This is a genomic window from Streptomyces sp. NPDC058401 (genome assembly GCF_042722885.1).
GTDB lineage: Bacteria > Actinomycetota > Actinomycetes > Streptomycetales > Streptomycetaceae > Streptomyces.
Genome location: NZ_JBHXKA010000011.1, coordinates 3463 through 60181 on the forward strand (window position 1 = coordinate 3463; position 56719 = coordinate 60181).

52 protein-coding genes and 2 pseudogenes (1 of these 54 cut by a window edge) are annotated in these 56719 nt (G+C 71.1%); 36 read left to right on the forward strand and 18 right to left on the reverse strand.

The window, feature by feature from the left end; translation table 11 throughout:
• The first annotated feature begins 409 nt into the window (after window positions 1–409).
• On the forward strand, window positions 410–787 hold the full coding sequence (locus tag ACFWNV_RS05960) for a hypothetical protein (RefSeq protein ID WP_383941145.1): 378 nt from the start codon (window positions 410–412) through the stop codon (window positions 785–787).
• A 77-nt stretch (window positions 788–864) separates the two neighbouring features.
• Window positions 865–1176 carry a hypothetical protein gene (locus ACFWNV_RS05965; RefSeq protein ID WP_383941148.1) on the forward strand — a complete coding sequence of 104 codons (312 nt, stop codon included), beginning with the start codon at window positions 865–867 and terminating at the stop codon, window positions 1174–1176.
• Between the two features lie 544 nt (window positions 1177–1720).
• On the opposite strand, the gene ACFWNV_RS05970 is transcribed toward ACFWNV_RS05965, so the two are convergent.
• The gene (locus ACFWNV_RS05970) at window positions 1721–2077 is read right to left on the reverse strand and encodes a hypothetical protein (protein WP_383941151.1); all 357 of its coding nucleotides are present in this window, start codon (window positions 2075–2077) and stop codon (window positions 1721–1723) included.
• A 314-nt stretch (window positions 2078–2391) separates the two neighbouring features.
• Between ACFWNV_RS05970 and ACFWNV_RS05975 the strand changes: the two genes are divergently transcribed.
• From ACFWNV_RS05975 to ACFWNV_RS05990, 4 genes and pseudogenes are all read left to right on the forward strand, one after another.
• Entirely contained in the window at window positions 2392–3903 is a 1512-nt protein-coding gene (locus ACFWNV_RS05975) for a pyridoxal phosphate-dependent decarboxylase family protein (RefSeq protein WP_383941154.1), read from the forward strand.
• Between the two features lie 316 nt (window positions 3904–4219).
• Window positions 4220–5020 (forward strand): maleylpyruvate isomerase family mycothiol-dependent enzyme, encoded by an 801-nt coding sequence (locus ACFWNV_RS05980; protein ID WP_383941157.1) that lies wholly within the window; start codon window positions 4220–4222, stop codon window positions 5018–5020.
• A gap of 586 nt (window positions 5021–5606) precedes the next feature.
• A pseudogene (locus ACFWNV_RS05985) lies at window positions 5607–5864 on the forward strand (transposase); the annotation flags it as partial.
• Between the two features lie 272 nt (window positions 5865–6136).
• Entirely contained in the window at window positions 6137–7288 is a 1152-nt protein-coding gene (locus tag ACFWNV_RS05990; RefSeq protein WP_383941160.1) for a HEAT repeat domain-containing protein, read from the forward strand.
• A gap of 139 nt (window positions 7289–7427) precedes the next feature.
• Here ACFWNV_RS05990 and ACFWNV_RS05995 read toward each other — a convergent pair whose 3' ends face one another.
• Entirely contained in the window at window positions 7428–8162 is a 735-nt protein-coding gene (locus ACFWNV_RS05995) for a DUF4232 domain-containing protein (protein WP_383941162.1), read from the reverse strand.
• 339 nt (window positions 8163–8501) lie between these two features.
• Between ACFWNV_RS05995 and ACFWNV_RS06000 the strand changes: the two genes are divergently transcribed.
• From ACFWNV_RS06000 to ACFWNV_RS06020, 5 genes are all read left to right on the forward strand, one after another.
• Window positions 8502–10043, forward strand: coding sequence for a helix-turn-helix domain-containing protein (locus ACFWNV_RS06000; protein ID WP_383941165.1), 1542 nt, complete (start codon window positions 8502–8504; stop codon window positions 10041–10043).
• 127 nt (window positions 10044–10170) lie between these two features.
• Window positions 10171–10467, forward strand: a complete 297-nt coding sequence (locus ACFWNV_RS06005; protein ID WP_383941168.1) for a hypothetical protein — start codon at window positions 10171–10173, stop codon at window positions 10465–10467.
• Between the two features lie 286 nt (window positions 10468–10753).
• Window positions 10754–11917: a hypothetical protein gene (locus ACFWNV_RS06010; RefSeq protein WP_383941170.1), complete on the forward strand. Its 1164-nt coding sequence runs from the start codon at window positions 10754–10756 to the stop codon at window positions 11915–11917.
• A gap of 37 nt (window positions 11918–11954) precedes the next feature.
• Window positions 11955–12314, forward strand: a complete 360-nt coding sequence (locus ACFWNV_RS06015) for a hypothetical protein (protein WP_383941173.1) — start codon at window positions 11955–11957, stop codon at window positions 12312–12314.
• 134 nt (window positions 12315–12448) lie between these two features.
• Complete coding sequence (locus tag ACFWNV_RS06020; RefSeq protein ID WP_383941394.1) at window positions 12449–13546, forward strand: MerR family transcriptional regulator; 1098 nt, start codon at window positions 12449–12451, stop codon at window positions 13544–13546.
• Between the two features lie 316 nt (window positions 13547–13862).
• Here the strand turns inward: ACFWNV_RS06020 and ACFWNV_RS06025 are convergent, their stop codons facing one another.
• Window positions 13863–14300 (reverse strand): peptidase inhibitor family I36 protein, encoded by a 438-nt coding sequence (locus tag ACFWNV_RS06025; RefSeq protein ID WP_383941175.1) that lies wholly within the window; start codon window positions 14298–14300, stop codon window positions 13863–13865.
• Between the two features lie 449 nt (window positions 14301–14749).
• Here ACFWNV_RS06025 and ACFWNV_RS06030 point away from each other — a divergent pair, with 449 nt between their 5' ends.
• The 4 genes from ACFWNV_RS06030 to ACFWNV_RS06045 all read left to right on the forward strand — a co-directional run bounded on the left by ACFWNV_RS06030 (window position 14750) and on the right by ACFWNV_RS06045 (window position 18152).
• Window positions 14750–15478: a helix-turn-helix transcriptional regulator gene (locus tag ACFWNV_RS06030; protein ID WP_383941178.1), complete on the forward strand. Its 729-nt coding sequence runs from the start codon at window positions 14750–14752 to the stop codon at window positions 15476–15478.
• 412 nt (window positions 15479–15890) lie between these two features.
• On the forward strand, window positions 15891–16274 hold the full coding sequence (locus ACFWNV_RS06035; RefSeq protein WP_383941181.1) for a hypothetical protein: 384 nt from the start codon (window positions 15891–15893) through the stop codon (window positions 16272–16274).
• A gap of 670 nt (window positions 16275–16944) precedes the next feature.
• Window positions 16945–17073: a hypothetical protein gene (locus ACFWNV_RS06040; protein ID WP_383941184.1), complete on the forward strand. Its 129-nt coding sequence runs from the start codon at window positions 16945–16947 to the stop codon at window positions 17071–17073.
• A 341-nt stretch (window positions 17074–17414) separates the two neighbouring features.
• Window positions 17415–18152: a dienelactone hydrolase family protein gene (locus ACFWNV_RS06045; protein ID WP_383941186.1), complete on the forward strand. Its 738-nt coding sequence runs from the start codon at window positions 17415–17417 to the stop codon at window positions 18150–18152.
• A gap of 476 nt (window positions 18153–18628) precedes the next feature.
• Here the strand turns inward: ACFWNV_RS06045 and ACFWNV_RS06050 are convergent, their stop codons facing one another.
• From ACFWNV_RS06050 to ACFWNV_RS06060, 3 genes and pseudogenes are all read right to left on the reverse strand, one after another.
• Window positions 18629–19528, reverse strand: a complete 900-nt coding sequence (locus ACFWNV_RS06050; protein WP_383941189.1) for a hypothetical protein — start codon at window positions 19526–19528, stop codon at window positions 18629–18631.
• The gene (locus ACFWNV_RS06055) at window positions 19525–20538 is read right to left on the reverse strand and encodes an SPFH domain-containing protein (RefSeq protein WP_383941191.1); all 1014 of its coding nucleotides are present in this window, start codon (window positions 20536–20538) and stop codon (window positions 19525–19527) included. The genes ACFWNV_RS06050 and ACFWNV_RS06055 overlap by 4 nt, the downstream gene beginning before the upstream one ends.
• Window positions 20539–20591: 53 nt before the next feature.
• Window positions 20592–21011: pseudogene (locus ACFWNV_RS06060) on the reverse strand (hypothetical protein); the annotation flags it as partial.
• Between the two features lie 95 nt (window positions 21012–21106).
• On the opposite strand from ACFWNV_RS06060, the gene ACFWNV_RS06065 reads away from it, so the two are divergent.
• Window positions 21107–21343, forward strand: coding sequence for a hypothetical protein (locus ACFWNV_RS06065; protein WP_383941194.1), 237 nt, complete (start codon window positions 21107–21109; stop codon window positions 21341–21343).
• A gap of 195 nt (window positions 21344–21538) precedes the next feature.
• On the forward strand, window positions 21539–22249 hold the full coding sequence (locus ACFWNV_RS06070) for a hypothetical protein (RefSeq protein ID WP_383941197.1): 711 nt from the start codon (window positions 21539–21541) through the stop codon (window positions 22247–22249).
• Between the two features lie 327 nt (window positions 22250–22576).
• On the opposite strand, the gene ACFWNV_RS06075 is transcribed toward ACFWNV_RS06070, so the two are convergent.
• A complete protein-coding gene (locus ACFWNV_RS06075; RefSeq protein WP_383941200.1) occupies window positions 22577–24007 on the reverse strand; it encodes a lamin tail domain-containing protein in 1431 nt (476 codons plus the stop codon).
• 397 nt (window positions 24008–24404) lie between these two features.
• On the opposite strand from ACFWNV_RS06075, the gene ACFWNV_RS06080 reads away from it, so the two are divergent.
• The 6 genes from ACFWNV_RS06080 to ACFWNV_RS06105 all read left to right on the forward strand — a co-directional run bounded on the left by ACFWNV_RS06080 (window position 24405) and on the right by ACFWNV_RS06105 (window position 29464).
• Window positions 24405–25421 carry a L,D-transpeptidase gene (locus ACFWNV_RS06080; RefSeq protein ID WP_383941203.1) on the forward strand — a complete coding sequence of 339 codons (1017 nt, stop codon included), beginning with the start codon at window positions 24405–24407 and terminating at the stop codon, window positions 25419–25421.
• Window positions 25422–26161: 740 nt separating this feature from the next.
• Window positions 26162–26506 carry a hypothetical protein gene (locus tag ACFWNV_RS06085; protein WP_383941205.1) on the forward strand — a complete coding sequence of 115 codons (345 nt, stop codon included), beginning with the start codon at window positions 26162–26164 and terminating at the stop codon, window positions 26504–26506.
• A 672-nt stretch (window positions 26507–27178) separates the two neighbouring features.
• A complete protein-coding gene (locus ACFWNV_RS06090) occupies window positions 27179–27481 on the forward strand; it encodes a hypothetical protein (RefSeq protein ID WP_383941208.1) in 303 nt (100 codons plus the stop codon).
• Between the two features lie 339 nt (window positions 27482–27820).
• Complete coding sequence (locus tag ACFWNV_RS06095) at window positions 27821–27964, forward strand: hypothetical protein (protein WP_383941211.1); 144 nt, start codon at window positions 27821–27823, stop codon at window positions 27962–27964.
• A 116-nt stretch (window positions 27965–28080) separates the two neighbouring features.
• Window positions 28081–28203, forward strand: a complete 123-nt coding sequence (locus ACFWNV_RS06100; RefSeq protein WP_383941214.1) for a hypothetical protein — start codon at window positions 28081–28083, stop codon at window positions 28201–28203.
• 10 nt (window positions 28204–28213) lie between these two features.
• Window positions 28214–29464, forward strand: a complete 1251-nt coding sequence (locus ACFWNV_RS06105; protein ID WP_383941217.1) for an MFS transporter — start codon at window positions 28214–28216, stop codon at window positions 29462–29464.
• Window positions 29465–29569: 105 nt separating this feature from the next.
• Here the strand turns inward: ACFWNV_RS06105 and ACFWNV_RS06110 are convergent, their stop codons facing one another.
• The 3 genes from ACFWNV_RS06110 to ACFWNV_RS06120 form a co-directional block, all read right to left on the reverse strand.
• A complete protein-coding gene (locus tag ACFWNV_RS06110; RefSeq protein ID WP_383941220.1) occupies window positions 29570–30286 on the reverse strand; it encodes a hypothetical protein in 717 nt (238 codons plus the stop codon).
• Between the two features lie 307 nt (window positions 30287–30593).
• A complete protein-coding gene (locus tag ACFWNV_RS06115) occupies window positions 30594–31544 on the reverse strand; it encodes a hypothetical protein (RefSeq protein WP_383941222.1) in 951 nt (316 codons plus the stop codon).
• Window positions 31545–32364: 820 nt separating this feature from the next.
• Entirely contained in the window at window positions 32365–32901 is a 537-nt protein-coding gene (locus ACFWNV_RS06120) for an NUDIX hydrolase family protein (RefSeq protein ID WP_383941225.1), read from the reverse strand.
• Window positions 32902–33351: 450 nt separating this feature from the next.
• On the opposite strand from ACFWNV_RS06120, the gene ACFWNV_RS06125 reads away from it, so the two are divergent.
• Complete coding sequence (locus ACFWNV_RS06125; RefSeq protein ID WP_383941227.1) at window positions 33352–33486, forward strand: hypothetical protein; 135 nt, start codon at window positions 33352–33354, stop codon at window positions 33484–33486.
• A 425-nt stretch (window positions 33487–33911) separates the two neighbouring features.
• Here the strand turns inward: ACFWNV_RS06125 and ACFWNV_RS06130 are convergent, their stop codons facing one another.
• Window positions 33912–34067 carry a hypothetical protein gene (locus ACFWNV_RS06130; RefSeq protein WP_383941230.1) on the reverse strand — a complete coding sequence of 52 codons (156 nt, stop codon included), beginning with the start codon at window positions 34065–34067 and terminating at the stop codon, window positions 33912–33914.
• Between the two features lie 10 nt (window positions 34068–34077).
• Here ACFWNV_RS06130 and ACFWNV_RS06135 point away from each other — a divergent pair, with 10 nt between their 5' ends.
• Together ACFWNV_RS06135 and ACFWNV_RS06140 are read left to right on the forward strand one after the other, a co-directional pair.
• Window positions 34078–35001 carry a hypothetical protein gene (locus tag ACFWNV_RS06135; RefSeq protein ID WP_383941233.1) on the forward strand — a complete coding sequence of 308 codons (924 nt, stop codon included), beginning with the start codon at window positions 34078–34080 and terminating at the stop codon, window positions 34999–35001.
• A 130-nt stretch (window positions 35002–35131) separates the two neighbouring features.
• Window positions 35132–36175 carry a Rieske 2Fe-2S domain-containing protein gene (locus ACFWNV_RS06140; protein ID WP_383941236.1) on the forward strand — a complete coding sequence of 348 codons (1044 nt, stop codon included), beginning with the start codon at window positions 35132–35134 and terminating at the stop codon, window positions 36173–36175.
• Between the two features lie 329 nt (window positions 36176–36504).
• On the opposite strand, the gene ACFWNV_RS06145 is transcribed toward ACFWNV_RS06140, so the two are convergent.
• Both ACFWNV_RS06145 and ACFWNV_RS06150 read right to left on the reverse strand, forming a co-directional pair.
• Window positions 36505–38430, reverse strand: coding sequence for a SpoIIE family protein phosphatase (locus tag ACFWNV_RS06145; RefSeq protein WP_383941238.1), 1926 nt, complete (start codon window positions 38428–38430; stop codon window positions 36505–36507).
• 344 nt (window positions 38431–38774) lie between these two features.
• Entirely contained in the window at window positions 38775–40862 is a 2088-nt protein-coding gene (locus ACFWNV_RS06150) for an NAD-binding lipoprotein (protein WP_383941242.1), read from the reverse strand.
• Window positions 40863–41147: 285 nt separating this feature from the next.
• Between ACFWNV_RS06150 and ACFWNV_RS06155 the strand changes: the two genes are divergently transcribed.
• Entirely contained in the window at window positions 41148–42584 is a 1437-nt protein-coding gene (locus tag ACFWNV_RS06155) for a carotenoid oxygenase family protein (RefSeq protein ID WP_383941245.1), read from the forward strand.
• Between the two features lie 43 nt (window positions 42585–42627).
• Here ACFWNV_RS06155 and ACFWNV_RS06160 read toward each other — a convergent pair whose 3' ends face one another.
• A complete protein-coding gene (locus tag ACFWNV_RS06160; protein ID WP_383941248.1) occupies window positions 42628–43257 on the reverse strand; it encodes a class I SAM-dependent methyltransferase in 630 nt (209 codons plus the stop codon).
• A gap of 118 nt (window positions 43258–43375) precedes the next feature.
• Window positions 43376–45370 (reverse strand): discoidin domain-containing protein, encoded by a 1995-nt coding sequence (locus tag ACFWNV_RS06165; RefSeq protein WP_383941251.1) that lies wholly within the window; start codon window positions 45368–45370, stop codon window positions 43376–43378.
• Between the two features lie 319 nt (window positions 45371–45689).
• On the opposite strand from ACFWNV_RS06165, the gene ACFWNV_RS06170 reads away from it, so the two are divergent.
• Window positions 45690–46451 (forward strand): isocitrate lyase/phosphoenolpyruvate mutase family protein, encoded by a 762-nt coding sequence (locus ACFWNV_RS06170; RefSeq protein ID WP_383941254.1) that lies wholly within the window; start codon window positions 45690–45692, stop codon window positions 46449–46451.
• Window positions 46452–46674: 223 nt separating this feature from the next.
• Window positions 46675–47010 (forward strand): hypothetical protein, encoded by a 336-nt coding sequence (locus ACFWNV_RS06175; protein WP_383941257.1) that lies wholly within the window; start codon window positions 46675–46677, stop codon window positions 47008–47010.
• A gap of 185 nt (window positions 47011–47195) precedes the next feature.
• Here ACFWNV_RS06175 and ACFWNV_RS06180 read toward each other — a convergent pair whose 3' ends face one another.
• A complete protein-coding gene (locus tag ACFWNV_RS06180; RefSeq protein ID WP_383941260.1) occupies window positions 47196–47456 on the reverse strand; it encodes a hypothetical protein in 261 nt (86 codons plus the stop codon).
• Window positions 47457–47642: 186 nt separating this feature from the next.
• Between ACFWNV_RS06180 and ACFWNV_RS06185 the strand changes: the two genes are divergently transcribed.
• Together ACFWNV_RS06185 and ACFWNV_RS06190 are read left to right on the forward strand one after the other, a co-directional pair.
• A complete protein-coding gene (locus ACFWNV_RS06185) occupies window positions 47643–48095 on the forward strand; it encodes a hypothetical protein (protein WP_383941263.1) in 453 nt (150 codons plus the stop codon).
• 462 nt (window positions 48096–48557) lie between these two features.
• Window positions 48558–48689, forward strand: coding sequence for a hypothetical protein (locus tag ACFWNV_RS06190; RefSeq protein WP_383941267.1), 132 nt, complete (start codon window positions 48558–48560; stop codon window positions 48687–48689).
• Between the two features lie 188 nt (window positions 48690–48877).
• Here the strand turns inward: ACFWNV_RS06190 and ACFWNV_RS06195 are convergent, their stop codons facing one another.
• Window positions 48878–49474, reverse strand: a complete 597-nt coding sequence (locus ACFWNV_RS06195; RefSeq protein WP_383941272.1) for a TetR/AcrR family transcriptional regulator — start codon at window positions 49472–49474, stop codon at window positions 48878–48880.
• A gap of 110 nt (window positions 49475–49584) precedes the next feature.
• On the opposite strand from ACFWNV_RS06195, the gene ACFWNV_RS06200 reads away from it, so the two are divergent.
• Complete coding sequence (locus ACFWNV_RS06200) at window positions 49585–50844, forward strand: MFS transporter (RefSeq protein WP_383941275.1); 1260 nt, start codon at window positions 49585–49587, stop codon at window positions 50842–50844.
• Window positions 50845–51679: 835 nt separating this feature from the next.
• Window positions 51680–52015, forward strand: a complete 336-nt coding sequence (locus ACFWNV_RS06205; RefSeq protein WP_383941277.1) for a hypothetical protein — start codon at window positions 51680–51682, stop codon at window positions 52013–52015.
• On the opposite strand, the gene ACFWNV_RS06210 is transcribed toward ACFWNV_RS06205, so the two are convergent.
• Complete coding sequence (locus tag ACFWNV_RS06210) at window positions 51946–52959, reverse strand: TetR/AcrR family transcriptional regulator C-terminal domain-containing protein (protein WP_383941280.1); 1014 nt, start codon at window positions 52957–52959, stop codon at window positions 51946–51948. The genes ACFWNV_RS06205 and ACFWNV_RS06210 overlap by 70 nt on opposite strands.
• Before the next feature lie 166 nt (window positions 52960–53125).
• Between ACFWNV_RS06210 and ACFWNV_RS06215 the strand changes: the two genes are divergently transcribed.
• The 3 genes from ACFWNV_RS06215 to ACFWNV_RS06225 form a co-directional block, all read left to right on the forward strand.
• Window positions 53126–54235: an FAD-dependent monooxygenase gene (locus ACFWNV_RS06215; RefSeq protein WP_383941283.1), complete on the forward strand. Its 1110-nt coding sequence runs from the start codon at window positions 53126–53128 to the stop codon at window positions 54233–54235.
• Window positions 54236–55254: 1019 nt separating this feature from the next.
• Window positions 55255–56109: a DUF4132 domain-containing protein gene (locus ACFWNV_RS06220; protein WP_383941286.1), complete on the forward strand. Its 855-nt coding sequence runs from the start codon at window positions 55255–55257 to the stop codon at window positions 56107–56109.
• Window positions 56106–56719: the start of a hypothetical protein gene (locus ACFWNV_RS06225; protein WP_383941289.1), read on the forward strand. 703 nt of this gene lie beyond the right edge of the window; the window shows 614 of its 1317 coding nt (coding positions 1–614); the start codon lies at window positions 56106–56108; the stop codon falls past the right edge of the window. Before ACFWNV_RS06220 ends, ACFWNV_RS06225 begins: the two co-directional genes overlap by 4 nt.

A 56719-nucleotide genomic window follows, 5' to 3' on the forward strand; every position in this document is an offset into this window, starting at 1 on the left:
CCACCGCTCAACCCCCCGGTCCAACAATCCACACCCAAATCGGGCCCCGCGGCCCCCCGGCCCCCGGCCCCGCCCGCGGGCCCCGCCCGGCCCCCAGGGCGAGCCCGGCACTCAGGGCGCTCCGGGCGCTACGGGCGCTACGGGTCCGGCCGGTCCGACCGGACAGATCGGGCCGCAGGGTGAGCCGGGCACCCCCGGCACCCCCGGTGCCACGGGCCCAACCGGGCAGACCGGTGCGACGGGGGCGACGGGGTCGACCGGTGCGACGGGGGCGACGGGGTCGACGGGCGCGACGGGGTCGACCGGTGCGACGGGTGCTACGGGACCTGCCGGGAACGCCGTCCACGTCGGTGCGAGCGTCTACGCCGGCGACGACCAGACCTTCCTGGACGGCCAACCGGCGCGGGTCGTGTTCACCGGCGCCGACTACGACACGGACGCGATGTTCGACGCGACGACGTCGACCCTGGTGGTCAAGACTCCCGGGCGCTATCTCCTCCGGGCAGCCCTGAACTGGAACTTCCCCGAGAACGCGGTCGGGGGCCGTGTCCTGCTCATCATCGTCAACGGCGTTGCCGTCGCCTTCGACGGGCAGGACACGGCGGACGTCGGGATCAACGGAGACATCTCGCAGGATGTGTCCGTGATCATTCCGCTGAAGGCCGGTGACGTGATTTCCGTTCAGGTGAGCCAGAGCTCCGGAGGCACCGGGTACTCGTCGTTCCTGGCGACGGGACCAACACAGCACGTGCTCCCCCTGCTTCAGGCGGAGTGGCTCGCGCCGTAAGTACCTGATCCATATCCCCGTGATGCCCCCTGTCGACGTGTACCGGGCCCGTGTAGCTTCGGCGCCAGGGGGACGGGATGAACTTCGACGAGAACGAGCCGCAGTCCGTTCGAGAGGAGCGCTTCGCCGCAGAACGGGTCGAACGCAGAGAGGCACGCAAGGCTGCATCGCTCGACTCGCAGGGTGCCCACCTCGGCGTGGCCATCGTGGCCATCGCCCTGGTCCTTCTCGGCTGGAACGGGAAGCTGGTCGCTCTTGGCACCGTCGGCGGAGTCTTTCTGCTCTGGTTCTCCGCAGCCCTCGCATGGGCCTACGCCGACGGGGACCACGGCCGGCACGCACTCCAGCGCGCGTACAACATCACTTTCGGATGGGGCGACGGGTTCTGAGCAACAAGGCCACGCCAGAGGGGGCGATCTGATGTTCGAGGAGTTGAGATCCGCTCTGGCCCGGAGTGCCTCCGTCAGCGGGCCCGCGGCCTTGGCCGCTCTGCTGTCGGGCGCGCGGTCGGAGGTCCCGTCGAATTCGGCCTCGGCCCGCTCGTTGTGGGCGATCTGGTGCGACCGGCTGGACATGTTGGTGGAGACGGGAGGATGTGATCCCGGTCTGCTGGAGAGCCTGGCTCAGGCCGTGGACGGGCTCCACGAGGCAGGCGACGCACGGGTGTACATGGCCACGGCACCGACCCCGCCACGCCGGTTTTTACGTCTACCTACTGTGCCTGAACGCCGCAGGGACCATCGCCCCAGAATCTCGCCTTGACCTCATCGAATCCCGCCATGCGTGCGTCCTACGGCGACCAGTTCTCCGTCGGGGATGCTCGTACGCTGAGCCTGCGGGTCGCGGTAACTCAGGCCGTCTTGGGCCACACGTACAGGGGGCCAGGGGGCCAGGGGCCGGTCACCGTCACACCGTAGGCGCACGGTGACTTCGTCAGCGCTGCAGCAACTGCCGCGCCAGGGCCAGCGTTACCTCGATGTCGTCGCTCCAGGAACAGATCTCCAGCCATGCCAGGTAGCCGGACTGAGCGAACACCAAGACCTCACCGGGGCATTCCCCGTCCGCCGTGACGATCTGGGCCTCCGCCGCCACCACCGTGCCTGACCCGGACGGTGCCGGCGAGACCAGGTTCCTGTCGAGATCGAAGTACGCGGTGCCGCACCCGCACGTGCACCGATCCCGGACCCGCAGATGGGGGACGTGAGCTCGGAGCGCCGCGTGGACGGGGTCCTCCCCGCCGAGAAGGACACCAAGCACGTCGGCCACGTCGGCAGGGAGTACCTCAGGCATGCCTGCACCGTATCCGGCCTGCATCGTTCCATCCATCGAGATTCGATGAGGCGAACCACCCCGTGGGCAGACTTCGGCGAGATCGGCCAAGGATCCGGTGAGACAGGGCAGTGGGCCTACGGCGGCGCGGCACTCGGGCGATCGCCCTCATGTCGTTCCCAGGCGCAGGTGTGCGATCGGAGCCGCCGCCGCAGGATCTGCTTTCTACGGGCGACGGGCCGGGGAGACAGCAGAACCGTTACCTTCGCGCGAGGCCGTCGTTTTGGATCATGGCCGTTCCGGCCCCGCACTCCGAATGAAGGCGTAGCCAGCCGATGTCCACACCGCCAGAGATCGACTGCTCGGACCGCCTGGCTTCGGCCCGGCCGCAGTTCGGTGGTGGCGCCGGTCCGTTGGCCGTGGCCCCGAAGGTCTTCCGGGACGAACTGGCGGCTGCCGCCGAGTGGGTCGCCGACTACCTCAAGGGAATCGGGGAGCGCCCGGTGACCCGGTCGATGCCACAGGCGCACCGCCAGGCCATGGCCACGGGCTCGCTGCCGCAGGAAGGCCAGGAACTCGGCGCCCTGCTGGAGTTCGTCGACCGAGCGATCGCCCCGTACCCGACGGGCAACGGTCACCCCGCCTTCTTCGCCTGGATCAACTCACCGCCGTCCCCGGCCGGGGTGATCGCCGAACTGCTGGCCACCGCGGTCAACGCGACCTGCGGCATGGGCGAACACGCCCTGATGGACCTCGAACGCGGAGTACTACGCGACCTGGCCTCACTGGCCGGCCTGGCGCCGACCGCGGGCGGAGTGCTGACCAGCGGCGGTTCGATGGCCAACCTGCTCTGCCTGGGCGCCGCCCGCACCTGGTTCCTGCGCCAGCAAGGCGCCACCGACGGCCCCGCCTACGACCAGGCCCACGCGCGTCTCGTCGCCTACCACAGCGACCAGGCCCACATGTCGGTCGCGAAAGCCGCAGCCGTGATCGGCCTGCCGCCCTGGAGGCTGCGCGCCGTCCCCACCACCGCGGACCGGTCCATGGACGCACACGCCCTGCGGACGATGGTCGACGCCGACCGCGCGGCCGGCCTGCTGCCCTTCTGCGTCGTCTCCAACCTAGGCTCCACCGCGACGGGCGCCATCGACCCGATCGAAGCGATCACGCACGTCTGCCATCAGGCAGGCCTGTGGCACCACGGCGACGGTGCCTGGGGCGGACTCGGCGCCCTGATCCCCGAACTGGCCCCCTCCTACCGAGGCATCGCCGGCCTCGACTCCCTCACCGTCGACCCGCACAAGGCCCTGTCCGTGCCCGTCGGCTGCGGCGCCGCCCTCGTCACCGACCCCTCCCGGCTGCGCGACGCCTTCACCTTCCGCGCCTCCTACCTCGAAGGCGACCAGGACTGGCCCTGGATGTCCGACTACACCATCGAACTCACCCGCCCCGGCACCCGCGCCCTCACCCTCTGGGCCACCCTGCGCCACCTCGGCCGCACCGGCGTGATCGCCCTCCTCCAGCACTACCAGGACCTCGCCCGATACCTGCGCCAACGCGTCCAGGAACACCCCGGGCTGGAACTGTGCACCAGCGGCCCGCTGCCCGTCGTCTGCTTCCGCCTGGCCACCCACCCAGAAGCGGCCCACCAGGGGCAGACGGATCTGCACGCGGCGGTGGCCGCCCGCGTCCAGGACCGCGGCCACGCCTACCTGGCCACCGTCAGCCACGACGGACAAACGGTCCTGCGCGCCTGCGTTTGCAACCACCTCACCACCACCGACGACGTGGACACCCTCCTCCACGAGGTCCTCACTGCTGCCGACGACCTCCAGACCAGCCAGTAGGACAGCAAGGTCTGCCACCAGTTCACGGAACACCCGCGGCAGTGGGACCACCCTCAACGGAGTGGCTGTTGTTGTTCCGAGCGGCAGCATGACCGCGCGCACCGGGTGGACGTCACGTCGCCGAGGTGCGCGGCCGCTCGGCGAGGCCAGAGCACCCACAGGTACGACGTCTGGCGTACCGCCACCACCAGCGTTTCCGCAGCAGCGCGCAGCTTGTCACCCGAGCGGTGGGAGGCGGGGACGTCCGCAATGGCCAACAGGCGGCGACTGTGAAAATCGCTGTCCGATCACCGGAGCACGGTGATAGACATCCGGCGTGCAAAAGAATCTTGAGTTCCCCGACCTGTTGCGACTGATCGATGAACGGTCGACCGCCTTCCGCGCCGTGGTCGCCGCCGCGCCCGGTCTCGACGTGCAGGTGCCGACCTGCCCCGGGTGGACGCTGTTCGATCTGGTGAAGCACCTGGGTGGGGGAGACCGTTTCTGGGCCGCCATCGTCGGCGCGGGGTGCGCCGACGCGCCCCCGGCCGAGGCCGTCGCCGCGCGCGCCGCGCTGGAAGTGCCGCAGGAGCGTGCGGCCCTGCTGGCCTGGCTGGACGCGTCGACGCAGCTTCTGCTGGTCGCCCTACGCGCGGCGGGACCGGAGAGCGGTTGCTGGACGTGGTGGCCCGCGTCGCAGTCACCGCAGACCGCCGGCGGCGCCGCCCGGCACCGGGTCCAGGAGTCCGCGGTGCACACCTACGACGCCCAGTTCGCCGGGGGCGCCCCGCAGCCGCTGCCGGTCGAGCTGGCACTCGACGGTGTGGAGGAGTTCCTCTTCACCGTCTGCGCAACGCCGAGTGCCTGGCCGCACAAGCCCACGGCCTTCGACTTCCACGCCGCCGAGGGCCGCTCCTGGCGCCTCACCGTCGACGGCGACGGCGCACGCACCACCCGCATCCCCGCGCCCACCACCGCGATCGGCGAAGAATCGGACGCAGCCGGCGCCTCCGTCCACGGCACGGCCAGTGAGCTGGTCCTCTACCTGTACGACCGGATCCAGGCCGACTCCTTGCACGTTGACGGAGATGCAGGGCTGCTCGACCTGCTCCGCGCCTGGGAGCCGGAGGAGAAGTAGGACGTAGTGGGGCAGTTGGCCGCGCTTCGAGCCGGTAAGACACGACTCTTCGCCAGGTTCGTCAGTCGCCGCACGCGCTCAAACCCGCGAGGCGGCCTCGGGGCGTCACCAAGCCGACCGTCTACCTGGATGGCAGCGCGAATGTGTCCGTCCCAGCGATCACGAGAAGCGACGCGACTGCCGTCGTCCCGATCTCGTCGAGAAGTCAGTCGATCGGGTGACTGCGGCGGCTGCCGTGGATGAGAGCGGGGCCTCTTGGTAGCTCGAAGGGTCTCTGAGCCATCGTGTGCTCCAGGAGGCCCTGTTGTCGCACTTCTACGGCAACGCGGGAGTGGGGTCCACTTCAGCCACTCTCGCGTGTGACCGTCTGGCTCACAGGTCCGGGAACGTCAGAGACCACGGGGCGCGCGAGCGTCGGTATCCCACCGACGTGTCGGACGCCGAGTGGGTGGCGGTCCGGCCGCTGCTGCCGCTCCCGGGCCGGCCGCGGGGCCGGCGTGATCGGCTCGCAGTCGGTCAAAGCGGACGCGGTCGTCGGCTCTGACAGCCGCGGCTTCGACGGTGGCAAGCTGATCAATGGACGCAAGCGCACGTCGTGGTCGACACCCTTGGCCTGCTGCTCGCGGTGATGGTCACCGCAGCGGATGTGGGCGACCGCGCCGCGGCCCAGGTCCTGCTCACCCAGGTCGCTGCCGCGCACCACCTGCTGGCCCTGGTCTGGGCCGACGGCGGATACACCGGCAGCCTCGTCGAGTACTGCCTCGCGGCCCTCGCCCTGGTCCTCGCCATCGTCAAACGCGGAGCCATGCCCCTTTCAGCCGGTACGACCGGGACGCCGGGCTGATCGCCGTGAACGAGGACGAAGGCGCTGTGTTCTGGAACTTTCTGTCCGGCTGACCCGACCCGCCGACCCGCCGCCGACCCGCTGACCCGCCGACCGGAAGGCCGGGTGCTCGGTGCTCACCAGATCGGCCGCTTACCCCGACCGTAATCGCCGGCTCAGTCATCGCCATTGTCTGCGTCCTCGTGCTCACCCTCGGTTGAGTCAGGCCTTTCAGGGCTCAAGGCGCGGAAAAACCGTTGGCCGTCGTCGTTCCCTGCTGGAACGATCCCGGGATGACCGACAACCGTGACGCCATCCTCCGCCTGTGGGGTCGCCAGCTCTACGAGCGTCAGGGCGAGCCACTCGCCTGGGCGGAGGCAGTCCTGGAGGCCACCGGTTGCCCGCCGGCCGCCGTCACCGCGGCGATGTCCGGCCGACTCGATGCCCTCGCCGATTCCTCATCGGACCACGCCGGGCTGCTGTTCCGTACGGTCGCCAAGCTGGCCGCGAACCTTCGGGGCCACGGCCAATACGACGCGGACGTCGGCACCCGAATCGGCCCACAGGCCCTGCGGCTGGGCGAGCTCGAACCACCGCTCGCCGGCCCGCTCGGGAACGCACTCGGCCACCCGCCGGACGGGCCGACATCCCTCGTCACCGTCCACGCCGCCGAGTTGAGCGGGAGCCGCTCGATCCGGGTGCGGGCGATCGACGCCCTGCTGGAGTGGGCCGAGCTCGGCCATCCGCAGGCCCGGGCGGCCCTGTCCGAGGTCGCCTCCGACCACCGGACGCAGGATGTCACCGTCTGGACCAAGGCCCTCAACCGGATCGCGCTGTTCGGCGACGCGAGCGTCGAACCGGGCCTCCTGCGCGCGCTCGCCGACACCGGGCACCGCGGGGTGCGGTGGTCGGCGCTCGCCTGTGCCGAACTCGGCCTCCGGCGGGCCGTTCCGCTGATCACCGCCCTGCTGGAGCATCCCGATCCGATGGTCCGCGAGGGTGCCTGCGAGGCGCTCGGCCTCTTTGAGGAACGCGCCGCCGTGCCCGCGCTGACAGCCCGGCTCAACGACGAGACCACGTGGGTACGCAGCAGGGCTGCCCAGGCGCTCGGCCACATCGGCGGCGACCGGGCACTCGCGGTGCTCTGGCAGGCCATGATGGAACGCCGGAACCCGAAGGCCGGTCATCTCGCCTCAGCGATCGCTGCCTTCGGCCCGCCGGTGGTGGACGACCTGATCGCCCTCACCACCGATCCCGACCCGGACCTCCGCGCACTGGCCTGCCGCGCTCTCGGCTCCACCGCCGACGACCGGGCCCTGCCGGCACTGGAACGCCTCGCCGCCCACGACCTCGCCAGAACCACCCTCGGCGGCCTCGTGGCAACCGCCGCCACGCAGGGACTGCGGACCGCGCACCGCATGCGCGCGCGCACCGCAGCGACCTGACCTCGACGCTCGTCTCGACCGACGTTCACGGCGGGCGCCTGGCTGCCCGTCGTCGTGTCCGAAGGCCTGGCGGGGCCCCGGGCGGAGTGCAAATGATTCCGCCCGGGACATCCCGTCGCCCGTGGCCCCGGAACTATGTTCAGAAGGCGCTCAGCGCGTCGCGGGTGTTGGTGCGGTACAGGCCGACCTTCGGGTTGGCGATGCTGCCCGGCTTGGCCAGCTTGAGGCTGACGCCGTCCGCGTTCGGCATGTGCTCCTTGTCGGCCAGGATGCTGACCTCGTCGGCCACGGGGCCGTTGCCGCCCGACGGGTTGAGGTTGACGGCCGCGTACGCGGTGGCGCCGGGGCGCACCGGGTAGGCCGGGGCGCCGCCCAGACCACCGGGGGCAGCGGCCTGGAGACCGAGCGCGGCGCCCTTGGCGCTGAAGCCGACGGTGGGGAAGTAGTCGAGACCGCAGGAGGTGGAACCGTTGTTGGTCACGGTGATGATGCGGACGGTGGCCGGAGTGCCCGCCGGGGAAGAGACCTTGACGGTGAGGTTCCGCGCCGAGCAGGGGTGGGTGTAGGCGTAGGAGTCACCGGTGGTGTCCCCCGTGGCCTTGCCGCCCGTACCGGCCTTCGCCGGGGTGGCGGCGGTCGTGCCGGTGCCGGTTCCGGTGCCCTTGCCGGCGGACGAGGCGGACGAGGCGGCGGAGGCGCCCTCTCCGGATGCCGCCACGGTTCCGGTCGAGACCTGCTTGTCCGCGCCCTTGGCCGCGGCGGAGTTGGCGGTCGGCCCGCCGGCGCTGTCCGAGCCGCCGCAGGCGGTCAGGGCCAGAGCGAGACCGGCGGTGGCGGTGGCCAGGGCGGTGGTGCGAAGTCGGTAGGTGCGCATGGGGAACTCTCCGTATCGGTGTGGTCGTCAGACGGAGGCTTTCGCCTTCCGCCTACGAGACGTTGGATGGGGCTGCTGTTCCGGTCGGCTGCTGCCGCAGGCGGCGAAGGGCGGCCGAGGGCGGTCGGTGGGGCGGGTGGGACCCTCCCGCCCCGACTGCTATATCCGACCGCCGGTCCGATGGGCGGGACCGACGGGCTGATGACGCAACTGTGGGGCCGGATTCGTTCCAGTGGCGTCTGGGCCGCGATAGTAGGAACCCTGTAACGCTCCCGACCCCTCTCACCTGGGCGATCGGGCGAGCCTGGAACGTGCTTCCGGGACGAGGGGGAGGGTGGAATGGCCACGGAGACGGAGCGGTTCGCGGAGCTGATGCGCGGATTCAAGGAGCGTTCGGGGCGCAGCTACGGCACGCTCGCGAAGCGTCTGCACTCCAGCAACTCGACGCTGCACCGCTATTGCAGCGGCGCGGCGGTGCCCACGGAGTACGCCCCGGTGGAGCGGTTCGCCCGGGTCTGCGGTGCCTCGGCCGAGGAACTGGTCGCGCTGCACAAGCAGTGGCTGCTGGCGCTGGTGGAGCGGCGGCGGGGCGTGACGGAGGGGCAGGCCCCGGGGTCGGGGGCGGCGAACTCCGCGGCGCCGCGGGGCGATGGCGCCGCGCCGGAGGCGCCGCCTGCACCGGCGGTGGTGGTGGCACCTGGGGAGGCTTCCGAAGTCCGGCCGCCGCAGGCGGAGACTGGCCCCGTACCGGCGGCCCCGGCGTCCGCGGCCGGGTCCGCCCCGGCGCCCGGACCTGCCGCTGCGGAGGCACCCGACCCGGCGCCTACCCCGGCTCCCGCGCCGGCATCGGCAGAGGCCTCCGCCCCTGCGCCGACAGCGGAGGCACCCGCACACACCCCCGCCGCTCTTATCGGGCCGGGCCGCGCCCGGGACTCCGTACCGGGGGCCCGGCGCCGTCGGCTGCTGCTCGCCGTTGCGGCGGCCGTGGCCACCGCCGCGGTGGCGGGGACCGCAGCCGCCGTCTCGGCCATGGGGGATACGGGCCACCGGGACACGCGCGGCGCCGCCGCCCAGCAGTCCTCGAAGTCCTCGCAGTCCTCGCGCGAGCCGGTGGCGGCGGGCCCGGCCTTGCCGTCGGGCGGGTCGTCGTCACCCACGCCCACCGCCGATTCCGCGCCCCCGTCCAGCCCCGGACCCTCGTCCCCCTCGGCAACGCCCGCGCCCAACTCGCCGGGCACCTCGAAGGAGGGGGCCTCGCCCGCCGCCCCGTTCACGGTCAACGTCCTGCCCGACAACTGGGACAGCCCCTGCGACCAGTGGTTCGCCCTGGACAAGGCACCCGGCACGGTCCCCCCGCCCCCCGCCGGGCAGGCGACCGAAGGGTGGGCCCGGGCCCTGCAAGCCGTCCCGGCGGGGCACCTGCGCATGCAGCTCACCGTCCAGGGCACCGAGGACAAGGCCGCGGTCCTGCACGCGCTGTACGTCCATGTCGTGAGCGGCCGAAAGGCTCCCGGCTGGAACGCGTACACCATGGGCTCCGGTTGCGGCGGCACGTTGGTGCCGGCGTCCTTCGCCGTGGACCTGGACGCCGCCTCCCCGAGGGCCAGGCCCGTACCCGGCAAGGAGGGCGAGCGTCCGACGGCCTCGACCGACTTCCCGTACAAGGTCTCCACCACCGACCCCCAGGTGCTGAACATCGACGCCGCCACACTCGGCCAGGACGTCAGCTGGTACCTGGAGCTGGCCTGGAGCAGCGGCGACCGCAAGGGCACCACCCGCATCGACGACCACGGCCGCCCGTTCCGCACGGTCGCCCTGAACACCGGCCACGGCTACTGGTACAACGAGAACAACAACGCCTGGCTGCCGTACACGGAATGACCCCCTCGCAGCCCGGCCGGCTGCAGGCGAACACCTCCTGCTCCCTGCGCACGCGGGGATGAACCCAGGCGGCCACAGCTCATCCGGGCGAGCGCGAACCGCGGGGGAAAGCCCCCGGGGCGGCCTGATGGCCGCGCCGGCCAAGGGCACCGTGACCGGTGCCATCAAGATGCGCAAGGGCGACGGCTACATCCAGGAGCAGCCCTTCGCGGCCGACATCGACGGAAGCGGCGACATCACCCTCCAGTGGCGAAACATGGAGCCGGGTACCTGCGAGGTCTGGCTCGCCGGCAAGACCCGGAAGACCGGCGGCTACTGGTACATGGGGCGGCGTGCCGAGGACAACGCGACCGAGCACATCTTCGGTGCCATCGAACTCAACACCATCACCACCTTCATCACCGTCCCCGAGCCCAAGAAGTAGCCGGGCACCGCACTGCCGGGGTTGTCCTGGTGGGACCACAGGGGCGGTAGGGGCGAACTGGCCACCGAGGCAGGGCCTGTAGCAGACCACGTTCACGGCGAGGGAGGACGCCGGCGCCAAGCCGGAGGGGAAGGCGCCTGAGTTCTCCACGGACAAGGTCGAGGAGGGCGCGGCCGGCTGGGCGGGCTACGACCTGCACCGCCAGGAGACCGGCAACCTCATCCCGAGCGTCACCGGCCACCGGGGCAAGCTGCACCTGGCCTACGCCGACCTGGCCGACAGCAGTGTGAACCTGCGCGTGTACACGCCGGGCGGCACGTGGGACGACGCCGGCAAGGTCCCGGGGCTGAGCACCGCCCGCCCCGCCGTCCTCGTCTCCCACAAGGGATCCCTGTACGTCCTCGCCGTCGCACGGGACGGCCAGCTGACCGGGAAGGTCCTGGAGCAGACCGGCTCGTCGGACGGCTGGCTCCCGGTCACCTTCCGAGGCCCGAACGGCGAGGACAGGGGCGTGAAGAACAGGACGCTGTTCGCGCCCGGCGCCGTCGTGTACAAGAACCAGATCCACATCGTCCGCTACGGAGCGGCGACCGTGGCCGCCACCGAGCAGGAGCCGGCCGGCTACCTCTTCGAGCACCTCCTTCTGGGCTCCGGCGACGCCACCGTGGTCAGCACCTTCACACTCAGCGCCGCACCGACCTCCCGGCTGTCGCTGGCCGCCCACGGAGACTCCCTGCACCTGGTGTACGCCGAGGGCGACAGGCTCGCCCACGCCACCTTCACCGCCACCCCCGACTCCCTCTACAGCCCCACCTTCGACGGCATCACGTGGGTCGAACAGCCCGACAGCCCGGCGACCGGCACCGAGCAGACCGCCGTCGCCAGCGCCGTGTACGACGGCAAGATCTACGCCGCGTACAACGTCACCGTCACCGAGCACCTCAAGACCGAAGAACTGATCGACGCGGAGATCGCGCGGCGGATCGGGGCCTTCCTCCGCATCAGCGGAGAAGACGGCAAGCCCCGGGCGATCCGCCTGGCCGACCTCCTTGAGTCCCGCACCAAACAGACGGCCGAGAACGCCTACCTGAAGCTCGCCACCCACCTGCTCCGCGAGGGCGGGCGCGGCACGGGCCGGGCATCGGACCTGCTGGCACAGGCCCTGCGCGGCCAGACAGTCCCCGAGACCGTCGAGGAGACACGCAACCGGGTCGGCTACCAGGTCTTCGACGGCGCCGCCTGGTCAGGCGAGGTGGTACTCCCCGTCAACGCCGGCCGCCCGCCCGCACTGGCCGTCTACCACGAGCCCGGCGACCCGGAGCGGGGCCGCCTGCTGCTCTCCTACTCCGGCTCCGAACTGTGGACCCCGACCCCGCCGCCGGCCCCGGCCCCGATCGGCGCCGAGGTCACCTCCCGCAAGCGCGAAGCCGGCTACGTCGCCAAGGGCTGACGGCTACTCCAAACTCAACCACTTCCTGCGGGCCCAGGTGTCCCACAACGCGGCCGACAACGTCTACGACGTCCGCGCGACCTGGGGCTTCGACGCGTGGGCCCTGAACTGGCTCGGCGTCGCCTGGCGCGACAACGGCGGACACGTGTCCGGGAAGATCAAGCTGGTCGACGGACAAAGCCACCGGCTCGTCACCGACCACCAGTTCGTCCACAGCATCGACGGGCACGGCGAGGTGACCACGGTCTGGCGCGTCCCCGCGGGCGACTACGAACTGACCCTCTGCGACGCGAAGAAGTCGGGGGGCTACCACTTCCCCTACACCCACGCGCAGCCCCATCTCTACTCCGACGTGAACACCGACTGGCACACCATCAGCTTCACCGTCGGCACGTAGGCGACACACGGGCGGGGGAGCCCACAGAGGTGAGGGTGACGCGCAGGGTGCCCCGCCGCTCGGAGCCGACGCCGGCTCTTGACCCTCACGTGACGTCAGGCTGCATAGTCGGTGCCGTGGAGGATCACTGGACCGTGGGGCGCGTGGCCGAGCTGGCCGGTGTGAGCGTCCGCACCCTGCATCACTATGACGAGATCGGGCTCGTACGTCCGTCGGCGCGGACCGGGGCCGGGTACCGGGCCTATTCGGCGGACGACGTGGAGCGGCTGCGGGAGGTGGTGGCCTACCGGCGGTTGGGCTTCGGGCTGCGGGAAGTTGCGGAACTGGTCGGCGACCCGTCCACCGACGCGGTCGCGCACCTGCACCGACTGCGCGGCCTGCTGCTGGAGCGGCGTGATCGCGCTGACGCCATGATGGCGGCCATCGACAGGGAACTTGAGGCACGGGCGAAGGGACTGAAGGTGACACCGGAGGAGCAACTGGAGATGCTCGGTGCACGGCTGTACGACGCGATCGGTGGCGCCTACACCGCGACACGGCGTACCGATCCGCGGATCGCCGCGCAGATCTGGGATGCGCTCGGAGACGCGCAGACCGTGCTGAACGTCGGGGCCGGCACCGGCTCCTACGAGCCCGCTGATCGTGACGTGACCGCGGTGGAGCCCTCGGCGGTCATGCGGGGGCAGCGTCCGGCCGGCTCGGCGCCGTGCGTGGCCGCCGCCGCGGAGAACCTGCCGTTCGAGGACCACTCCTTCGACGTCGCGATGGCCGTCTCCACCGTTCACCACTGGGGCGACCCGATGGCTGGGCTGCGCGAGATGCGGCGCGTGGCCCGCCGCGTGGTGGTGCTCACCTTCGACACCGACGAGCCCGGATGGCAGGACCGGTTCTGGCTCACCCGCGACTACCTGCCCGAATTCGCCGGCGTCCTCTCGGACTTTCCCTCGCTCGCCGGGATGACCGAGGCGATCGACGCCCGCGCTGAGCCGGTGCCCATCCCCTGGGACTGCACCGACGGCCTGTTCGAGGCGTACTGGCGCCGACCGGGGGAGTATCTGCAGGATCACGTGCGCCGCGCGATGTCGGTGTGGACGAGGGTCGGACCGGAGGCCGAGCAGCGGGCGGTACGAAGCCTCGGCGACGACCTCGACTCCGGCCGATGGGCCGAGCGCAACAGCGACCTCGCCGACCGCAGCGCGGCAGACCTCGGCCTCCGCCTGCTCATAGCTTGAACCGGGTCAGTGCCTTGAGCAGCGGCTTGAGCATCCGCCGCCAGTGCGCCGAGTACGACGAGCGCAGCACGGTCGCGGCGTACCGCTTCTAAGTCACCTAGGTAGCCACGCGGCTGTCCACCGCCGGGGCCTCGACCCGCGGTGGACAGCCCCAGGACGCGAGGCCCTCCCGCACGGCGGAAGGGCCTCGCGCACACCTGTCCGCACCTGCGGCACGCAAACCGGCGCGGAGCGTGACCGCACCCGTATCGACCGGAAAGATCCCCCCCCCCGCGATCACACCAGACGAACGGTCACTGCCGTCGGAGGACCGCGGTCAGTACAGGGTCACGGAGCTGGCGCGGTCGTTGATTCCGGTGGGGACGTTGATCGGGGGCCCGTAGGCGCCGTACTGAGCCAGGAGCCCGCTGTAGTCGGAGCCGTCGTAAAGGCTGAGGGTGCCGCCGCTGCGGTTCCAGACCGAGCTGATCCTGTTGTTCATGTCATAGTTCGCGAGCTTGAAGGAGCCTGCGGACGGGACCACCCAGAGCAGGCCCCCGCCGTTGGAGTTCTGGAACACGCAGGACTGGCCGTGGAGGCAGTTGTCCCACACGGTGGCCACCGACTGCGGGTCCGAGACCTTGATCGGCTGGATCACGGCGGAGCCGCCGCTCGGGGTGGTGCCGACGGGGGAGGCGCCGGCCGCCGGGGCCAGCGTGAGGGTGGAGACGAGCGCGGCGGCCGCGGTGGCGAGGGTGACGGTGATCTTGCGCAAACGCATCAGTGTGCTGCCCTTCGGAGTTCCGGTCCGCACATCCGCAGATCCGCACCTCGAACAAGGCGCGGTCATCGAGGCGGACATGAGGCTGGGATGTGAAGCGGGATCAGCCTGACCGAGCGAAAAGGGGATCGCATTGTAAAAACACGACAGGAATAGGAATGGTCAAGTCCGCTTGTGTCCTCATGAAATCCGGCCACGCCGAGGTGATCAAGATGGCTCAAGATCGGATTGTCGGGACGATCAACCGTTTCCGAATATCGGAAGGTCGCCCCGGCTCCGCCCGGTGCCGCTGGACTTTCCGCTCCCTCGTAGAACGGCAGAACGTGACAGATGCCTCCGCGCGACCGCACAGCCTGCACTTCCGACCGGCCGACCCCCTGAGCGGGATGATCCGGAACTATTCCAGTTACTCTTACGGGGGCGTGGACATGCCCCGGCGCCGCATGCTCACCCCGAATACGGTGGCCACCCTCAACTTCGCATTCGAAAAACCCGTACTCACCCGGGACATGGCCGATCCGAACGTGGTGCGCACGGTGTCCTCGCAAGCCAATCTGCCCGCCACCACAGCCCTCCTGGCCCAGCACAACGGTGACGTCAGCGGCGTAGCAATCCGCATGACCCCGATGGGCGCGTACCGGCTCTTCGGGGTGCCGATGTCCCACTGGGAATCGTCCGATCTGGAACCGGGCCACCTGCTGCCCCGCCTCATGCGGCTACTGCCCGAGCAACTGCGGGCCGCGTCCCCGCACGAGCGTCCCGGCCTGCTCGACCGGGCCCTGGCCCCCTTGCTCGACTCGGGTCCCGCCGTCTCCCCGGAGGTGACCTGGGCCTGGCACGAGCTGCACCGCACCCGCGGACGGATACGGGCCGCGCAACTCGCGGCAGGCGCGCTGTGGAGCGTCAGACACCTGGAGCGCCAGTTCCGCCAGCAGGTCGGCCGTTCCCCGGCTGCCATCGCCCGGATCCTGCGCTTCACCCACGCCATCCGGCTCCGCGACGCCGGACTGCCGCTGGCCCGTGTGGCGCAGCTGGCCGGCTACCACGACCAGGCCCACTTCACCCGCGTCTTCCGCTCCACCACGGGACTGACCCCCACCCAACTCTCCGTGGACCGCCTCGACTGGAGCTCTTCGCTCCTCCCCCTCCTGACCTCCGGAGCCCCGGCCTGACCAGCCGCCAGAGGTCCGCACGCACGCGCTTCTCACCACCCCTTCACTGGGTGAGCGTCCATCGGCCACACGAGAGGCCGGAACGCATTGATCGCCTGCGAGCAGGTCAGGGCGGGTGGCACGCTGAGCTGGGGCGAATGAGGGGGCGGGATGCGTGCGGGGTGACAACCGGCAGATCCAGACAGCGGTTCTTGGTGGGACAGAGTCGGAGGACCCCTTGACGCTGACGCTGCCGCTGGAGGCGATCGAGCTGGACGCCTTCCGCCGGCGGCACGCGCACGACACGTCCGCTGCGGGCTGCTCCTCGGCGGCTGAGGCGTCCAGCTGACGACGAGGCTGTCCCACCGACCGCGTCTGCCACTTCGCCCACCACCCGGGCACCGACGGGCTCTGCGGCCGGCAGGACTACGGCGTGGCGAGTGCGGACCACCTGTATGTGAAGGCGGCGGCCGCCGCCTGGCTCCACTGTCCCGGAAGCCCTGAGGAACAGGCCCAGTTCGACTTCGTACGGCCGGACGGTGCGGAGATCGGCTCGGTGCTCGACATCCGGTTCAAGGCGCGCGGGTTGCGCGTACACCTGGACCAGGCCGTGGAGCCTGTGTGGGACGAGGAGGGCCGCGAACCGGTGCTGGGGGTGTCAGTGCCGGTGGACCGGGAAACCCTGATCGACCGCTGGCACATCCACTGGATTCGCCTCAACAGCATTGGGGTTTTGTCCGGATTGGAAGGATCCATGGCTGACCGTACGGCCTCGGCGCAGTGCGGTGAGTTGAGGCGAGGTGGTCCCGTGGGCTGATGGAGCCCCACTCACCGGCCGCCCCTGCCGGCCCGGCGGCCGGTCCGTGCGGCAACGGCCCGAGCACCGGAGGCAGCCGTGCATGAAGACCCCGTCGACGCGCGCGCGGGGGAGTACGAGAGGACGTAGGAGGAGCTCCTCGCCCTCGCCGACCGCCTCGAGGCGCTCCGCCACCTGCAGGAGGAGGGGGTCGAGCCACGCGCCGGCGCGGCCCTGCAAGCGGTCCGGTTCGCCGCCTCCATCCTGCGGGCGACCGACGCGGAGACGCCTGTGCCCGGCTTCCGTCACGACACGGGGCGGCTGCTCGAGCTGGCCGCGAACTGGCGCGAGGCCCGTCCCCGCGCAGCGGCATCCGCCCCCGCCCGGCCCCTCAGAGCAGCCGGGCCTTCGCGACACATTCGGCGACGGCAGGCTTGTCGAGGCAGCGGCGGACGTCGCGGTTGGGGCCCGAGGGGGCCTGCGGGGCTCAGAGCTGGAGGAACTATGACCACGTTGTTGGGGCAGCGAACGCTGCACGCCCAGGCTGCGTTCAGGCCGTTCGGATTCCAGGAATCGGACGACATCGTGGTCGCCTGTACCGTGCCCCGACGGCTTTGGGTGGGGGTTGTTCCTCCAGTCGCACGTGCGGCGGTTCGACCTGTTCAGCGCAGGGCACACGCACCCTGCCGCGGTGATCGCACGAGTCTGGGACGGCGAACCCGATGCTGAGGCTGCGGTCTGGGACGAGCAGGCCGAGGTGGACTACGAATCGGTCACGGGCGATGTGGCGGCGTGGGTACGGGGCGTTCCGATCAGCTGATCCGGCTGGGGCGTGCCGGCCTGTGGCGGGTCCGCGTGAGCTGGAAGAACCAGATACCGCGCTGCGACGCCTCCGTGAGGCTCAAGGCCATCGCTGGCAGCAATCACAGCCCGCCCGGCGTTGCGGCGTGCCGCAGCCTGGTTCGCCGTACCGCGCAGGTTGAAGAGGAGCGTGGCCAGGCCGGGACGTGAGGCGAGGTGGAAGCGGATCACCGCTGCGGCAGGTTCCGGGACGTCCGTCCAGTCCACCGGGCCCTGTCCAGGGTTCACACACGTGCGTGCTGTTCTGCCAGCGGCAAAACAGCGGCCGGACCCGGCTCGGGAATCGCTACCGTCCAGTCCATGACGACGATTACGACGCGTACGGTCGAGTACCCGGCAGACGGTCTGACGATGATCGGGTACCTCGCGCTCCCGGCCGGTGTCGACCGCCGGCCCGCGGTGCTGTTCGGACCCGAGGGCATGGGACTCAGCGACGTCGAGCGGCGCCGGGCCGATGCCCTCGCCGAGCTGGGATACGTAGCGCTGGCCTTCGACCTTCACGGCGGGCGCTACCTGGGCGACCCCGAGGAGATGCTGGCCCGCTGCCTGCCCCTGCTCGCTGATCCCGACCGGATGCGGGGCATCGGCCATGCGGCGCTCGACGTGCTGTGCACCGAGCCCCGCACCGACCCCGACCGGATCGCCGCCGTCGGCTACGGCACCGGGGGAGCCATCGGACTGGAACTCGGGCGCGACGGCGTCAACCTGCGCGCGATCGGAACAGTCAACGCAACCACCACGGGCCGGCCCGGCGAGGCGGCGCGCATTCGCTGCCCGGTATGGGCCGGGGTCGGGTCGGAAGACCCGATCATGCCGCCCGCGCAACGGAACGCGTTCACCGCCGAGATGCAGGCCGCAGGCGTCGACTGGCGCCTCACGGTCTACGGCGGCGCCTTGCACGCCTTCCACCACCCACCGGTCGACCACCCCACGGTCCCCGGCGTCGGCTACCACCGACAGCACGCACAGCGTGCCTGGCGCGACCTCCTCAGCCTGCTCGCCGAGTGCCTGCCCGCGACGGAGGATCTGGGGGGATGAGCCGGGCAGACATCCTGGCAAACGCAGGCCTGGACACCGCCGACCTCCGACAGAACATCGACATCGCCGGACACGAGTCCGCGGTCCCCGACGACTGCGCCGCTTTCGGCAGCGCGACCGCACCCCGTGTAGTCACTCCGTGGTACCCGCCCCCTGGCGTCAGCCATGCGAGAACCGGGCCTGGTCGGCCGATGCCGCGTGGAAGCCGATCGGGATGCGTCCTACCAGTCGGTGAGGTCGAATACCTTCATGCAGTAGGGGTCGGTCTCGTCTAACGGGTTGTACTGCGTGGATGTCGTGCGCTTCGGCGAAGTGCTGCCAACTGAAGTGCTTGTTGCCCTCCCCGGTCGGGATGGGCTTGCCTTCGACGTCCGTGCTGACGAACGGCGGGCCGACGTCTTGCGGCACCTCCAACCTTGTGGCGCACGGCGCGGGGTGGGGTCTGCGGTGGCGACAGCCGGCGTAGGGCGGCGCGCTCACGTCACGAGGTGCAGCGATGTTCCGGCGATGCCCAGCCGTACGCTCTGGCCCCAGGTCAGCTCCAGCGCATCGCTCTCCATCCCGTCGCCGAACACCACGATCCGGTCCGACTCCACGGTCAGCTGCAACTCCTGACCCCGCCCCAGCTCCCCGGCGACCCTCGTCGTACCGGTCGCGGGAGAGGGCCAGGCCTCCCGCACGAACCACAGGAGGCGCCGCTCGGAGGGTGCGGGCAGCCCTGCGGAGCTGCCGCGCTCCTGCCACAGGGAACGCAGCCAGCCGGTGGCGCCCGTGCCTGTGCCCACCAGCACCCCGGAGGATGCCTGAGCCTCACCCGGGCCGGTGTCGCCGTCGGAACCCAGGCGGTAGCGGGCCGTCTGGTGGCCATGCGAGCCCAAGTAGATCTCGTTCAGCGCGAGAAGGCGCTGGGTGTCGTCGGCGACGGCCTCGACCATGGTCAGCTCCTCTGCCCTACCTCCGGCAGCGATTGCCGCACGCAGCAGCGCAGCCGTGTCGGCGCAGCGGTGACGGACCAGGACTCCCGGGTTTCGCCCCGGGTCGGTGTCGATGCCCACGACCGGCTGTCCGCGCAGGTACTTCGCGGTATTGGCGACCAGGCCGTCCTGGCCCACCACGACCACCACGTCCTCCGGGGCGAACAGGAAGCGGTCCAGGTCGGCCCGCTCCACCCGGGAGCTGCGCCAGGTGAGCGGCACCGCCGCCGCCACCTCCCGCAGCGCCTGCCGCGTGCGTTCGTGGCGGCGGACCACCTCGTCGATCGACCGGCCCCGGCTGGAAAGGAAGAACGCGGCCTGCCCGTGCGTCCCGTGCCGGGCGAGCAGTTCCTCGTACTCGGTTCTGCGGTGCACGAGCACCGCCCTGGGGGCCAGGCTCACGCGCCCGCGCCGCCTTCCGGGCGTCCGAGCCTGGCGAGGAGCCCGGTGAGGACGTCAGGGGAGAGAGTGATGCTCTCGATCCGCGGCAGGTTCTCCGCCAGCCGGGTCACCGCCAGGGCGTGCAGCGTGCCCGGGCCGGCTTCGTCGTGCACGCGCAGCCAGGCTGCCTGAACCTCGGCGCGCGCCGCGCCCGTCTCGCGCGCCGCCTCGGCGTCCGCGCGGGCCAGGCAGACCTTGCGGGACGCCTCGGTCTCGGTCCGGATGCCGTCCGCCGCCGCCTTCTCCTCGGCCTCGCGGCGGGCATTGGTGCCGCGCTGGTCGATCAGCTGCTCCTCGCGCCTGGCCAGTTCGATCTGACTGGCCAGCTCGTTCTCGGCGATGGCGCGCTCACGCTCGACGGCTACAGCCCGCCGTTCATAGGTGGCCCGGTCCGCCTCCTGCTGGATCTGCTCGCGGGCCGGGGTACGGAGGGCGCGCTCGACCTCGGCCTCGGGGCGGATCGCCACGACCCGCACGGCCACCACATCGATGCCGGTGGCCGGGAGTCTGGGCTCGGCGGCGAGACCGGCGGTGACGCTTCCCCGCACGGAGGCGACGCCGTCCACCAGAGCGACGGCCAGCGGAGTCCGGGCCAGTACGTCCAGCGTGTGCTGCTGCGCGGTTTCGGTGAGGAGAGTGGCGATCTGCTCCAAGGGGGCTCCGCGCCAGCTCCCGGTGTCCGGGTCGACGGAGAAGTCGAGTCGGGCCGCGGCTTCGGCCGGGTCGCTGATCCGGTAGGTGACGGTGGCCTGCACGGCGACGTCCTGGAAGTCGGACGTACGGGCGTGGAACGCCATGGCCAGCTCCCGGTCGTCGACCGGGACTTCGGACAGCGCCGCTGAGAGTGACCGGTACCAGAAACTGAGCCCCAGCCCGTCGTGGGCGAGTCGGCCCCGCTTGTGGTGGCGGATGTGGGTGGTGGGCGCGGAGCGCAGATGGCGCCAGCCGAAGCGCCGGGTGATGTCGGCCATGGCGAACCCCCTTCATTTCGTCAATGCGACGATAACGAGCTGCGCTCATATCGTCAAGGGGACGAAAAGGGGGTGCTGGGGCGCTGCCCCGGCAGCAACGGAGGCCGAGGACGGCGAGGGGGTCGGAATTCCGACGCGGCGAGGCTGGCGGGACGGAGGGTCCCGGGCCCGTCCCAGGCTCGGGACCGGTCGGTGACGGCTTCGACGGCCAGGGCGCGGTCGTTGGCGGTGTCGAGGCTGAGCTGCTCAGCGACCTCCGCGTCGGGGCGGAGGCCTTGTACGCGCAGGTTGATGGTGCGGAGGCGGGCTCGTTGCAGACCGGGGAGGTCGTACGGCTCGTAGGCGGCGGCGCCGACGAGCGGGCGGGGGTGGGCGGTGGGTTCGGCGAGAGTACGGTTCCGCGAGCTCGTGGAGCGGTCGGCGTACCGGACGGCAAGCGTGAGCTGCCCGGTGATCTGCTGCTTGTCGCGGAGCCGCCTGCCGAGCTCTTCGGCGAGATCGAGTAGGGCCCGGTGGTACTCGACGGGGTCGAGGACGCCGTGGCCAACCCGTCAGCCGAATCGTCCGGTTGACCACCGAGGACGTGGCCGATGATGGCGATGCTCTCACTATCCGGCTTGGAGACCCACCGTCGCTGCTGCCCGCACCCGTCGCCGAGCTCGTGCGCGCCCATCTCGCGGAACAACCTCGCCTCGCCCGGGTCAGCAGCCGCAGCACCGCCTGGCTGTTCCCCGGCCGGCAGCCCGGACATCCGATGGACCCCACCAGCCTGCTCGACCCGCTCAGCGCCGCCGGGCCTCAGTAATTCGCCAACTGGTACTTCAAGCGCCCGCACCCGTTGTCGCCCGGGCTCTCGGCTACCACGACAAGACCACCATCCATCTGGCGAGGCCGGAGGAACCTGGAGCCGATACGCCCCAGGCGATCGGCGAAAGTGAGTCCCGACCGTGAACGCAAGCGGCCCCGGCTGTCCTCGTAGCCCGCCCGCTACCTTCCCCCTATGGAAAGGACCACCATCCTGAGCAGCCTCGCCGCGAGCGGAACCGACACCGCCCCGCAGCGATTCACCGAACTTGCCGCCGAACTCGACATACCGGCCGCCGACCTTCTCGTTGTCGCAGGCCGGCCGGTGCCGGCGAAACTCCTTCCCCCGGAGCGCGACGCCGGGGTCATGAGGCAGTTCGCCTACCGCGTCAGTTACTGCGACCACGCGCAGCTCGTCGCGCTGGAGGCATTCGTCCGCTCACTGCCCCGCGTCGCCGCTCCAGAACCATTCATGCAGCTGGCGTGGCCGGGCCGCCGTCCGGCCGAGACCAGGTTTGCCGCCGTACTCGGCGCGCTGATCCGCAATCGCGGCTTCGGCATCCGCGAACTGCCCTTCATGGGGCTGTCCCTCAGCACACTGCACGGGATGGTGTGGCGCTGGGACCCAAGTCCGCACCGCCGGCAGCAGCTGTCCGCCGTTGCAGGTCCGCTCGGCTGGACCCTGCCCGATCTCTTCGCAGTCGCCGATGAGCCGTACTCGGAGGAACTCCGTCCGATGCTGCACTGTTGCCACCTCGGGCGGGTCTTCGCGGCAGCCGTCCCCTTGACCACCGCTCAGCTGATCGAGGCCGCGGAGGAAGCGGATCGACTGAGCGTACGTGCGGACCACGGCGTATGGCAGCCCGTCTCGCAGGGCTTCGCCGAGGAGTGCCCCGACTTCTCCTGACAGCAAAGGCTGCCTCGGCGCCTTCTGGCATGGTCGGACGCCTTCACACGAGCCCACGCTGATCACTCAGCGCGAGAACCACTTGAGCTTGGCCGCGCATACACGACACCCGAACATGCGGGCCTACCAGTCCCAAGGCCGGAGACGTTGCCCAAATGTCGCGTTCGGCGAAAGTGCTTCAGAACGCTGCCCTGCGGTCCTAAAGGGGCAGCCCAGTAAGCCTGCTCCCCGCACATGCGGGGATGCCCCCTCGGCGGTCTCGCAACGCTCGACAAGGCATCCCTGCTGCGTTCGTGCACACCAACACGCAACGGCAACGATGAGGGGTCAGCAGCTGATGGTGCCCTTGCGCAGGGCGTGGCCGCCATCGTTGGCGTCGTCGGACCAGTAGACGGGCTTGGAGCCGGAAACGCATTCGCCGGAGCCGGCGAGGGAGAAGCCCTCGTTGTTGTAGTTGGGCATGCCGGTGGGTCGGTTGTAGACGGCGCTGGTGGTGAAGGCGCCGGTGGCGTCGATTTTCAGGGTGCGGTGCTGGCCGTCGCAGGTGTCGTCGCAGATCGCCCACAGGCGTGTGGCCTGGGGTTCCCACTGCAGTTCCATCACGCCGGCCATGCCGCTGCTCAGGGAGGCGACGCGGGTGTAGCCGCCGGAGTCGGCGAGGACGTAGCCGTAGATCATGCCGGTGCCCTCGACGCCGACGAAGAACACGCCGCCGCTGTGGGCGCCGTAGCGGGTGGGGTCGTAGGCCGCCCCGGTCGAGGCGTCCTTGAAGGCTGCGCCGGTGAGGTAGCTGTCGGGGACCCAGGTGATCCCCTCCAGGCCCAGGTTGGAGCCGGCCGAGGGCAGGTCGGAGGTGAGGTTCCACTCCTTGGAGGCGGTCAGCGAGGATCCGGAGGCGGCGATGTCGTACTTCAGTACCGACAGGCGGCTGGTGCCGGAGGCGCTGCCGTCGCGTTCACTGGCGACGAACACCCCGCCGGCCGAGCCGGAGCCGGTCAGGGTGACGCCCTCGCTGTCGGGGCTGCCGGAGCCACCGGTGAAGCGCAGGGTCTTGCCGGAGGACCATCCGTTGCCCGTGTCCGGCTTCCAGCCGGTCGAGCCGTCCCGCACCAGGCGCCACAGCTTTCCGCTGTTCTGCGCGCCCCACAGCACGTCGCCCTCCTGGTAGAGGCCGCTCAGATCCTGGCCGAACACGTTGGAGGCATCCGCGGTCGCCACGCTGCTGCTGCCCGGCCATGCCACCGGATCGGCCGAACCCCCGCCGCCGGAGGTGCCGCAGTTGTTCGGGGCGCCCAGGGTCGCGGTCGTGGCCTGCTTGAGGGCGCCGGTGCCGTCCGGGCAGCGCGACCAGGACGGATCGGAGTGGGTGCTCCAGGAGAAGCTGTCGACCAGTGTCTTGCCGTCGGCAAGGTAGAGACGGGCCTGGTCGTCGGAGCCCAGGCCGAACTTGTCGTGGACGTCGAACGCCCGGTACCCACCCGCGGCCAGCGTGGTTCCCGCGGCGATCTTGTACGTGTGGTCCTTGTCGTTGTCCTTGAGGATCCAGCCCGAGACGTCGATCGCGGCGGTGCCCTTGTTGAACAGCTCGATGGAGTCGTTGACGCTGCCGGTGGTCACCACCTCGTTGATGCGGATGGAGTCGCCGACGGCGGCGTGCGCCGCCGGCACACCGCTCAGCGCGCCCGCGGCCAACAGCGGGCCGGCGACGAGGAAACGGGCAAGGGCGCGACGCCCACGGTGGGCGATCGATCGGTTCACGGAAATTCCGTCCTGACATGGTCATGGGAAGGACGGCCCGATGGTCCCGGCCCAGGCTCAACGGCCGTCTTCCGCCACGAGGACAGCTCGTGAACAGCAGACGCACCGTGACCACGGCAGCCGGGGTCGAGGGCATGAATCCGTGAAGCCGTGAAGCATGGGCCGCTCATCCTGCTCCTCGACACCTCTGGTCCCGCCCTGCACGGTTGGACTCGGACCGCCTGGCCCGGCGCCCACTGCCTGGCCGCCCGTGCCGCGAGCTGCCGGCCTGGTCGACCCGCGACGAGACGGGCCTGAGGTTTGTCACACAACGGTCATCAGCAGATAAGAACCGGTGGTCCACCGGCAGCCGTCCTCACAGCTGTACCAGCCCATTTCCAGAGAAGAGCCGTCCACCATGATCCGTGTTCACCCCCAGACGACCCCGGCGGCCTCCGCCCTCGGTCGTGGCCGCCCCGCGGCCCCGCTGTTCGCCGCCGTCGCCGGGCTGTTGCTCCTCACAGCCTGCGGCTCCGGCGGGGACACGGCTCGGGCGGACGACTCGAAGGTGTCCGCCGACGTGGCGGGTGTGCACGCCGCGGCCTCGCAGGCGGCCGTTCCGCCGAAGGTGACCACGGGAGCCGTACTGGACTTCGACCTGATTCCGGGGGCGGGCAAGACGGTGGGCACCGGTCAGCCGGTGTCCTTGGAGTTCGAGAAGCCAGTGCAGGACAAGGCCGCGGTGGAGAAGGCGTTGACGGTCACCGCGTCGACCCCGACCGAGGGTTCCTGGGGCTGGGTGACCACACCCTCGGGCCACGACCGCCTGGACTGGCGCCCCAAGGACCCCTGGAAGCCCGGCACGGACGTCACGGTCAAGGGCACGCTCACCACGGTCGACCCCGGCGGCGCGCACTTCGACCGCGACCTGGACCGCACGTTCAAGATCGGCCGAGACCAGCAGCTGACCGCCGACCTCGACACCCACCAGCTCATTGTCCAGCGTGACGGCAAGGTGGTGAAGTCCATCCCCATGTCCGGCGGGCAGCCCGTCAAGGGCCGCCAGTCCCGACTGGGCACCTACGCCCTCAAGACCCGGGAACCCAAGGTGCACATGACCTCCGCGTCCGTGGGCGGGCCGGTGGACTACGACGTGGTGGTCAACTGGGGCATGCGGGTGACCGACACCGGCGCCTACCTCCACGAAGGGGTTCCCGAGGCGCAGAAGTACGTCGGCAACACCAACCACAGCGCCGGCTGCATCGGCATGACCCCCGCCGACTCGAAGTGGGTCTTCGACAACACCATCCTCGGCGACCTGATCACGATCAAGGGCCAGGAAGCCATCAAGAACGTCGACGGCCCCGGCAACGGATACGCCGACTGGAGCATCGACTACGAAGCCTGGAAGAAGTTGAGCAAGGCCGCCTCCTGACCCCCCACCCGGTCACGCCCCGCTTCCATCCCGCACCGGCCCAACGCGTCGCCCTCGCGGCCCCGTCCACTACGCCGCCGCCGACCTCGCCGGCCGACGGCGCGGCAGCAGAACATTGTTCGGTCCGCCGTCACGGGACTGCGTCCCCCACCCTTGTATAAGTTCCCGTCATACAAGGGTGGTTGCCCAGAAACGATCGTCGGGGGAGCGGCCCATGAGCGAACATCAGCAGTCATCGGTAGCGGACGACCGGGAGAGCGACGAGATCGTCGAGGCCGAGGTGGTTGTGGAGGGCGAGCTGCTACCCGTACCCGCGGCGTACCCGTCGCACAGCCCTCGGCCCCTGGTCGACCAGCACACGCTCCTGTACCCGGGGGAGGCCGTTCCCAAGGAGGCGGACGCGCTGACGTACACCCGTACGGACTTCGAGGTGTCCCGGGCACGGCGCAGCGCTGGCGCGACAAGTCCGCGCCCGCCAACACCATCCGTACGTACATGTCGGGCGTCCGCACGTGGATGCCCGAGGACCGTGGGCATCCGCGACTCCCTCCGCTGGTACGCCCGGCGCGACACGGTGCTGGGCGGCTGACTACGGCCGGGGCATCGCCACTGACCGGCTCTCAGCTCCTGAGTGCTCTGATGTGCCATCGGGCAAGGGGCGGAGGTCAGGTCAGCATGTCGGCAAGGTCGAAGGAGGCCCGGCGGCGGGTGGGGTCCGGCGTGTGCGGGAGGATCGCTTTGTGACCACTCTCATCCCGCCTCCCGGGCCCGACCGACACCGGGCGATCGTCAGCGAGGTGGCCCTCCTGTGGGCCGCGCACCACCCCGGGCCGTTCCCCGACGTGCCGTTTGATCACAGACATGATCTGGCGTACCTGGATTTCAACATGGCCGGCTGCGTCACGACCTACCTCAAGAACGATGGAGTTCCCGGCCCGGGCCACGTCGAGGTTCTCCGGGACTGTCTACCGGAGCTCCGCGCGGCCGTAGCGCTGCTGGCGCGTTCGGCGGAGTACAGCGAGGGACTCAGGGTCTTCAGAGGCTTGCTTGCGATGGCCGAACTGATCCTCGCCGACGGGGCGTAAGCCGGTCGCCGCCCGGCCTCCCGTACGTTCCGGAGCGGTACGGCATCACCGCCAAGGCGGCGTCAGCGAGTGTCTCCTTGCCCCACGGTTCAGCCGCCGGCCGGGTAGCTCGAAAGCCGCTTGTTCTCAAGGACCAGTCCCACATAGCCGTTGACGAGGAGCGGTGCGGCTTCGGGCCTGGTGGGCATGTCCGCGCCGGTCCGCGCGTCCAGGGCGATCGGGGCGCCCGCCCCGTGGCCGTAGACGGGCGACGATCACGGTACGCCTCCTCGATGGAGTCACCGGCCCAAGCCTCAGGAGGACCGTCACGGCCGCCGTGGAGCCGTGCTTCCGTGTCGGGTCCCGGCCGGCCTTGCCCCTGTGGGCGGGCGCCCCGCAGCCGCGTGTCGTCCGGGGTCACTCGGCGGGGCACCGCAAGCCCCCAGGGCTGAGGAGCTACGAGCCTGCGCACCCAGCATCCGCAGTCACCGCGCCGATGAGCGTGATCAGCACTTTGGGGCGGGAGCCGGGATGGTCGGGCATGCGGTTGGTCATCAGGGCCTCCTGTGAGGTCTCAGGGGCCTGCCATCCGGTTCCGACGCAGGCAGCTGACCGAGGACCGTGACCGGCTGAGCGCCGAGATCAAGAGCCGGCCGGGCGCTCCGGCTCACCCTCGCCGAGGTGCAGCAGCGTATGGACCAGCTGCAGGACAGCGGGGAACGGATGCGGGCGGCTCTGCTGCAGGCGGTGCGCGACCGTGACGAGGCGCTCAGGACGGCCGCGGAGGCGCAGCGGGTGGTCGGTGAGCTGAACGACGAGATCACCCGGCTCCGCACCGCAGCCCCGGGCGCGGACAGGGCCCCGACGGCCGGCGCCGTCGCCCTGCCCGCCGCTGTGTTCGACTTCTCCGGCTACGACGCCGACCTGGAGGAGTCCGAAGCCGCGCTCAGCACGGCCCGGGCGCTCCTGGAACACGGGCGCGAAGCCGTCGAGTAGGCCGGCCGGAGCATCGGCTACGAGCGCCAACTCGATCCCGGTGTAGTCGTCGGCGAAGTCGTCCACACGCCGCGCGCACCGGGTGAGGGGTTCTCCGGGACAACCCCGGACAACCCCGGGACCAGCACGGACACCGGTGACACCGGCGACACGGATGACGAGTGGTGGGTAGTGTCCAGCGCGGACAGGACCGAGTCGTACGTCGCGCCGCCCTTCCGAGAGGAAGGCCGGTGGCACAACTCCGACACCCCGCCGGGTTCTCCCGGAGAACCCTCCACGGCCGACGCCCGCAGCGGCCCGTACTCCACCGTGACCGACCGGCCAGTTTCGATCCTGCTCATGATCTTCGGGTTCCCGTCCCTGAAGCCCTCGCCCTTCCGTTTCCTCCCCGGCATGCTCGCCCTGTTCCTGGGCTTCGTGATCGCGCAGCAGGTCTGGAACGGTGCCGGCCTGTGGTTCATCGTCCTCGTTGGGCTGGGGTAGGGCGTCCCGATTCAGGACTGTGCGGCTTCGTACGGCTTCCGTGCAGTTTCCGTGCGGTGATGGCCGGGCCGGTGCTGCGTTGTTCCGGGTACGGACGAAGACTTGCCGGACGTGACGTGCTTCCCGACGGCGTCACGGCGCCGCGCCCGAAGCGGATCAGCAGTGACGAGGCGCGGGCCGTGATGCTCCTGCTCGGGGCGCTCGACAAGGACGAGCGGACCGGGCAGATCCGTTGCTAGCCTGCCGTCCATGATCAAGGGGGGCCTGGCAGGCCGAATAGGCAGCATGGCGGGGGACAGCAGGCCGGAGCGCGTGCTGATCGCCGCCAGTTTCACCAACCGGGTCGGCAACGGTCTGTTCAACGCGGCGTCGGCGCTCTATTTCACCTTGGTCGTGGGCCTGCCCGCGGTGCAGGTCGGTGCGGCGCTCACCATCGCGGGACTGATCGGCTTGTGCGCGGGGATACCCGGAGGGCATCTCGCCGACCGGCGCGGGGCGCGCACGATCATGATGGTGGCCCTCGCGGTCCAGGCGATATCGATGGCGGCCCTCGTCCTCGTCGAGAGCTGGGCCGCGCTCACGGTCATCGCGACGGTCGACCAGATCGCCGCGGCGGCGGGTGGGGCGGCTTGGGGCGCTTTGGTGGTCCGGGTCGGGGGTGAGCGCCCGGCCGTGTTCCGGGCGAAGCTGCGTACCTTCGTCAACCTGGGCGTCGTCCTGGGGACGGTGGGTGCCGGGCTGGCGCTGGCCGCGGACACCCGCGGCGCCTATGTCACGCTGATCCTCGGCAACGCGGCCAGCTTCGCCCTGTGCGCGCTCCTCCTGCTCCTCCTGCCCCGCTATCCGGTGCTTGGGCCACCGCCGCAGCAGCGTCGTTGGATCGCCTTCTCCGACCGCCCGTTCCTGGCGTTCACCGCCCTCTACGGGGCCATGGGACTGCAATACCCGGTGGTCTCCCTGCTCCTGCCGATCTGGATCTCCGAACACACCGAAGCGCCGCGCTGGACGGTGGCGGCACTGTTCGCCGTCAACTCCGCCTTCTGCGTACTGATGCAGACCAGGATCGGCTCCCGCATCGAAACCCCGCACGACGGCGGCCGGGCGTTTCGCATCGCGGGGCTGCTCTTCCTCGTCAGCTGCCCGATGATGGCGCTGGCGGCGTACACCCCGGTCTGGGCGGCAGCGGGACTGGTCCTGGCCGCGATCTTCGTGCACAGCCTGGGAGAGGTGTGGGAGTCCTCGGCGGGCTTCGCCCTGGGCTTCGGTCTCGCCCCCGACCACGCCCAGGGCCAGTACCAGGGTGTCCTCGGCCTCGGCTTCAGCGCGGGCCAGGCTCTCGCCCCCGCGATCCTCACCACCCTGGTGCTCGGCCTCGGCACGACGGGCTGGCTGCTGCTGGCGTTGTTCTTCGCGGCACTGGGCGCTGCCGGCCCCTCCCTTGCCCGCTGGGGCACGCGGACCCGGCCGCAGCCGGGCGTCGCCGCGGACGTGACAGGGTGACCAGGTAGTACGGCGCCCTCCCAGGGGGGACACTGGATCGCCGGCTACGTCTGCTTCCTGGAGAAGGGAGCCGGGCAGCCCGTGCCGGCCCGCCCCGGATACGTCTCACTCCGCCTTCGGCGACTTCGGCGGCTGCGGCTCCGGCTGTGAGAAGCGCAGCCAGGCGGTGAGGGCGGCTTGCAGTTCGAGTACGGCCTGGCGGTCGAGGGGTTGCACTGTCCGGCCGGCGCGCAGCGTTACGGTCCGGGGCGTGATGCTCCAGCCCACGCCCAGCCGATCCGGCGAAGCGATCGCGGTGCCGTGGGCAAGAGTGCGGAGCATGGCCTCGATCCGGGGCGGGACCGGTGTCTGCCGCGGCCGCCACGTCACGTTCCGCAGGCGGACGGGCAGGCCGAGCGCGCCCCGGAAGGCATCGACCGCGCTGTCCAGCGGCTGCGCGGTGTGGGGAGCGGATCCGAGGAACGCCTCGGTCAGCTCGGGGTGCGGACGAGCGCGCGGGTTCTCCCTCGGCGGCAGCGGATGCTCCTCCACCTCCAGGCGCACGCACGCCGGCGGGACGAGCACCTCGTCGTAGCCGTTCTTCACGGCAGTGGCGTGGTGTTCCCTCAGGGCACTGATCGGGCCGGTCAGCACATGCTCACCCCGCGTCCACTGTAGGTCAGGGCGTAGATAGCGGAACGGCAGCTTCGGCGTATCGAGCCTGGGCGGCTGCCCGTACACGCCGTGGGAGCGGTGCAGCACACCGGATTCGGTGACCAACACAGTCACCTGCCGGCTGGTCGCGGCCTTGCCCAACCGGAACCCCACCACCGTCGTCGGCATCGGCCCCTCCCATCCACCGTTCGGATTGGCGCTACGACGCTATCGGTGACACCCACACCTCCGCGGGCCGATTGCGGAAGAACGCGCAGAGCGCCGAGCGCAGGGCGTAGGGTGGGCGGCCAACTCCCGGAAGCAGCGCATCGCGGCGGCCAAGGCCCCGTAGCGCGGCCACCGGGCCGGCGGCCGCGGAATCACCCGCCGCCGGGAGCGGTGCCGGGCTGAAAGGGCGGGGCTGGAAGGAAGCCGCGATGTCTGCTCCCAGACCGCCTACGCCGCTACTGACCTGGCACGCACCACCTCTGGCGGGTCAGCATCCTCGGTCGTGGATCGCCCGCAGCCACGGTTCCCTGACGGCGGGCATCCGCGCGAGCGTGTACCGGAACGCCTCCCTGGACGGCTGGAACGGGTACCACGGGTGCGACGGCAGCGGGTCGTCCCGCTCCACGCCTGCCGGCAGCCCGCCGACCACCGGCAGCCGGGTTCGGTGGGGCGGGAAGGCGAGTTCGGCCCAGAGCGCGGCATCCATGGGTACCGGCACCGGCCCGGCGCGCGGCCGCCACATGTCTCCGGTCTGCGGATGGACCGGCACCAGCACCAGGTCCGTGGCCGGCTCACCGAACCCCGGGCCCGCCAGGTCCAGCCGCTTCGCACCTTCCCCGGCAGGCAGCAGAGCGCCGAGTGCCCGGCCGAGGAGCTCCGCGAGCGGCCCGGGCGCCACCTCGACCGACGCGCCCCCGGCGGCCACCACCACCTGGGCGAGGGCCACGCCCGCCGGGATGTCCCGGTACTCGCTCAGCCGGTGCCGCAGCGCGCCGGTGGCGAGCAGCTCCGCCCAGTCCATGATCGGCCGCTCCGGCGGGCCGGGCAGCCGCACTACTGCCTGTGGAACGAGCCGGACGACCTGCCAGCACCCACAGTCGTCCATCCTCGTTCCCACCGGCAGATCGCAGCCCAGGCAGGCCAGGTTCGGACCGTCCCTCCCGTCGATCCCCATGCAGTAGCCCCCGGCCCGCTCGAGGATCAGCCCGGTGCCATGCATGTCCCCGGGCGCGAGAACGACGGTGTCGGACGGTCCGTTGGACAGCGTGCCAGACGGCGCGAAGCGCCCCCGCTTCGCCGCCTCGCGCGCCCCGACCTCGTCCCACTGCCGCCACGGCGGCCCGTACGGCGCGGGGTCGACGGCGTAGTACCCGGCCTCCAGCAGTGGCGGGTGCAGCGTCTCCCAGTGCGTGTCGGCCAGGTGAATCGGCAATGCCACCTCCGACACCGCCGCCGTCAGGACCGCACCGCAGCCCGCACACCCGAACACCGCCAAGCCGTCCCCTCCCGCCGTCGAAGCCCCTGCATCCCACCAAGCAGGCGGACCGGGGAGCAAGGGGTTTTCACACGACGCCAAACGCCGTACCGATGGGACGTCCCGGGCGGTGCCCCAGTGCGCCGCGCCCCCTGGGAAGGAGGAGCGTGTGTTTGCGTCCTCCAGGAGCGAGCGGCGCAAAGCGCGCCCCCGCAGACATCGTGCGCAAGACGCTCCGTCAGAGGATCCCCGCTCATGAACCGTTCGTGAACCGCTCGTGAACCAACGAGCCTGGTGCACTGTCGGTCGGCCGATCAGGCCGTTGCTCCGGGTGTGGAAACCGACTTGCTGGACATACGCCATGCTCGCTGGAGGGTCAGGAACCCGCGCCGGCCGGTATGAGCTTCGCGATGTCGACAACCTCGGAGTCCGCCGGGGGAGTGGTGTCGACGGGGGTTGGGCGGGCGCCGCCCCGGCCGAGCCGGTTGCACCCGGGCGTCGCCGAGGAAGCCGCCGATGGCGGCCTGGGAGTACCCGCCTACGGGCCGAGCGGGCAATGTGGTTGAGGCCGTGGCTCCCGGTCAGCTGGATCCGCGCTGGTCGTGGGCGGCCGTATCCGGCGCGGCGCCCGCGGCCGCCCCGGCGTCGGCGCCCCCGGAAGGGGACGCCGCGCTCGTGGTGTTGGGGTGCTCTTCGCGGCGCGCCGTGAGCGGCTTGTGACGGTACCTGATCCACCCCGTCAGGGTCGGTCGGGGCGAGGTTCGGCCGCTGCGGCGCGGTGTTCTCAGTAGGTGTGTCCTGTGTGCGCGAGTGCCTGCTTGAGCAGCACGCCGTGGCCGCCCGGCATTTCGTTGTGGACGGCGAGGTCGGCGGCCTCCTGGGGGCTGAACCAGACCAGGTTCAGCGCGTCCTGCCGGGGCCGGCAGTCGCCGACCACGGGGACGACGTAGGCCAGCGACACAGCGTGCTGGCGGGGATCGTGATAGGCGGTGATGCCGGCGGTGGGGAAGTACTCGGCGACGGTGAAGGGCTGGAGGGACGCGGGGATACGGGGCAGAGCCACCGGCCCGAGGTCCTTCTCCAAATGACGCAACAGAGCGTCACGGACCCGCTCGTGGTGCAGGACGCGTCCGGAGACGAGGGTCCGGCTGACCGTTCCGTCCGGGCCGATGCGCAGCAGCAGCCCGATGCTGGTGACTTCGCCGCTCTCGTCTACCCGTACGGGAACTGCTGTCACGTACAGGATCGGCATCTGGGCCCTGGCCACTTCGAGCTCGTCCGTGGTCAGCCATCCGGGCGTGGTTTCGGTCATGTCAGACATTGCTTGATCGTACTTTCCAGCGGCCGTGTCGGGGGGATCTGCGCGATGAAACGAGTGACCGCGCGGTGCGATGCCGGTGCGCGCACTCCCGGGGCCCCGGGGCGCGGACCGACGTACGGCCCCCGGCGCCGGACGGGGGCGGGCGGAGTAGGTGCGGCGTGTCGCCGAGGTTCCGGGCCGGGAGTATCCGCCGTCGGGCGACGGCTACTCAGCAGCGGGAGCGGGAGCGGGAGCGGGAGCGGGAGCGGAAGCGGATCGGGTGACGGGCGTCATGGGTCTTTTCCCGCTACGCAGCGGTGGTCAAGCCGCCTTTCGAAGGGCCGCGCCCCTACCAGCCATCGTTTATCGGGCGCTCATTGGCTGAACCACGCCTTCGGTAGCCCACGTTCCGGCCCTAGCTTCATTGCTGACGCAGCCGGTCCGGCTGCGCACACGTCAAGGGGGGAAACCGTGACGGCACTTCGCAAGGCTCTGACGGTACTGGCCATGGCCGTACTCGTATCGCTCGGCTCGGTCGGTGTCAGCCACGCCGAAGGCTGTGAGTGGCCCGGGGCGGCAGGCGAGTTCTACTGCGACCCGGCCTAACCGCTGACGGGCGGTGCGTACGCCACGCCGGCAGCGGGTGACGTACGCACCGCCATGCTGTCCGGGGGCGGCGTGCGCCCCGCTCCCGGGCCAGGCCGAGCTACAGCCTCCGGCCCGGTCCCGGACACCTCGGTGCTCGGTGACGTGATGTCGGGCCGGACTGGGCGCAGTTGGCCCGCCGGCTCGCTTCCTGCACCAGGCCGGCGCCGAGCAGGCGGGGCAAGTGGGGGAGTGGGTCGGGACTGTTCCCCGGGATCTCCCATCGTTTTCCGATATATCCAAGACGCTCCGGCCGGTGCGAACGCATGATGGTCGGTCCGGGTGCTGCTCGGATCGAGGACGGGGCGGTGTGCCCCGTGCCACAGCTGCATACTGCCTGCCGGGGGCTTGCCGATGTACCGACCGCTCGCTCTGCTCTTGGCGTTCTACCTGTGCGTCGCCGGAGTCTGGGCCGTGGCCACCACTCCCTGGTCGGGCGGCGCCGGTCCGGCCCCGGGGGCCGCGGCGGCCTTGATGACGCCCGGAGCACCGGCCAGGTCGGGTACCGCACCCTCCACCACGTCGCCTTCCCCTGCCCCCACGGTTCCGGCGGTGTGGACGCTGAGCACCCTGCGCAACTACCTGGTTGCCGAGGCCACCGCGAAGGACCCCGGTGTCGCACTCGCCGACCTGGAGCGGATCACCGTCAAGTCCCCCTACGTGGACGGTTTCTGTCACCCCATCGCCCACGACCTCGGACACACCGCTCTGACGATGTACCACGGAGACGTCGCCAAGGCGATGAGCTTCCCCAACGACGTCTGCGGCTCCGGCTACCTCCACGGGGTGGTGGAGGAGAAGCTGCAGGAGATGCCGAATCCGGCCACCGCCGTCACCACCCTGTGCAGCCCTGCGCAGACCGGGGCCTGTATCCACGGCATAGGCCACGGCACGATGTTCGTGTCGCACCTGGACGTAGCGGCCGCCGAAAAGATGTGCGACCGCTTCCCCAAGAACTACCAGGTGTGGGCCTGCTCCGAGGGCATTTTCATGCAGCTGTTCGAGCCGGACGAGAGCGATCCCACCGCCCTGGCGAAGCTCCCGGCCGACAAGCTGGCCGCCGAGCCCCAGTACCCGTGCGCCGAGCAGCCGCCGACCCACCAGAGCGCCTGCTACTTCTACGCACCCATCTACTACTTGCAGACCCACGACTACGCCGCCCACCCCGAGGCGTTCGTCCAGGGACTCGCCTGGTGCCTCAAGGCGCCGACCAGCGGCAGTCGTTCGGACTGCTCGCGGGGCATGGGATCGAGGACGATGAAGTACAACATCGACCGCCCGGTCTGGGTGGCCGAGCGGTGCCAACGGGCCCCGGCGGCCTGGCAGCGGCAGGACTGTGCGGCGGGAATGGTCAGCTACTGGAACGTCAACTACGGGGACAAGACGGCGGCCAGGACCAGTCTCTGCCCGAAGCTGAGCGGCGAGGCCAACGCGAACTGCCGGCGGGCCGCCCCCACCAGCAGCTCCGCCGACTGACGCAACAGCGGGCCGCCTGGCTCCACCCCTCCCGGACCCGCCGCCTCCCGCCTCCCCATCCCTTCCACCCCTTCCACCCCTTCCACCCCTTCCGCATCCGTCCGCCCGCCGCACCGATCGGACCCCCGCCATGGACCAGCCACCCGGCACGACCGCTCCCATAGCCGCCGGACCAGACGCACACGCCCACGCACACGCCCACGCCCACCCGGCCGTCGGCGGCGCCAGCGGCGGCGTCGATCGCAGCGTCAGCCGCTACGCGCTGCTGCCGCTACGGCTCTTCCTCGGTGCCACCTTCGTCTACGCCGGTCTGGACAAGCTTGCCGATCCGCACTACTTGGGCAGCCTCACCGATGCCGCGTCCATGGCCGCACAGGCCCACGCGGCGGCGGCGCACAGCCCCATCGGCGCGCTGCTCGACCGGGCCGCCGCCGCGCCCCTGCCCAGCGGACTGGCCATGGCCTTCGGCGAGCTCGCGGTGGGCTTCGGCACCCTGCTCGGCCTGTGGGGAAGGACGGCCGCACTCGCCGGGGCGGCCCTCAACCTGACCCTGTGGCTGAGCGTCAGCTGGGGCGTCCACCCGTACTACCTGGGCAACGACCTCATCTACCTGGTGGCCTGGCTGCCGCTGATGATCGTCGGGACGCCCCACCTCTCCCTGGACGCGCTGATGGCCCGCCACAGCCGCCCGGCGGCCGGCACCGCGGGCGCCCGGCTCCACGTCCGCCGTCGGATCCTGCTGGACGGCGCCATCGCCACCCTGGCCGTCACCGGAGCGGCCCTGCTCACCGGAGCGGCGGCAGCCCGCACCCGCCCGCGCACCAGCGCCGCTCCCTCGGCTTCCGCCGAGCCGTCGGTACCCGGGTTCCCGGCCGCCTCCGTTCCGGTGGGAGGTGCGCTACGGGTCTCCGCGCCGGGGAGCGGAGACCCGGTCTACGTCCAGCAGCCGAAAGCCGGGCAGTACACCGCCCTGTCCGGTCTCTGCACCCACTCGCGCTGCACGGTGAACCCGCCCAAGGACGGCCGCTTCCTGTGCCCCTGCCACAACTCCTCCTTCGATGCCGCCACCGGCGCCGTCCTGCAGGGCCCGGCAACCCAGGCCCTCGCCCGGTTCGGCATCACCCGCACCGGCGACCAGCTGCACCTCGCACCGAACGCGGACTCCACCGGCTGAGCCGACAGCAGGGCCCGCTGCCCGCAGGGGGCGTACGGCCCGCAGTCCGGGGACCAATGCCGCACCGCGGGCAGGCGCACCGTACCTAGCATGAGGTCGGTACAGACCGCACCAGGGCAGGGATGACGACGTGACCGGGACGGTCCTCTTCGGCAAGGAGCAGCAGGACACGGCATGGGCGCGGATGCGTCTGGAGACGACCGAGCACGTGAACGTCCGCTGCTCGACCGCGCACATCGGCTGACGCGGGCGGCGGCAACGAACAGCCGGACGTCCCCCGTTCAGAACCGGGACCGCCGAACCGTCCAGGTCCGGGCCGACCCGGACCATCAGGCAGCCATCGCGCGCCGCACGACCAGAACGGCCCGGTCGTCGTCGTGCCGCGTGGCCCCGGCACAGGACATCAAGGCGTCCGCGATCTCCTCGACCGGCGCGCCCCGGGACCCCTCCAGCGTCCGGCAGACCAGCGCCGTACCGTCGTCAAGGCTGAGGCGCGGCCCTTCCACGAGCCCGTCCGTGAGCAGGGCGAGGGTTTCGCCCGGCCCCAGGTGGCCGTGGGTCAGTGGGTACGTCGTGCCGTTCTGCACGCCCAGCGGGAGTCCGCCGGGCGTCTCCGGCGCCGAGGTCCCGGTCGCCGTACACACGACGGGCATTACGTGCCCCGCCCGGGCCGAAACCACCCGGCCGAGCGGATCGAGCAGTGCGTAGAGGCAGGTCGCGAAACCGGCCGCCCCCATCTGGAGCATGAGTTCGTTCGTCCGCTCCAGAACACGGTCGGGCGAGGGGTCCTCCCAGGCGTAGGCGTGCATGGCGGTACGGACCTGCCCCATCAGCGCGGCCGCCTGGATGTTGTGGCCCTGGACGTCACCGATGATGCAGGCGACTCCGCCGTCCGGCAGGGCTATCACGTCGTACCAGTCACCGCCCACCTCCAGGCCCTCATTGGCCGGCAGGTAGCGGGCCGCGATCTCGAAGCCCCTGATGGCGGGCAGCTCGGCGGGCAGCATGTCCCGCTGGAGCGCCCCGGCGAGCTCCAGGCGGGCCGTGCTCAGACGGATCCGCTCCCAGGCCTGGCCCGCCAGCTCGGCGATCACCCCGAGGAGGGTGCTCTCCTGCTCCGTGGTGCGGTGGGGGGTGTCGTAGGTGATCACCCAGCCGCCCAGGGGTCTGCCGCGTTCGGCGGCGAACGGCACCATCAGGAAGGACTCCGCGGTCGTCGCGTCCAGCAGGCCGTGGGCCTTCGGCCAGGCGGCCCGATAGGCCTCCCTGGAGCCGATGACCTCGGTGCGGCCGGTACGGATGGCATGGGCCAGGGGTTTGGGGGCGTCCAGGCTCATGCCGTGCAGGGAACGCGCCATGGCGGGGTCGATGCCCTCGCCGAAGGTGACCCGGAGCCGCTCGTTCTCGACGAAGGCGAGCAGGGTGCCGGTTCCGGCGAAGGCGGGCGCCACCTTGTGCAGGATGGCGTCCGTGAGCTCCTCCTCCGTTTTGGCCCCTACGAACGCCGCGGCGAGCTCGCGTACCAGCCGGCTCTGCCGGGAGTGCTCGCGGGCCACGGCCCGTTCGTGCTCGTCGGCGTCCGTACGGTCGGCGGTGGACCCGACGATCCGGCGCGTCCCGTCGAAGCCGATGCGCATGATGCGCGAGACCGAGTGCAGCGAGCGGTAGCCGCCTTCCCCGTCGGGATAGCGGAAGCAGATGTTGACCACTTCGCGCTCGCCCCGGCGCAGCGCCCAGAAGGCGTCTTCGACGTGAGCCGCGTCATCGGGGTGCAGCTGGTCCAGCACGTTCCGCAGGGGGAACTCCCCGGCACTGTGGTGCCCGTTGTACTCCAGTGAGTTCTCGACCCACCAGAACCGGTCGTGTTCCTCGTCGTAGGCCCAGACGGACTCGCCCCGGAGCGCGGCCATCGCGTGCAGCATCGCCCAGCTGGCGGAGTCGGCGGAGGAGGACTGCTCCAGCTCGACCACGGCGGCCGGGCGGCCGTCGGGCCCGTCGACCGCCCAGGCGGACACCAGGCACAGCACGGCCTCGTCCCCGCTCCGCAGCACCAGCGGGCTCCGGGTCACGGGAGGACCGGCCACCGTCGTACCCGTACCCGTGCTCGTCACCGGACCCGTACCCGTCACCGGGGGAGCCGGCGGGGCCGCCGGATGCGACAGGGCGACGTCGAGCAGGAGCCGGGACAGCGGCCCCGCATGGCCGGAGGGGGCGAGCGCGGAAAGGGGGAGTCCGACCAGCTCGGCAGGGTCCATGCCGAGAAGGGCAGTTGCCCGAGGATCGGCGTCGAGGATCAGCCCGGCTTCCCGGGAGCCGCTTCCGAGGGCCACCAGAAGGCGGCCGGATCCGTCGGTAGCGGGCCGCGCGCGGGTGGGAGCAGAAGGTACTGCGGGCCGCAGGTTCATCTCGGGCGGTCCCCTCCAAGTAGATGGCACGACTTTCCAGCCAACCGGAGGGGAAGGGGCGAGGCCACTGGCCGGACGTCCGTTCCGTGGGGACCGAAGGGCCCGCGCACAACGGTCGACAGCCCCGTGTACGGCGCCGCTGCCCCGCGTGCGGTCCCCGTCCGGGCTCGACGGCGCCGGAGGCGGCCCGGCTCCTACCCGGCCGAGACGGGTCGTGACCGGTCGGTCGTGGGATCGCTGCGCCCGGCGGCGGGGTCGGCCGACACCACGATCACCTCGTCCTCGGAGGTCCAACGGTGGCGTTCGGCCTTGTGCGGGTTCAGCCGGAGACCGTGGTCCGGCGATACGGCACGCCGCTCGTGCAGCCGGTATCCGATGGCGCATTCCCCGCGTGCGCGAGCCGCGGCGACGACGGTGGCGAAGCTCGCCTCGCTGCCCGGGCGCACGTACGTCCCCGCAGGGCACAGCCGTACCGTGTTGCCGTCGGCGGAGAACAGCTCGGCGAACACGGGGGCGAGGTGCCGGTTCTGGGTGATCTGCGCCATGACCAGTCCGGACAGGTAGCCGCTGACGATGACGTCGGAGCCGGGATCGACCGGGGCCAGGGGCCGGTTGCTGTCGTCCGTGAGCTCGGTGACCACGCGCAGCTTGCGGGCGGTGCTCTCTTCCAGAAGGCGCAGTCCCAGCAGCGTGACGAGCGTCCAGTCGTCGGGACGGTCGGGACCCTCGCCCGGTTCGGGACCGAGGACGACCAGCCCGTCGTACCGGGAGAGGTCGAGGCCCAGCAGGGTCTCGGGGTGGGACAGGGGTGCGGATCGGAAGTGCACGGCGAGCGGAGACGGGACCGGCGTCGCATCCCGCTGCGGATCGTGGCGCGGCTCCGGCTCCAGCTCCGCCATCGGCCCGTGTCCCGATCCCGATCCCGATCCCGGTCCCGATCCCGGTCCCGGTCCCGGTCCCGGATCCGTCGCCGGGACCGGCTCCGACGCCCGGGGCCCGGGCACGGTGAGGTCCGTGACCACGTCGAGCACGGAGCCGGGCCGGGCCGTCCGGCGGAGCTGTCCGACCACGAGGGGTGCCCGGCGGTTCCACCCGAGCAGGAGTAATCGCGAGGCCTTCTCCGGCGGGGGCGCGGCCGTACTGACCGCCGATGGATCGACGAGGTGCTCGCAGTCCTCCGGCCGCGCCGAGTCCTCGTCGCGGGAGAGGACGATCAAGTGGCTGCCCGGTTCGACGAGGGTGCCGGCCGGCGGGTTCAGCACCGTACGGGCGTCCGCGGTGAGCAGCCCGATGACGCAGGAGTCCGCGTAGCCCAGCAGCGCGGCACCGAAGGGGCCGCCGTGAAAGGGGGTGGCATCGACGACATGGAACTCGGATCCGGCGAAGTCGAGCAGGTCCCGCAGGACGAGGGAGAGGCCGGGGCGGCCCACGCACTGGGCGATCAGCCGGGCCGTGACGGTGTCGGTCCGCAGGACCGTTCCGCGCGGGCCGGCGGCGAGCCGCGCCGGTTCCTCGTACCTGTCCTCGCGCACCGCCGCCAGCACCGGCGGCCCGTCCGGGTCCGTACCGAGGACCGCGCGCAGCGCCAGTAGGATCCGCAGAACCTCCGCGTCGGCGCCCGGTTCACCCGAGGACAGCACCAGGACCGTGCTCGCGGTCTGCGGGCTGACCAGGGTGAGCACGCCGGGGTCGCTCGCGGGCCCGCTCCGGCAGATCACACGCGGCCGTCCGCGGCCCGGGCCCATCCGCGCGGCGAGCGCCCGCTCCATCTCGGTCTTGTCCCGGTCGGCGAGCAGCACGATGGTCCTCGGCCGGCCCGGGGCCTGGGCGGCGGCCAGCTCGCTCACCACCGTGCCCGCCTGGTCCGACCAGCCGAGCACCACGATGTGGCCCTCTTCCAGTACGGTCGACCGCCCCCGGCTCAGCTCGGCCATCCGGTCGGCCAGCCCCGTGGTGATCACCCCGACCAGTGTCGACACGCACAGCAGGGCCACCAGCCCGAGCAGGGCCGCGAGCACCATGCGCAGCGGTGTTCCGGTCACGGCGCCCAGCCGCAGCGTTTCGGCGCTGGTCCGCCAGGCAGCGGTCAAGCGGCCCGACAGCGAGCGCGGGGAGCCGGGATCCGTCCACACGAGCAGGGTGCTCACGGGAACGACGACGGCGAGGCAGGTGATCACCAGCCAGCCCATCAGGGTCCCGGTGCTGCGGGCCAGCGTCCTGTCGAACCGGTAGCCGGCCCGTTCCCGTAACGAGGCCCGCCGCCGCCCCACAGGTCGTCCCACGTCCCCCACATCCATCCGGCGCCCCCGCTTCCGGCCCTGACCGCATCCCCCTGCGCGGTCTCCACATCCCTGAACAGTGCGGTGTGCAGCGCCGGTGCACGCACAGTTCCCGGGCTAATCCACCCTTTCGGGCGGCTCGCACCCCGGCCGGCGCACCCGCAGGGCGCACCCGCCCGGCAGAGGGAGGCCGGGCCGGCGGACACCCGACGGCTGGCACAGGCCTTGCGACCGCGTTTCACTGGGAAGTGTCGGCAAGAACGGATCCGGCACGCTCCGGGAGGTTCCGTGAACACGCACACGCCCCCGCGCTTCGACCCCACCCGGGTTCCGCACCTGCTGGGCACGTTCGCCCCGGTGAGCGAGGAGGTCGACGTCGGCGACCTGGAGGTGACCGGCGAGATCCCGTCCGCGCTGGACGGGCTGTACCTGCGCAACGGCCCCAATCCGCGCTTCACCCCGATCGGCTCCTACCTGTACCCCATCGACGGCGACGGCATGCTGCACGGGATCTGGCTCTCGCAGGGCCGCGCCCGCTACCGCAACCGCTTCGTCCGCACTCCCGCGTTGCGCGCCGAGGAACGGGTCGGCCGGGCCCTGTGGGGCGGGCTGGAGTCGATGATCATGCCGGATGTCGACCAGGTCGGACCCGAACTCGCCGGTACTTTCCGGGACATGCCGGATGTCAACGTCGTCCGGCACGGCGGCCGGATGCTGGCGCTCGCCGAGTCCGCGTGTCCCTTCGGGATCGGCGCCGGCCTGGAGACGCTCGGCCGTGAGGACTTCGCCGGCGCCCTGCCGATGGGCATCACGGCCCACCCCAAGATCGATCCGCTCACCGGCGAGATGGTCGTGTTCTGCTACGGCCTCGAAGCGCCGTACCTGACCTGGTCCGTCATCGGCCGGGACGGCGCGGTCACGCGCGGGCCCACAGCGATCGCCGGTGTGGACGAGCCGATGATGATCCACGACATGGCTCTCACCGCCCGCTACGCGGTCATCGTCCTCGCACCCGCCTTCCTCGACCTGGCCGCGGCCATGACGGGCGGCCCGCTCCTCGCCTGGCGGCCCGAGCGCGGGACCCGCGTGGTCCTCGTACCGCGCGACGGCGGCCCACCGCGCTGGGCCGACGACGAGGCGTTCTGGCTCTGGCACACGGTGAACGCGTACGACGACGGACCAGGCCCGGACGCCCCGGTGGTCCTGGACTATGTGCAGTGGAGCCGGCTGACCGTCGGGGGAGAGCGGGAGCCCGGCGCGGCCCCCGCGAGCGGCGGTCTCGTACGCGCGCGCATCGACCCGGTGGCGGGCACCATGGCCCGGACCCCGCTGGACGACGCCCGGGTGGAGTTCCCCCGCATCGACGACCGGCTCATCGGCCGGCGCCACCGCCACGCCGCACTGGCCACCGGGACCGGCCGCACAGACCTGCTGCCCGGTGAGTACGACGCCGTGCGCTTCCACGACGCCGAGACCGGCACCGCCCGTGTCTGGGATGCCGGGGACCTGTCCGTCGGGGAGCCGGTCTTCGCACCGGTGCCGGGTCAGGACTCCGAGGACCACGGCTACTGGCTGACGTTCGCCACCGACCGCACCGACGGGTCCGCATGGTTCCTGGTGGTCCCGGCCGAGGATCCGGCCTCCGGCCCCGTGGCCCGCGTCCGCATCCCGGTCCGGGTCCCGCTCGGGCTGCACGGCTGCTGGCTGCCGACGGACGGCGGCTGAGCGAAGCCTGCGACCCCACCGGCAGGAAGGGTAGACATGCAGGTCAGGCGGGCCGTTGCGCGTAGCAGAAGAAGTGCTCCTCGGGCCCCGCGAGGGGATCTGCGGGTACGAAGGACGAGGTGTGGTGGTGGACCACTTCGAGGCCGGCCGCCGTCAGCTGCCGCAGGTGCTGCTCCGCGGACAGGCTGCTGACGGTCACCGGATGGCCCATCCACTCGATGTCCAGGCCCCGGATGTCTCCCGGGACCGTGGCCAGCACGAGGTACCCGCCCGGCGCGATCCAGGAAGCCATCCGGTCGAGGGCGGCCACGATGTCCGACTGGTCCATGACCAGGAGCGGGAAGAAGGAGCACACGGCGTCGAAGCCGACCGGCTCGGGCACGTACGTGCGTACGTCGGCCTGCTCGAAACGGGCCCCTGGAACCAGGGCGCGGGCCGTCTCGACCATGGCCGCCGAAACGTCGATCCCGGTCACGGCGTGCCCGGCGCGGACGAGCACCTCCGCCGTGGGCCGGCCGGTGCCGCTGCCCACGTCCAGCACCCGGGCTGCGGCGGGCAGCCGCTCCACGAGCCAGTCCAGGGCCGCCCCTTGCTCGGGCACGGACCCGAACAGGTCCTCGTACTGCTCACCCAGCGCGTCGAACACCTCGGCCGCGCTCTTGCGTCGGGTCATGTCCCCTCCTCGGGTCGGCTGTTGCCACGCTACCGGCCACCTCGCCCCCGGCACCCCTGCTCTCCCCTTTTGCGCCTGTCTGCCTGTCTGCCTGTCTGTCTGTCTCCCTGGCGGCCCGTCAGGCCCCGTACACCCGGAACTCGGCGAGCTGGCCGGCGGGCCAGCCCGTATTGGACGTGAAGACGAGCCGCAGGTGGCGGGCCGCGGTGCCGGCGGGCAGGGCCAGGGTGGTGGTGTTCCCGGTGGACGGGTCGAAGGTGCGGGCCGAGGCGCCGAGCAGTTGACCGAAGGCGGCGCCGTCAGCACTTCCCTGGACGGCGACGGTCTGCGTACGGGTGGCCCAGGCGGTGGCCGGAGGCAGGGTGAGGACGATGCGTCGGACGCCGACGGAGCTGCCCAGGTCCACCTGGAGCCATTGGGGGAAGGCATTGTTGGCGCTCTCCCAGTACGTGTTCGGCTGGCCGTCCACGGCGTTGCCCGATCCGTACACCTGGGTGTGGCTGCTCTCCGCGGTCGGCCGGTTCAGGGCCAAGTCGACGGTGGGGGAGCCGTCGGCCGCGGTGGCCGCGGTCACCTGCCCGGACGGCTGGGAGATGGAGCCCGCCGCGTCGAGGGCCTGCACGTCGAAGGTGTAGGACGTGGAGGCGGTGAGCCCGGTCACCGTGAACGAGGTGGAGTTTCCCGGGGCCGCGGCGATCGGGGTGGCCCCGGCGGCGGTGATCCGGCGGATCCGGTAGCCCGTCACGCCGGTGTCGTCGGTCGAGGCCGTCCAGGCCAGCGTCACGGTGGTGTCGGTCACGGCGGTCGTGTGCAGGTTGCCGGGGGGCGTCGGCGCCGTGGTGTCCCCGCCGACCACCGGCGGGGTCGGGCGGACGGGGGTGAGGGGGATCTGCCCCTTCAGCATCCGGGCGCCGTCGCCCGTGAGGCGCAGGTAGTAGTCGGACGAGCAGGCGGTCCCGTCCTCGTCGAGGGCCGCGAGGCCCGATCCGGTCGGCACCCACAGCTGGGACTCGGCCGTCTTGGCGATCTGGTTGCCCTCGTTGTACTCGTCGAACATGGAGATGTACGCACTCGGGACCCCGGCCCGGCCCATGTTGTAGAACTGCCGCCACATGAAGTCGCCGTGGGCGCGCTGCCGCTCGGTCACCCCGCCGGGCAGGACGCACGGCTGGTAGTCGATGCCGTGTGCCGTGCATTCCGCGAGGTCGGGCACGGTCGCGACGTTGTAGAAGTTGTCCGCGTCCCCGGCGTTGCCGATCCGGCCGACCATCCACGGCGAGAGCATGTCGAAGGCGTGGTAGACCCCGGAGAAGCCGGGCCGCGAATCCCTGTCCCCCGTACGCCACCAGGTCGGTACTCCGCCGATCACGTAACAGCCCTGCTGCTTGAACCAGTTAAGGACATCCAGGCAGACATCCGGGGTGAACGGACGCTGGTTGTCGTTGAAGCCGAAGCCCCAGAGGCACACCACGGGCTTGCCGTTCTGCCGGGCGTACGCGGCCGAGCCGGTGTGGACCCGCATCTTGTTCACCCAGTCGGCCTTGATGTCCGTCTGCATCGACGTCCAGTCGGAAACGTCGTACATCACGTAGAACTTGACGCCCTGGGACTCGGCCGCGCTGCGCACCTTGCCCGCCATCGCGTCGCGGGTCGGCCCCTCGCCGCCGGTGGGGTTGAAGCGCTGGAGCGCGGCGGTGTCGATGCCGTACTGCTTCATCCAGCGGAAGTGCACGTCGACGGTCGACTGGTCGTAGGAGGAGAACAGCGAAGCGGGCTGTCCGTTGCCCAGGTTCCCGAAGGCGGTGCGGTACGTGGTCGGATAGTCGCGGACATCGGGCCACGCCACGATGGCCCTGTTCGACGCGGACGGCGGCTGGCCCCAGTTCTGTGCCCAGTGCCACCAGCCGTTGATCGGGGCGCTGTCGCCGGCGCACGCGAACCAGCCCTGGTAGCCCACGGTGACCTTGCCGACGACGTCACCGGGCGCACTCGCCGTGCGTACGCCGTCGGCGAGCGCGGCCGGGGAGGCTCCGACGACTCCGGCCAGTCCGACAACCCCGGTGGCCCCGGCGGCGGTAACGGCCTGCAGCACCGTACGACGCGTGACACCCATCTGGATCTCCTCCGACTGCTCGTCACATCCGCTGCCGTGGGGGTGGTTCGGCGCGGGGGCGTCGGCAGCGCTGACCTTGATGCGCGAGAGCGTATGGAGCTGCGCGTAGGGATGCAATAGACAGGCATTCATTCGCAAAAATCAAAAAGAACAACGCAACAAGACGCCTGACGCGGAGGGCTGCGGGTTCCCGGGAAGGCTCTGCCGGTCTACCGCGGCGCCCGCGGCGACGGCTCGTCCGGAGCTTCCGGTGAACCCCTGGCGGCAAGATCCTGCGCCGTCCCGCGTTTCGTAGCGCTGCGGGAGTAGCCTTCTCTGCATGGATTTCCGCACCACAGTCGAACGCGCTCAACGCCTCAAGCAGCTGCACGCCGAGTACGAACCGCTCGTGCTGCCGACCGTCTGGGACGTCTGGTCCGCGAGGACGGCGGCCGACGCCGGATTCACCGCGCTGACCATCGGCAGTCATCCGCTCGCCACCTCCCGAGGGGCGGAGGACCAGGAGGGGCAGACCTTCGAGGAGGTGCTCGCCGCCGTCCGGCCCATCATCGCGGCCGTCGACATCCCCGTGTCCGTGGACCTGGAGGCGGGGTACGGACAGGAGCCCGCGGATCTCATCGCCGGACTCATCGAGGTAGGCGGCGTCGGCCTCAACGTCGAGGACACCGTCCACTCGGAGGGCGGACGCCTGCGCAGCACAGAGGAACACGCTCGCTACGTCGCCGGCCTACGGGCGGCAGCCGACAAGGCCGGGGTCCCGGTCTGGATCAACGGGCGTACCGACCTCTTCGCGCATGCGCAGGACGCCTCCGCAGTCCTCGACGAGGCGATCGAGCGGCTGCGGGCGCTGGAACAGGCCGGCGCCGACAGCGTCTACCCGGTACGCATTCAGGACGACGACGACCTGCTCGAAGCGGTGACCGGCGCCGTCACCGTTCCCGTGAACTCCACGGCCCACCCCGTCAAGCACGACCTCGAGCGCTTTCGCCGCCTGGGCGTCAGGCGGATCACCTACGGTCCGCTGCTGCAACTCGCCATGACCGATGCGATGAAGGACATGCTCGGACCGTGGACGCCCTGAGGGCCGACACGGCGCGGCACGCTTGTGGCAACTGCACCTAATCGACGCCGTGGTGACGAGGAACGTCACCACGGCTGCGTGACAGGGGCGCTTTTGCGGGTAGACGCGGTGGGCAGGACCGCAGGGCCGGGCCGCGGAGGGCCGGCGAGCAGGGTCCCCCGGAGAATTTCCCGGAGAATTCCCCGGAGAAGACGAAGCCCACCGAGACGCTGGAGACCTGCCGATGACCACCCGACAACCCCAGCACATCCCGCACCCCGGCCACCACGCCTGCCCGCAAGGATCATCGATCGCGCTGACCGCGCACGTGAAGGCGGGCCCTGGAGGGGCGATGACGGACGAGGTCGGCGTCATCACCGGCGACGTCACCCTGACCACCACTCCCGGCCCCGACGACACCGTCAACTTCCGCATCCAGTACACCGGAGCGGAGGAGTGGTACACCCTCACCGGCAGCCCCGCCCCCCTCCCACCGGACGGCCTCGCCGCGCTCCACGAACGCACGGTCCGATCCGTCCGAGCCGGCGGCGGTGCTGAAGTCCCCCGCACCATTTCGTGAATACGGGCCCACCCGGCGGCAGCTCTGCGCCATCGTCGTCTCCAGGCAGCCCGGACAACGGACGGCCTGAGAACGGGGCAGAGCGAGGAGGGCCGTAGTGGGCAGGCCCGAAACGTGGACGACGGCCGCTCCTCCCGCGTCCCTCGCGCCGCCGCGCTGCGCGCGGTGTGCTCCTGCGATCCGTATCAGCTGGCGGGAGGGTCGGGCAGGCGGCGGAGTTCGAGGAGGGCCACCGCGATCTTCACTCCGGTCGAGAGCGTCAGGGCCTGGAGGAACGGCATGCCCATGAGCCACAGGGCCACCATCATGACCGTGAGCACCAGGAATGCCGGGAGCAGATTGGTCCTCCTGAGTACGGTCCGCAGGTGTCCGGGGGCTCCTCCCGGGCGCTGGTCCACCGTACCGATGGGGCGTGCGGCGATGTCTTCCTCCTCGGCTCGCGGCATGGGCTGCTGTCCTTCCTCGCGCTCGTCGTCTCTGGCGACGAGTCTCGGGTGAGACCCACCGGGCTGCCACCGCTGCCGCCGGTCGCTGCGTCCATTCGGGCGAAACCCGCCCAGAGTGCTGCCCCACGTGCCCGAAAGCGCGCCATGGTCTCTCCGAGACGTCGGGCTCCAAGAAGGGACGGAACATTGCACCTGAGGCGTACCGGAACGATCCTGGGTGCGGCCGCGCTGGCCGTGCTGACACTGCCGGCCAACGCGCACGCCGCGGCCATCGCGTGTGGAGGAGGCGTGTCGACCGGGCGGGTGGCGGTCAACGGCTGCATCAGCGCCGATCGGGGCTCCGTGGGCAGGTTCCCCACGCGGGACATCACGGCGTACATCAAGGCGCGCAACACGGGAAAGAAGGGGCTGAACGTCTCCTACGAGGCGTACTTCCGCGTGGTCGACGGCGGCCACTGGGAAAAGGTGGGCAGCGGCCGCACCTACCTCGCGCCCGGCGCGTCCATCGACCCCACCGCCGTGGGGAGCACGACCCGGGTGTGCGGCCCGGTGAAGGTGGCGATCCGCGTCCACGCCCGGGCCGACGGCGCTGCCTGGAGCGGCTGGTCCCCGGCTGCCACGAAACAGTGCCAGACCTGACCTTCACCTATCGCGCCGCGTCAGCCCGGAGTGCATCCGATCCGCGGCCGGCCGGCCGGCCGGAAGGCTGCGGCGAGGCCGGAGCGGGCCCCGTTGAGGCGACTGCGACCTCTATCCCGGTGCACGATGCGACGGTCCTCGTCCGGGAGCACCAGCGCGGCATGATGGAAGCCATGGCCGGTGACGACACCTCGCTCACGGTGTCCGGAGCCTGGGCGTGGACGGCGACCGTACGCTCGGCTCGCCGCCGTCCGAGCCGAGCTCGCGGGAACCCCGCGGCCGTTCCCGCCCCACGGCGCCCCGGCTCCAGGAGAACGACAAGGCCGACTTCGGTGCGAGTGGTGGGAGCGGCTGCGTGACGCGGGGCTGCGCGCGCGTGAGCGCTTCGACGTCGCTGTGTCCAGCCCGGACGTAGAGGGAGGGCGCGAGTCTGGCGGGTCCTGAGTATCCGTACTCAGGACCGTGCTGGCGCTCGTTCCGGCGCTCGTCGCCGTTTGCACGGTCCCCGCCTGGCGGCGCGCCGGTCTGGTGGCTACCGGCGGGCTGCTGCTCGCGTCCTTCGTGGCCGTCGGTCCCCCAGGGGACTTCCTGTGATCGGCCGTGCTGGCGCGAAGGATGCTCTCCGTGTCATCCCCGGCGACGTCCATCACGACCCGTGGCGGTAGGGCCCTGGGCCCTGGTCTCACCTCGCGTTCGGTGACCGTGAGCGCCGTACCGGCCGGTGCGTAGAGCACGGCTGACGTCCGTGGCCCGCTCGGGGATCCGGCCGGGTCCCGCGGCGGCTACTCGGTAGCGGGCGCGGCGGTTGCCTCCCAGCCGGCCTCGATGAACGTGAAGGTGACGTCGATGATCTGCTCGGCGTCATCGAGCGAGCGGATCGACGGAATGATCTCCAGGGCGGTTCGGGCGACGAGGCGGCAGGCGGTGTCGGGAGCGGGCAGGCCGATGTCCGCGGCGATGATCCCGGCGAGAGCGTTCTCGTGGCGGCGCCACATCCCGGCCGAGTACTCCCGCAGTGCGGGTGTGTCCTCGATGAGCTGGTGGAAGCGGCTCAGGCCCGGTTCGCTCCTGGCCGTCTCGACCATCTGCTGGAACCAGCCGCGCAGGGTCTGGGGGACTGACACGCCGTCGGGCCGGTTCCGCACGGCGTCGAGCAGGAGCTGTTCTTGTTCGTCGTCCTGGTCGAAGACAAGGGCTTCTTTGGACGGGAAGTGGGCGAACAGGGTGGCGGTGGCGACGTCGGCCTCCTGGGCGACCTCGCGTACGCCGACATTGTCGTAGCCGCGCTCGAGAAAGAGTCGCAGAGCCGTGTCGGCGATCAGTTTCCTGGTCTGCGCCTTCTTGCGCTCGCGGCGGCCGGGCTGCTGGTTTGTCCCCATGGAGTGACTATAACAGTTGCAAAGTCGGAACTGTTCTGTTTACAGTCTCGTTCCGGTGAGCGTTCCTGGAAGCGGTCACCTCCACTGGACCGCCCGCTGGGAGGAAAGCCGTGAACGCCCCACCTGAAACCGTGCTCGCCCAGAGCGCCGACACCACTTCGCCACGTCGGGCCTGGCTGGTCATCGTGTGCCTGACCTTGTTGAACTCGATCGGGATGACCGTGGTCTTTCCGGTCCTGCCGTTCGTCACCCTCCAGTACGTCCCGGAGGGGTCGTTGGCCCTGTGGGTCGGCGTACTGGAATCGGTGAATGCCCTGTGCGCCTTCCTCGTCGCGCCGCTGCTGGGCGGCCTGTCCGACCGGATCGGACGGCGTCCGGTGCTGATCATCAGTGCGTTCGGGGCTGCGGCCAGCTACGCGATGTTCGGTGTCGGCGGCGCGCTGTGGGTACTGGTCGCCGCCCGGGCCCTGCAGGGACTCGCGGCGGGCGACATGCCCGCGATCTTCGCCTACGTCGCCGACATCACCCCGGCCAAGGACCGCACCAAGCGCTACGGTCTGCTCGGCGCCCTGACCGGCGTAGGCATGATGATCGGCCCCGCGATCGGCGGCCTCCTGTCGAAGATCAGCCTGAACGCCCCGGTCTTCGCGACCGCGCTGATCGCCGCCCTGGTCGGCCTCGCGGCCATCTTCGCCCTGCCCGAGAGCCTGGCACCCCACAACCGGTCGAAGAAGCTCAGCCTGGAAGAACTGCACCCGTTCAAGGTGCTCAAGGACGCCTTCGCGCGCACCGAACTGCGCACGCTCCTCATCGGGTTCACCCTGATCAGCATCCCGTTCTACTTCTACGTCAACAACCTCTCCGTCCTGGGCAGGGACAGCGTGGGCTGGGGCCCGGCCCAGATCGGCCTGCTGCTGTCGGCCGCAGGCATCCTCGACATCGTCATCCAAGGCGGACTGCTCGCCCTGCTGGTGCCCCGGATCGGCGAGCGCGGCGTGGTCATCTCCGGCATCGTCGCCCAGGGCATCGGCTGCGCCGGCATGACCCTGGTCGCCTTCAGCCTCGACATGCCGCAACTCCTGGCCATAGCCGCCCTATTGTTCGCCTCCGGCCAGGGAGCGATGACCGCAGCCCTCGACGGGCTGATGTCCAACGCCGTCGGCGCCGACGAACAGGGCTGGCTGGCCGGAGGCATCTCCTCCATCGGCTCGGCGATTCAGATGACCGCCCCGCTCCTGGCCGGATGGCTGTACGCGAGCACCGGCCACGCCACGCCCTACGCCCTCGGCCTCCTCATGATCATTACTGCTGCCGTGCTGCTCTTCCGCACCGCGGCCGGCCCACCCCGCCAGCCGGTCACCACCCCGTAGGCCCGTCCCACCCCCGGCCGGGCAGCCGACCCCTTCGCCGAGCGGCTGCCCGAGCTCCGGCCGACCGGCGGGCCGGCGGGCCGGCCGCTTCGCCGTGATGCCACGCTGCGTGGCCGACCCCGCTCCGAGCGGCCCCGAACCCGTCTGGAGCAAAGCGCAGGACCCCGGCCCGAGTCCTACGGCCAGATCTAAGGTGCAGGTCGAAGAACGCGGTTGGGTACGCCTGTTGGATCCGTACCGCCCGCGCGGGATCGAAGGTGCCGATCATGCCCTGGACCTGCTGGTTGGTCATACCGAGGAGCTTCGCTGCCTGCGGGATCAGCACCTGGTTGTCACCGTACGAGAGGTGGAGGGCCCTTCGGCCTGGATGTTGAGCCGCCAGCCGCGCAGGTGCGCCCAGAACTCGGCGCCGTCCGGCACCTCGGCGTGCCCACCCACCTCGCTGCGTAGTCGGCGGTGAGATCGAGTCCGATCTCCTGTCCGACCCAGTCCGCAAGGACGAGCGCGTCCGCCACGACGGTCGCATCAGCCGCAATCTCCGGCCCCAGCAGGGGACTTCAGGCCTCGGCGCGCTGCGCAGTTCTGGAGGCTCGGGGGCGAGATCATCGGGCAGCTTGCGGATCTGCCCACGGTCACGGCAGCACGGGTCCTCGGCAGGCCAGGGCCGGCTCTGCTGGAGCAGGCGCGGGGAATCGATCGCCGTACCGTCGCCCCGGGCGGGAGTGGGTGTCGGTGTCGGTCAGGCTTCGGTACGACTTCCCCAGCGACGTCCTCGACGACCCACAGGTACACGGCACCGAGCTCCGGCTCGCCACTGGGCCGCGCGTACCGTCACGTGTCCGTCCGCATGGCCGAGCGGAGGGAACCGGCGAAGCCCCGGACGCTGCTGATGGCTTCCGCTCGTACCGATGACGTGCGCCGGGTGGTGTACGAGGCTCGGGACGGCTTCGGGCTGCAGCGCGCCCGGATCCGCCGGATCGCGCTCACGGCCCAGACCGTCGAAGGCGCGACGCAGGCGCCGATGCAGCTGACCTTGGATCCCGTCCGTTCCGTGAAGCACGAGTTCGCGCCGAGCCGGGTCATCGGCGCCCTCAATCGCCGCTACGGGCCGGGTACGGTCGGCTCGGCGGCGGTCGGCCCGGCGGGGCGGGCCTGCGAGCCGTCTTGCTGACCTTCGATGAGGGGAGTCAGGCCGTCGAGGAGTGCCCTGAGGCCGAATTCGAAGAGCGCGTCGAGCCGCAGGTCGTAGCCGTCCGCGAAGGCTCCGACCACTTTGGTGAAGGTCGGGAAGCGGCCGGATTCCACCAGTTCCTGGAGGGCGGGGGCGCGGCTGTCCATCCACTGGTCCTCCGACTGGCCCGTGGCGGCTTCGGCGTGCGCTTCCATCTCCAGGTGCACCGCCACGCCCTGGACATGGCTGTAGAGCAGGACGTGGATGTCGAACAGGGTCGTGGGGTCGAGGCCGTGCCCGTCGAGGGCGCTCAGCACCCACTCGCCGTGGACCATCAGATTGGGCACGAGCAACGGGCGCGTGAGGGAGCCGAGCTGGGCCAGCCAGGGGTGCTTCCGGTACAGGTTCCACAGGGTCCGGGCACCCAGTTCGATGCGCGGACGCCAGCCCTCGGGGGCGTCGGCGCGGTACGACGCCTCGCCGAACGCGGCGTCGGCCATGTGCAGGACGAGGTCTTCCTTGCTCGGGACGTACCGGTACGTGGACATCGCCGCGACGCCGAGCCGGGCCGCGACGCCGCGCATGGAGAGCGCCGAGAGCCCTTCGGTATCGGCGATCTCGATGGCGGTACGGACGATCCGGTCGAGGCTCAGCTCCTGCTCGGTGCCCTGGGCGGGTGTCGGGCGCCTGCGGGCCGGCGTGGCGACGGCGGCTGCGGCGACGACCGTGCCGATCCGGGGCCGGGCCTCGACGAGTCCCTCCAGGCGCAGGGTGGTCAGGGCCCTGGTGGCCGTGGCGAGCGCGACGCCCCATTCCCGGGCGACCTGCCGGGTCGAGGGAACCCGGTCCCCGGGGGCGAGCTCACCGTCCGCGATGCGCCGCCGGATCCCGGCGACGATGCGCAGATAGGGCGGATCACCGGCTGGGCCTGTGGTCTTCGTCACGTCCTGCCGCCTTCCTGTCCTGTACTAGTGCAGAGGGTAGCAGCGGCAACCCCGAATGGCAGGTGCCTGCTCTAGTACAGATGCTGCATCTGGCCAGTTGAGTGGGCTGCGCGTACGTCGTACGTTCACAACGCGTACACCGTACGAACCATTCGAGGAGCCTCTCATGCAGACCGTACTCATCTCCGGTGGCGGCATCGCCGGGCCCGTCCTCGCCTACTGGCTGCGCCGCCACGGCTTCGCGCCCACCGTCATCGAACGCGCTCCGGGACAACGCCCCGGCGGCCAGGCCGTGGACATCCGCGGGGTCGCGCTCGAAGTCGTGGAGCGGATGGGTCTGCTGGAACAGGCGAGCCGGGTACGGACCCGGATGCGCGGCATGTCGATCCTCGATCCCGACGGCCACGAGGTCGACCGCTCCACCGAGGCGACCTTCAGCAGCGGCCGGCTCGACAGCGAGGACATCGAGGTGCTGCGCGAGGACCTGGTGCAGATGGTGCACGAGCACGCGCGCACAGGCGTCGAGTACCTCTTCGGCGACAGCATCACCGCGCTCGACGAAGACGAGACCGGCGTGCACGTCCACTTCGCGCACGGGCCGTCCCGCGCCTTCGACCTCGTGGTCGGGGCCGACGGCCTCCACTCCACCGTACGACGCCTGGCCTTCGGCCCGGAGGAGCGCTATGCCCATCACCTGGGCAGCTACCTCTCGGTCTTCAGCGCGCACAACTTCCTGGGCCTGGACGACTGGCAGATGTGGCTGCGGGACGGCGACACGGGCTTCGGCATCATGCCCGTACGCGACAACACCGAACTCAGGATCGCTTTCGGCTTCGAGTCCGCACCCCTGGCCCACAACCTCCGCGACGGCGCGGCCCTCCGCCAACTCGTCGTCGACAAGCTCGCGTCGATGCGCTGGGAAGGGACCCGTCTGGCCGAGGCCGCCCGGCAGGCGCCCGACTTCTACTGCGACGCCATGGCCCAGATCCGCATGGACCAGTGGTCGCGGGGCCGGGTGACCCTGCTCGGGGACGCCGGCTACTGCCCGTCTCCCCTCTCCGGGCAGGGCACCAGCCTCGCGCTCGTAGGCGCCCACGTGCTGGCCGACTGCCTGGCCCGGGACAACGGCGACCACGGCACCGCGTATGCGCGCTACGAGCAGCGGATGCGCCCCTTCGTCACCCTCAACCAGGCTCTGGCCACCGAGAATCCAGGCGGACCCGCCTCCGAGGCATCCCTCGAACACGCCAAGAACGCACTCTCCCTGGACAACTGATGCCCTGCCCGGAACGGATGCTGCTCCTCCCGTGTCCCGGCGCGCCGCCTTGCTGCGCGTGGTGTGCTCGTGTGGCTGGGCCGGCCCGCGGAGCACCGTCTGGTCCGGGAGGCGATCGCAGACCAGGACCTCGTGGACGGCGGAGATGATCAGTCGGACGACCCGGCCGGTACTCCCGGCGTCATGGCTCGGGGAGGTGGTGAGGAATTCGTAGTAGTCGGTGCCCGCGACGCCCTGAGGGCATGCGCGTCGGCGCTCCCCGAACCCGAGGCGGGGCCGATCGCGTGGCTACAACGCAGCCGGCGCGGCGGAACCCGTACCCCGGCCGTGCCCTAAGCCAGGGCGGTGCTGGGGGCGGAAACATACACGGTGACGGAGGGCTCTGTCGTGGTCGGGGTACGGGCGGGGGCCGGGGGAGGGGTGATGAGTAGAGGAGCGCGGCGAGGGCGAGCGCGGGCGCGCCGCGACGCAGCGGAGGGGCCCTGCCGGCGCCGACGGGCACAATTTCGACCGTGGACCTGAGACCGGAGTTGCTGCCCCCGCCCGTGGGTCGCCAACGGCTGGGCGAGATGTGCGCCGAGATCGACCGGATCACTGAAATGGTGGGCGTGCGACCGGAGGCGGCGGGCGAGGCGGCAGGAGCCGGTGTCCGTTCGTCCGCTGCCGGCCCGCTTCTGAAGGTGGAGCCCCTCCAGCTGACCTGCGTCACCGGTCGGTTGGCGGCCCGCCCGGGAAGACGTGCGAAGGAGGATCCGGGCGAGCTCCACCTTCCAGCCAGCCAGCCAGCCAGCCCGCCAGCCAGCACGCCGCGCACGGACACGGTGGCCACTCTGCGCCCGTGCGCGGCTCCAAGCGAGGCCGCGTCCCCGCCCTCCCGACCGCCCCCCTGTGCACTGCCGGAGGCATTGTCCGAGGCTGCCCCTAGAGTCACACCAACATGATCGCGGCGGCGCTGCGACCGGGGGTGTGCCATGTCGTGCCATGCCCCGGACCAGGCCGTCTGACCGAGGAGACAGCACATGGGGTGGGTTCCGGCCGGCGACTACGAAGTCGCCCTCGACGACGGGAAAGTGGTCTGCCGCAATGCGGCGGGTCGCCGGCTGAAGACGGTCCCGGGGAAACTCGCCGACGACCCGGCCGTGGTCGGACTGCGCCAGCTGGTGGAGTGGCTGGACCGGCACGAACGCCAGTGCGTCGCCGACGTGGAGCGCTGGATGGTGCGCTCGCTGCCCGTCCCCGTCGCGGCCATCGTCCAGGTGTGGCAGGACACGGCCTGGCGCTCCGCCCTGCGCGACCTCGTCGTCACGGGTGAGGACGGCGAAGTCGCGGGATTCCTGCGCGACGCCGACCCCGTACGGGGCCTCGGCCTGGTCGACCTCGACGGCGACACGGTGCGCATCAGCCCCGAACTGGTCCGCATCCCGCACCCGGTGCTGCTCGCGGACCTGGAAGAACTGCGCGAGTTTGCGGTCGAACTCACCGTGGAACAGCGGGTGCAGCAACTCTTCCGCGAGGTCTGGCACCGCCCGGCGGACCTGGACCCGGAGACCACCGCAGTCGACGACTACGCGGGCGGTGCCTTCAAGGAACTGCGGTTCCTGCACGGGCGCACCACCCAGCTCGGCTACCGGGCCCGCGGCGGCCAGGCGGTCTGCCCCGTCGTCGAGGACGGGGCGTCGGTCGAGGCGCGCATCTGGATCGGCGACTACGACGGCTACGAGCGGACCGAGACCGGTTCGCTGACCTGGACCGACGCCGCCGGCCGGGCCCTGACCGCCGGACAGGTCGGTCCGGTCGCCTGGTCGGAAGGCATGCGCATGGCAGCGGCCCTGTACGCGGGACGCGACATAGAGGACGAGGAGCAGGCGGCATGAACACCGACTACACCACCCGGGCCCCGGCCCTGCTGGATGCCGGGGCGATCCTGCGCGCCGGCACCGTCGCCCGCGACGACGCCGACAGCCTCACCGCCCGGACCTACACCCACCCGGCCCTGGACGACCGGCGCGTGGTGCGCCTGGTGGCGGGCACCCTGGGCGAGGCCGAGGACCTGGCACTGGACTTCCTCGGACTCACCCGCGAGCCCGACGCCCCCGAGGTGGGGCAGGTGCGCCGCGAGACGCTGGGCTTCCCCGCCTGGGCCCTGGTCAACGATCCGGCCAACGGCCACCACGCGCTGGCCCTGGTCAAGGACATGGAACGGCTGGCCCGCCAGGCCAAGTCCCGGGCCGGCGCCGCCAAGGACGGCTTCGAGGCACTCGCCACCCGGCTCGGTCGCGCCGTACCGCACTTCCTGCCGACGTTCTACGAGCAGGCCGCGCGCGTCTTCCTCCAGCACGACAACAGCACCTACGCCGCCACGCTCTTCGGGAAGGCGCGCGCCGCCGAGCGCGTCCACGGCCTGCCGGTCGACGAGGAGCGGCAGCGCGCGGTCTTCCTGGAGTTCGCCTTCGCCGGGGCGCTGACCGTCAAGGCGCTGAAGGA

Excerpts from the sequence above, each read along its gene's own strand:
- ACFWNV_RS05995 (WP_383941162.1), bottom strand. The coding sequence starts at position 8,162 with ATGCGCACCTACCGACTTCGCACCACCGCCCTGGCCACCGCCACCGCC.
- ACFWNV_RS06110 (WP_383941220.1), bottom strand. The coding sequence starts at position 30,286 with ATGCCGACGACGGTGGTGGGGTTCCGGTTGGGCAAGGCCGCGACCAGC.
- ACFWNV_RS06165 (WP_383941251.1), bottom strand. The coding sequence starts at position 45,370 with ATGGGTGTCACGCGTCGTACGGTGCTGCAGGCCGTTACCGCCGCCGGG.
- ACFWNV_RS06180 (WP_383941260.1), bottom strand. The coding sequence starts at position 47,456 with ATGCCGCGAGCCGAGGAGGAAGACATCGCCGCACGCCCCATCGGTACG.
- ACFWNV_RS06175 (WP_383941257.1), top strand. The coding sequence starts at position 46,675 with ATGACCACCCGACAACCCCAGCACATCCCGCACCCCGGCCACCACGCC.
- ACFWNV_RS06005 (WP_383941168.1), top strand. The coding sequence starts at position 10,171 with ATGGCCGCGCCGGCCAAGGGCACCGTGACCGGTGCCATCAAGATGCGC.
- ACFWNV_RS05970 (WP_383941151.1), bottom strand. The coding sequence starts at position 2,077 with ATGCCTGAGGTACTCCCTGCCGACGTGGCCGACGTGCTTGGTGTCCTT.
- ACFWNV_RS06000 (WP_383941165.1), top strand. The coding sequence starts at position 8,502 with ATGGCCACGGAGACGGAGCGGTTCGCGGAGCTGATGCGCGGATTCAAG.
- ACFWNV_RS06045 (WP_383941186.1), top strand. The coding sequence starts at position 17,415 with ATGACGACGATTACGACGCGTACGGTCGAGTACCCGGCAGACGGTCTG.
- ACFWNV_RS06120 (WP_383941225.1), bottom strand. The coding sequence starts at position 32,901 with ATGTCTGACATGACCGAAACCACGCCCGGATGGCTGACCACGGACGAG.
- ACFWNV_RS06140 (WP_383941236.1), top strand. The coding sequence starts at position 35,132 with ATGGACCAGCCACCCGGCACGACCGCTCCCATAGCCGCCGGACCAGAC.
- ACFWNV_RS06215 (WP_383941283.1), top strand. The coding sequence starts at position 53,126 with ATGCAGACCGTACTCATCTCCGGTGGCGGCATCGCCGGGCCCGTCCTC.
- ACFWNV_RS06160 (WP_383941248.1), bottom strand. The coding sequence starts at position 43,257 with ATGACCCGACGCAAGAGCGCGGCCGAGGTGTTCGACGCGCTGGGTGAG.
- ACFWNV_RS05965 (WP_383941148.1), top strand. The coding sequence starts at position 865 with ATGAACTTCGACGAGAACGAGCCGCAGTCCGTTCGAGAGGAGCGCTTC.
- ACFWNV_RS06030 (WP_383941178.1), top strand. The coding sequence starts at position 14,750 with ATGCTCACCCCGAATACGGTGGCCACCCTCAACTTCGCATTCGAAAAA.
- ACFWNV_RS06105 (WP_383941217.1), top strand. The coding sequence starts at position 28,214 with ATGATCAAGGGGGGCCTGGCAGGCCGAATAGGCAGCATGGCGGGGGAC.
- ACFWNV_RS06220 (WP_383941286.1), top strand. The coding sequence starts at position 55,255 with ATGGGGTGGGTTCCGGCCGGCGACTACGAAGTCGCCCTCGACGACGGG.
- ACFWNV_RS06145 (WP_383941238.1), bottom strand. The coding sequence starts at position 38,430 with ATGGACCCTGCCGAGCTGGTCGGACTCCCCCTTTCCGCGCTCGCCCCC.
- ACFWNV_RS05975 (WP_383941154.1), top strand. The coding sequence starts at position 2,392 with ATGTCCACACCGCCAGAGATCGACTGCTCGGACCGCCTGGCTTCGGCC.
- ACFWNV_RS05990 (WP_383941160.1), top strand. The coding sequence starts at position 6,137 with ATGACCGACAACCGTGACGCCATCCTCCGCCTGTGGGGTCGCCAGCTC.
- ACFWNV_RS06080 (WP_383941203.1), top strand. The coding sequence starts at position 24,405 with ATGATCCGTGTTCACCCCCAGACGACCCCGGCGGCCTCCGCCCTCGGT.
- ACFWNV_RS06070 (WP_383941197.1), top strand. The coding sequence starts at position 21,539 with ATGGAAAGGACCACCATCCTGAGCAGCCTCGCCGCGAGCGGAACCGAC.
- ACFWNV_RS06195 (WP_383941272.1), bottom strand. The coding sequence starts at position 49,474 with ATGGGGACAAACCAGCAGCCCGGCCGCCGCGAGCGCAAGAAGGCGCAG.
- ACFWNV_RS06170 (WP_383941254.1), top strand. The coding sequence starts at position 45,690 with ATGGATTTCCGCACCACAGTCGAACGCGCTCAACGCCTCAAGCAGCTG.
- ACFWNV_RS06095 (WP_383941211.1), top strand. The coding sequence starts at position 27,821 with ATGATCTTCGGGTTCCCGTCCCTGAAGCCCTCGCCCTTCCGTTTCCTC.
- ACFWNV_RS06055 (WP_383941191.1), bottom strand. The coding sequence starts at position 20,538 with ATGGCCGACATCACCCGGCGCTTCGGCTGGCGCCATCTGCGCTCCGCG.
- ACFWNV_RS06090 (WP_383941208.1), top strand. The coding sequence starts at position 27,179 with ATGGACCAGCTGCAGGACAGCGGGGAACGGATGCGGGCGGCTCTGCTG.